The sequence below is a fragment of the Catenuloplanes sp. NPDC051500 genome, assembly GCF_044454585.1.
Classification (GTDB): Bacteria; Actinomycetota; Actinomycetes; order Mycobacteriales; family Micromonosporaceae; genus Catenuloplanes.
Genome location: NZ_JBITDX010000003.1, coordinates 420,518 through 478,188 on the forward strand (window position 1 = coordinate 420,518; position 57,671 = coordinate 478,188).

At 71.7% G+C, this 57,671-nt stretch carries 47 protein-coding genes (1 of these 47 cut by a window edge); 26 read left to right on the plus strand and 21 right to left on the minus strand.

The window, feature by feature from the left end; all coding sequences use genetic code 11:
• Positions 1-186: 186 nt before the first annotated feature.
• From ACIA8K_RS08460 to ACIA8K_RS08475, 4 genes are all read right to left on the minus strand, one after another.
• Complete coding sequence (locus ACIA8K_RS08460) at positions 187-2,265, minus strand: YhgE/Pip domain-containing protein (protein ID WP_396056387.1); 2,079 nt, start codon at positions 2,263-2,265, stop codon at positions 187-189.
• Complete coding sequence (locus ACIA8K_RS08465) at positions 2,262-4,643, minus strand: AMP-binding protein (RefSeq protein ID WP_396056389.1); 2,382 nt, start codon at positions 4,641-4,643, stop codon at positions 2,262-2,264. The genes ACIA8K_RS08460 and ACIA8K_RS08465 overlap by 4 nt, the downstream gene beginning before the upstream one ends.
• 105 nt (positions 4,644-4,748) lie before the next feature.
• Positions 4,749-6,350: an ABC transporter permease gene (locus ACIA8K_RS08470; protein ID WP_396056391.1), complete on the minus strand. Its 1,602-nt coding sequence runs from the start codon at positions 6,348-6,350 to the stop codon at positions 4,749-4,751.
• Complete coding sequence (locus ACIA8K_RS08475; RefSeq protein ID WP_396056393.1) at positions 6,347-7,267, minus strand: ATP-binding cassette domain-containing protein; 921 nt, start codon at positions 7,265-7,267, stop codon at positions 6,347-6,349. Before ACIA8K_RS08475 ends, ACIA8K_RS08470 begins: the two co-directional genes overlap by 4 nt.
• Positions 7,268-7,359: 92 nt before the next feature.
• Here ACIA8K_RS08475 and ACIA8K_RS08480 point away from each other — a divergent pair, with 92 nt between their 5' ends.
• The gene (locus tag ACIA8K_RS08480) at positions 7,360-7,869 is read left to right on the plus strand and encodes a GbsR/MarR family transcriptional regulator (RefSeq protein WP_396056395.1); all 510 of its coding nucleotides are present in this window, start codon (positions 7,360-7,362) and stop codon (positions 7,867-7,869) included.
• Between the two features lie 97 nt (positions 7,870-7,966).
• Here the strand turns inward: ACIA8K_RS08480 and ACIA8K_RS08485 are convergent, their stop codons facing one another.
• Entirely contained in the window at positions 7,967-8,770 is an 804-nt protein-coding gene (locus ACIA8K_RS08485; protein WP_396056397.1) for an ABC transporter permease, read from the minus strand.
• Positions 8,767-9,675 carry an ABC transporter ATP-binding protein gene (locus tag ACIA8K_RS08490; protein ID WP_396056399.1) on the minus strand — a complete coding sequence of 303 codons (909 nt, stop codon included), beginning with the start codon at positions 9,673-9,675 and terminating at the stop codon, positions 8,767-8,769. Before ACIA8K_RS08490 ends, ACIA8K_RS08485 begins: the two co-directional genes overlap by 4 nt.
• Before the next feature lie 130 nt (positions 9,676-9,805).
• Between ACIA8K_RS08490 and ACIA8K_RS08495 the strand changes: the two genes are divergently transcribed.
• The 3 genes from ACIA8K_RS08495 to ACIA8K_RS08505 are packed head-to-tail and all read left to right on the plus strand — an operon-like array spanning position 9,806 to position 12,469.
• Positions 9,806-11,044: a sensor histidine kinase gene (locus ACIA8K_RS08495; RefSeq protein WP_396056401.1), complete on the plus strand. Its 1,239-nt coding sequence runs from the start codon at positions 9,806-9,808 to the stop codon at positions 11,042-11,044.
• Positions 11,020-11,697, plus strand: a complete 678-nt coding sequence (locus tag ACIA8K_RS08500; RefSeq protein WP_396056404.1) for a response regulator — start codon at positions 11,020-11,022, stop codon at positions 11,695-11,697. Before ACIA8K_RS08495 ends, ACIA8K_RS08500 begins: the two co-directional genes overlap by 25 nt.
• A gap of 31 nt (positions 11,698-11,728) precedes the next feature.
• The gene (locus ACIA8K_RS08505) at positions 11,729-12,469 is read left to right on the plus strand and encodes a helix-turn-helix transcriptional regulator (RefSeq protein WP_396056406.1); all 741 of its coding nucleotides are present in this window, start codon (positions 11,729-11,731) and stop codon (positions 12,467-12,469) included.
• A gap of 97 nt (positions 12,470-12,566) precedes the next feature.
• Here the strand turns inward: ACIA8K_RS08505 and dnaE are convergent, their stop codons facing one another.
• Complete coding sequence (gene dnaE, locus ACIA8K_RS08510) at positions 12,567-16,094, minus strand: DNA polymerase III subunit alpha (protein ID WP_396056408.1); 3,528 nt, start codon at positions 16,092-16,094, stop codon at positions 12,567-12,569.
• Positions 16,095-16,584: 490 nt separating this feature from the next.
• Between dnaE and ACIA8K_RS08515 the strand changes: the two genes are divergently transcribed.
• On the plus strand, positions 16,585-17,433 hold the full coding sequence (locus tag ACIA8K_RS08515) for a helix-turn-helix domain-containing protein (protein ID WP_396056410.1): 849 nt from the start codon (positions 16,585-16,587) through the stop codon (positions 17,431-17,433).
• Positions 17,434-17,475: 42 nt separating this feature from the next.
• A complete protein-coding gene (locus tag ACIA8K_RS08520) occupies positions 17,476-17,670 on the plus strand; it encodes a DUF397 domain-containing protein (RefSeq protein ID WP_396056732.1) in 195 nt (64 codons plus the stop codon).
• Positions 17,671-17,708: 38 nt separating this feature from the next.
• Here the strand turns inward: ACIA8K_RS08520 and ACIA8K_RS08525 are convergent, their stop codons facing one another.
• The 5 genes from ACIA8K_RS08525 to ACIA8K_RS08545 all read right to left on the minus strand — a co-directional run bounded on the left by ACIA8K_RS08525 (position 17,709) and on the right by ACIA8K_RS08545 (position 24,680).
• Positions 17,709-18,524: a helix-turn-helix domain-containing protein gene (locus ACIA8K_RS08525; protein ID WP_396056412.1), complete on the minus strand. Its 816-nt coding sequence runs from the start codon at positions 18,522-18,524 to the stop codon at positions 17,709-17,711.
• A gap of 167 nt (positions 18,525-18,691) precedes the next feature.
• On the minus strand, positions 18,692-19,909 hold the full coding sequence (locus ACIA8K_RS08530; RefSeq protein WP_396056414.1) for a glycosyltransferase: 1,218 nt from the start codon (positions 19,907-19,909) through the stop codon (positions 18,692-18,694).
• A gap of 6 nt (positions 19,910-19,915) precedes the next feature.
• Positions 19,916-22,258: an ArnT family glycosyltransferase gene (locus ACIA8K_RS08535; RefSeq protein WP_396056416.1), complete on the minus strand. Its 2,343-nt coding sequence runs from the start codon at positions 22,256-22,258 to the stop codon at positions 19,916-19,918.
• 186 nt (positions 22,259-22,444) lie between these two features.
• Entirely contained in the window at positions 22,445-23,941 is a 1,497-nt protein-coding gene (locus tag ACIA8K_RS08540; protein WP_396056419.1) for a sensor histidine kinase, read from the minus strand.
• Complete coding sequence (locus tag ACIA8K_RS08545) at positions 23,919-24,680, minus strand: response regulator transcription factor (protein WP_396056421.1); 762 nt, start codon at positions 24,678-24,680, stop codon at positions 23,919-23,921. Before ACIA8K_RS08545 ends, ACIA8K_RS08540 begins: the two co-directional genes overlap by 23 nt.
• A gap of 236 nt (positions 24,681-24,916) precedes the next feature.
• Here ACIA8K_RS08545 and ACIA8K_RS08550 point away from each other — a divergent pair, with 236 nt between their 5' ends.
• The 3 genes from ACIA8K_RS08550 (at position 24,917) to ACIA8K_RS08560 (ending at position 27,474) form a co-directional block, all read left to right on the plus strand.
• Entirely contained in the window at positions 24,917-25,537 is a 621-nt protein-coding gene (locus ACIA8K_RS08550) for a hypothetical protein (protein WP_396056423.1), read from the plus strand.
• 152 nt (positions 25,538-25,689) lie between these two features.
• Positions 25,690-26,496 carry an ATP-binding protein gene (locus ACIA8K_RS08555; RefSeq protein WP_396056425.1) on the plus strand — a complete coding sequence of 269 codons (807 nt, stop codon included), beginning with the start codon at positions 25,690-25,692 and terminating at the stop codon, positions 26,494-26,496.
• Positions 26,497-26,520: 24 nt separating this feature from the next.
• Complete coding sequence (locus tag ACIA8K_RS08560; protein WP_396056427.1) at positions 26,521-27,474, plus strand: DNA polymerase domain-containing protein; 954 nt, start codon at positions 26,521-26,523, stop codon at positions 27,472-27,474.
• A gap of 99 nt (positions 27,475-27,573) precedes the next feature.
• On the opposite strand, the gene ACIA8K_RS08565 is transcribed toward ACIA8K_RS08560, so the two are convergent.
• The gene (locus ACIA8K_RS08565) at positions 27,574-28,248 is read right to left on the minus strand and encodes a TetR/AcrR family transcriptional regulator (protein WP_396056429.1); all 675 of its coding nucleotides are present in this window, start codon (positions 28,246-28,248) and stop codon (positions 27,574-27,576) included.
• A gap of 94 nt (positions 28,249-28,342) precedes the next feature.
• On the opposite strand from ACIA8K_RS08565, the gene ACIA8K_RS08570 reads away from it, so the two are divergent.
• The gene (locus tag ACIA8K_RS08570; RefSeq protein WP_396056431.1) at positions 28,343-29,770 is read left to right on the plus strand and encodes a DHA2 family efflux MFS transporter permease subunit; all 1,428 of its coding nucleotides are present in this window, start codon (positions 28,343-28,345) and stop codon (positions 29,768-29,770) included.
• Between the two features lie 197 nt (positions 29,771-29,967).
• Here the strand turns inward: ACIA8K_RS08570 and ACIA8K_RS08575 are convergent, their stop codons facing one another.
• A complete protein-coding gene (locus ACIA8K_RS08575) occupies positions 29,968-31,440 on the minus strand; it encodes a diguanylate cyclase domain-containing protein (protein WP_396056433.1) in 1,473 nt (490 codons plus the stop codon).
• Between the two features lie 135 nt (positions 31,441-31,575).
• On the opposite strand from ACIA8K_RS08575, the gene ACIA8K_RS08580 reads away from it, so the two are divergent.
• Positions 31,576-31,965: a tetratricopeptide repeat protein gene (locus ACIA8K_RS08580; protein ID WP_396056435.1), complete on the plus strand. Its 390-nt coding sequence runs from the start codon at positions 31,576-31,578 to the stop codon at positions 31,963-31,965.
• Here the strand turns inward: ACIA8K_RS08580 and ACIA8K_RS08585 are convergent.
• On the minus strand, positions 31,932-32,876 hold the full coding sequence (locus tag ACIA8K_RS08585; protein WP_396056437.1) for a DMT family transporter: 945 nt from the start codon (positions 32,874-32,876) through the stop codon (positions 31,932-31,934). The two genes, ACIA8K_RS08580 and ACIA8K_RS08585, sit on opposite strands and share 34 nt — an antisense overlap.
• On the opposite strand from ACIA8K_RS08585, the gene ACIA8K_RS08590 reads away from it, so the two are divergent.
• The 9 genes from ACIA8K_RS08590 (at position 32,875) to ACIA8K_RS08630 (ending at position 44,546) form a co-directional block, all read left to right on the plus strand.
• Entirely contained in the window at positions 32,875-34,284 is a 1,410-nt protein-coding gene (locus ACIA8K_RS08590) for a PLP-dependent aminotransferase family protein (RefSeq protein WP_396056439.1), read from the plus strand. The genes ACIA8K_RS08585 and ACIA8K_RS08590 overlap by 2 nt on opposite strands.
• A gap of 105 nt (positions 34,285-34,389) precedes the next feature.
• Positions 34,390-36,930 carry a glycoside hydrolase family 9 protein gene (locus ACIA8K_RS08595; RefSeq protein ID WP_396056441.1) on the plus strand — a complete coding sequence of 847 codons (2,541 nt, stop codon included), beginning with the start codon at positions 34,390-34,392 and terminating at the stop codon, positions 36,928-36,930.
• An 84-nt stretch (positions 36,931-37,014) separates the two neighbouring features.
• Positions 37,015-37,359, plus strand: coding sequence for a hypothetical protein (locus ACIA8K_RS08600; RefSeq protein WP_396056443.1), 345 nt, complete (start codon positions 37,015-37,017; stop codon positions 37,357-37,359).
• Positions 37,360-37,486: 127 nt separating this feature from the next.
• Complete coding sequence (locus ACIA8K_RS08605; RefSeq protein ID WP_396056445.1) at positions 37,487-38,698, plus strand: PP2C family protein-serine/threonine phosphatase; 1,212 nt, start codon at positions 37,487-37,489, stop codon at positions 38,696-38,698.
• Positions 38,698-40,305 carry an ATP-binding protein gene (locus ACIA8K_RS08610; protein ID WP_396056447.1) on the plus strand — a complete coding sequence of 536 codons (1,608 nt, stop codon included), beginning with the start codon at positions 38,698-38,700 and terminating at the stop codon, positions 40,303-40,305. Before ACIA8K_RS08605 ends, ACIA8K_RS08610 begins: the two co-directional genes overlap by 1 nt.
• Entirely contained in the window at positions 40,302-40,754 is a 453-nt protein-coding gene (locus tag ACIA8K_RS08615) for a response regulator (RefSeq protein WP_396056449.1), read from the plus strand. The genes ACIA8K_RS08610 and ACIA8K_RS08615 overlap by 4 nt, the downstream gene beginning before the upstream one ends.
• 5 nt (positions 40,755-40,759) lie before the next feature.
• Complete coding sequence (locus ACIA8K_RS08620) at positions 40,760-41,569, plus strand: inositol monophosphatase family protein (RefSeq protein ID WP_396056734.1); 810 nt, start codon at positions 40,760-40,762, stop codon at positions 41,567-41,569.
• 469 nt (positions 41,570-42,038) lie between these two features.
• On the plus strand, positions 42,039-43,022 hold the full coding sequence (locus ACIA8K_RS08625) for a coiled-coil domain-containing protein (RefSeq protein ID WP_396056451.1): 984 nt from the start codon (positions 42,039-42,041) through the stop codon (positions 43,020-43,022).
• A gap of 6 nt (positions 43,023-43,028) precedes the next feature.
• Positions 43,029-44,546: a fused MFS/spermidine synthase gene (locus ACIA8K_RS08630; protein WP_396056453.1), complete on the plus strand. Its 1,518-nt coding sequence runs from the start codon at positions 43,029-43,031 to the stop codon at positions 44,544-44,546.
• Positions 44,547-44,580: 34 nt separating this feature from the next.
• Here ACIA8K_RS08630 and ACIA8K_RS08635 read toward each other — a convergent pair whose 3' ends face one another.
• Together ACIA8K_RS08635 and ACIA8K_RS08640 are read right to left on the minus strand one after the other, a co-directional pair.
• Positions 44,581-45,255 (minus strand): potassium channel family protein, encoded by a 675-nt coding sequence (locus ACIA8K_RS08635; RefSeq protein WP_396056455.1) that lies wholly within the window; start codon positions 45,253-45,255, stop codon positions 44,581-44,583.
• Positions 45,248-46,582, minus strand: coding sequence for a TrkH family potassium uptake protein (locus ACIA8K_RS08640; protein WP_396056457.1), 1,335 nt, complete (start codon positions 46,580-46,582; stop codon positions 45,248-45,250). Before ACIA8K_RS08640 ends, ACIA8K_RS08635 begins: the two co-directional genes overlap by 8 nt.
• A gap of 200 nt (positions 46,583-46,782) precedes the next feature.
• Between ACIA8K_RS08640 and ACIA8K_RS08645 the strand changes: the two genes are divergently transcribed.
• Positions 46,783-48,879: a RecQ family ATP-dependent DNA helicase gene (locus ACIA8K_RS08645; protein WP_396056461.1), complete on the plus strand. Its 2,097-nt coding sequence runs from the start codon at positions 46,783-46,785 to the stop codon at positions 48,877-48,879.
• 101 nt (positions 48,880-48,980) lie between these two features.
• Here the strand turns inward: ACIA8K_RS08645 and ACIA8K_RS08650 are convergent, their stop codons facing one another.
• The gene (locus ACIA8K_RS08650) at positions 48,981-49,955 is read right to left on the minus strand and encodes an NlpC/P60 family protein (RefSeq protein WP_396056463.1); all 975 of its coding nucleotides are present in this window, start codon (positions 49,953-49,955) and stop codon (positions 48,981-48,983) included.
• Positions 49,956-50,043: 88 nt separating this feature from the next.
• Between ACIA8K_RS08650 and ACIA8K_RS08655 the strand changes: the two genes are divergently transcribed.
• Together ACIA8K_RS08655 and ACIA8K_RS08660 are read left to right on the plus strand one after the other, a co-directional pair.
• On the plus strand, positions 50,044-50,262 hold the full coding sequence (locus tag ACIA8K_RS08655; protein WP_396056465.1) for a heavy-metal-associated domain-containing protein: 219 nt from the start codon (positions 50,044-50,046) through the stop codon (positions 50,260-50,262).
• Positions 50,255-51,241, plus strand: a complete 987-nt coding sequence (locus tag ACIA8K_RS08660) for a hypothetical protein (protein WP_396056467.1) — start codon at positions 50,255-50,257, stop codon at positions 51,239-51,241. Before ACIA8K_RS08655 ends, ACIA8K_RS08660 begins: the two co-directional genes overlap by 8 nt.
• On the opposite strand, the gene ACIA8K_RS08665 is transcribed toward ACIA8K_RS08660, so the two are convergent.
• On the minus strand, positions 51,228-52,373 hold the full coding sequence (locus tag ACIA8K_RS08665) for a class I SAM-dependent methyltransferase (protein WP_396056469.1): 1,146 nt from the start codon (positions 52,371-52,373) through the stop codon (positions 51,228-51,230). The genes ACIA8K_RS08660 and ACIA8K_RS08665 overlap by 14 nt on opposite strands.
• 55 nt (positions 52,374-52,428) lie before the next feature.
• On the opposite strand from ACIA8K_RS08665, the gene ACIA8K_RS08670 reads away from it, so the two are divergent.
• Both ACIA8K_RS08670 and ACIA8K_RS08675 read left to right on the plus strand, forming a co-directional pair.
• Entirely contained in the window at positions 52,429-52,731 is a 303-nt protein-coding gene (locus ACIA8K_RS08670; RefSeq protein ID WP_396056471.1) for a DUF2470 domain-containing protein, read from the plus strand.
• Positions 52,732-53,032: 301 nt separating this feature from the next.
• Positions 53,033-54,265 carry a hypothetical protein gene (locus tag ACIA8K_RS08675; protein ID WP_396056473.1) on the plus strand — a complete coding sequence of 411 codons (1,233 nt, stop codon included), beginning with the start codon at positions 53,033-53,035 and terminating at the stop codon, positions 54,263-54,265.
• Between the two features lie 72 nt (positions 54,266-54,337).
• Here ACIA8K_RS08675 and ACIA8K_RS08680 read toward each other — a convergent pair whose 3' ends face one another.
• Positions 54,338-55,036 carry a polysaccharide deacetylase family protein gene (locus tag ACIA8K_RS08680; RefSeq protein ID WP_396056475.1) on the minus strand — a complete coding sequence of 233 codons (699 nt, stop codon included), beginning with the start codon at positions 55,034-55,036 and terminating at the stop codon, positions 54,338-54,340.
• A 218-nt stretch (positions 55,037-55,254) separates the two neighbouring features.
• Positions 55,255-56,970: a DEAD/DEAH box helicase gene (locus ACIA8K_RS08685; RefSeq protein ID WP_396056477.1), complete on the minus strand. Its 1,716-nt coding sequence runs from the start codon at positions 56,968-56,970 to the stop codon at positions 55,255-55,257.
• Between the two features lie 392 nt (positions 56,971-57,362).
• Here ACIA8K_RS08685 and ACIA8K_RS08690 point away from each other — a divergent pair, with 392 nt between their 5' ends.
• On the plus strand, positions 57,363-57,671 hold the 5' portion of the coding sequence (locus ACIA8K_RS08690; RefSeq protein WP_396056479.1) for a ferritin-like fold-containing protein. Its footprint extends 366 nt past the window's final position; 309 of the gene's 675 nt are visible here — the first part of the coding sequence; the start codon lies at positions 57,363-57,365; its stop codon lies off the right edge, out of view.

Genomic DNA, 57,671 nt, shown 5'->3' on the forward strand with positions numbered 1-57,671 from the left:
CGCTTTCCCGCGTCGGAGCCGGACCCGCCCTGCCAGGGCGAAAGCATGCGGCCCACGCCGTCCGTTCTGGCTCTGGACGGGACCGCCGCGGGTCCGCGGCCCGCGGGAGCGTGCGGGTCCCGGCCACGGCGGACGTGGGAAAATCAAGATCTTGATCTGTTGCCGGAGGGGGCCGCGGACCCGCGCTCAGAGAACGACCTCGGGCTTGATCCGGGCCACGGTCCAGACCCGGTGGCGGCGGGCGCCGAGCGCGGTGAGCAGGAGTGCCGCCGCCAGGTAGGTCACCAGGATCGATGAGGCGCGGCCGACGGCCATCAGGTCGCCGCCGTACATCAGGTGCCGGAGGCCGTCGACGGAGTAGCTCATCGGCAGGACGTGGTGCAGGCCGTGCAGCGGTGCCGGGATGGTCTGCCAGGGGAAGGTGCCGCCCGCGCTGACCAGCTGCAACACCATCAGCACCAGGCCGAGGAACTGTCCGACCGCGCCCAGCCATGCGTTGAGCATGTGGATGATCGCGATGAACGTGGCGGACGCCAGCATCATGAACGCGGCCATCCCGGCCGGGTGCGCCGGGCGGAAGTCGAGCGCGAGCATGACTACCGCGAAGAGCAGACCCATTTGGGCGGCGCCGAGGAGCGCCGGCGCGAGCCAGCCACCGAGCGCGATTCGCAGGCCGGACTGGTTCGCCGCCATCGCGCGGTTGGAGAGCGGCCGGACCAGCAGGAACAGCACGTAACCGCCGATCCAGGCGGCCAGCGACAGGAAGAACGGCGCGAGCCCGGCGCCGTAGTTGGCGGCTTCGTTCTGCCGCACGGTCCGCACGTCGACCGGGTCCGCGATGGTGCCGGCCGCGGCGGTACGGGCCGGCGCGTCCAGGTTCGGGATCTCGGCGAGACCGCTGCGCAGCCCGGCCGCCAGGCTCTTCGCGTCCGTGGTCAGCGTGCCGAGCCCTTGCTCAAGCGTGGCCGAGCCGTCGGCGATCTTCGCGGCGCCGGTGGCGGACGTGGCCAGCCCGTCCCGCAGCGCGATGGCGCCGTCGCTGACCTTGGTGCCGCCGGCCGCGACCTGTGACGCGCCGGTGTGCAGCCCGGCGGCGCCGGCCGCGGCCGAGTCGATGCCGCTGGCGAGCGTGGGCAGCGCGGCCTTGAGCGCCGTCGCGCCGGCTGCGGTCTGTTCCGCGCCGAGCGCGAGCGAGTCGAGCCGGGTGGCGAGCGCGGCCACCGTCGCGTGCGAGGTGGACAGTGACGTGCGCGCCTCCGCAAGCCGCGCGCTGATCTCGGCGACCTCGTCGCCCGGCACACCGAGTGAGCTGAGTCGCCCGGTCAGCGCGTCCGCGTCGGCGTCCAGGCCGCTCAGCGTGGCCGCGCCGGAGGCGGAGATGCCGCCGGCCGCGGTGGCCGCCTCACGTGCGCCGGCCGCAACTGAGGCCGCGCCGTCCGCAAGCGTTGTCGTCCGGCTCGGCAGCCCGGCCGAGGTGGTGCGCAGCCTGTTCAGCCCGCCGGACAGATCGTCGACACCGGCCGCCAGCGTGCGGGCGCTGTCGCCGCCGGCAAGCGCTGCCGCGGCCAGGTCCCGGGCTGCGGAGAGCAGGTCGCTGCCGCCACCGGCCAGCGCGGCACTGCTGTCCGCGAGGTGCTCCGCGCCGCTGTGCGCCTGCCCGGCGCCGGTGGCGAGCCGGTCCGCGCCGTCCGCGGCCTGCGACGTGCTCTGGTAGATGTGCTGGAAGCCGAGCAGGAACCGTTCGGCGGCGCGGCTGCCGACCTCACGGGACAGCGAGCTCTGGATCCGGGTGGCGACCTGCGCCGCGATCGTGTGCACCACGTAGTTGTTGGCGTCGTTCGTGGTCAGCACGATCGTCCCCTGGCGGGGCGCGCTGCCGCTCTCGACCGCCTCGGTGGTGGAGACCAGCGCGGCGGAGAAGTCCGCGGGGATGCGCAGCGCGAAGTCGAACTCGCCGTCCCGCACGCCCGCCTCGGCCGCCTCGGCTGTGGTGCGCTTCCAGTCGAAGGTGCCGTCCGAGATGAGTTCGGCGCCGACCCGCGCGCCGGCCTGCAGCAGCGAGCCGTCCGGCGTCATCGCGCCGGCGTCGTCGACCACCAGGGCGGCTGGTACACCGCCGAGCCGCCCGTACGGATCGGAGTTCGCGTACAGGTAGAGCCCGCCGTAGAGCAGCGGCACCGCGGCCAGCGCCAGCACCACAAGCTTCGGCATGCGGCCGATGGTGAGCCGGCGCAGCTCGGAGACCGCCAGTCGGACAGCGCTCACAGCAACTCCTCGGTGTTCCTGGCTATCGCGGACGCGCCCAGCTCCGGGCGGCGGATCGTGCCGATGGTGAACGCGCTGGTGACGGCCGGGGTGTCCGGATCCGCGCAGCCGAGCCGGACCGCGCGCAGGCCGAGCAGGTCCGCGGACGTGTCAGTGCACTGGACGACCACGCCGTACCCGCGGGCCGCGAACACGCCGGCCAGGTCCCACCAGCCACCGGGTCCGCCCGCGTGCCGGTCCGGAAGCGTGAGCACGAGCACGCTGACGCCGGGGCGGAGCGCGGCCAGCTCGGCGAGCACACGCGTGCGGACCGGTCCGGGCACGTGCCCGGTGCGGGTCTCCGCGTAGACGAGCGCGCCGTGCCGGTCCAGCCAGTCGCGGACCGCCCGGCGCCCGGCCTTCGCCCTGGCCATCGACAGTTCCTCGCCGACAACTGTGGCGAGCGGCAGCATCTCGTCCGGCTCGCTGATGCCGGGCACGTCGACGAGCGCGACCGCGGCGCGCAGCCGCCGGCCGTCCCGAACGCCGTCGAGCGTGACCTCGCCGCCGTCGGGTTCGAGCCGGCCGCCGAGTGCCAGCGCGAGTGCGGTATGGCCGTGTCCGGGTGGGCCGGCGACCGCGACCCGGCGGCCGCCGACGACGGCGACGCTCGTGGCACGCAGCATCCCGGCCGCGGTGACCGCGCGGGCCTCGATGGTGACCGTGGCGACCGGCTCCTCGAGTACCACCTCCGGCAGCGCCTCGATCGCGTAGAGCCGTTCGATGTCCGCCGCGAACAGCGTGGTGAGCAGGCCGCGGCGGGGGCGGAGCGTGGGCGTGAGGTGCCCGGCCCGGCGTGACAGACCGCCGGGCAGGATCTCGAACCGGCGGATCTGCTCGGCCGCGGACGCGCCCGCGTTGGCGGCGTCGATCGCGACCCGGACCGTCTCGATGACGCGCGGGTCGCCTGCCGGATCCACGGCGTCCGGGAACGCGCGCCGGACCGCGCTCTCCTCGAGCGCTATCAGCGCGGCGACGTACGGCCGGCGCTCGCCCACCACCAGGCAGTGCGCGATGAGCGGGTGTGCGCGCACCGCCTCCTCGAGCGCCACCGCGGCGACGCGCCGGCCGGAGTGGAGCGTGAGCATGTCCTCGACGTTGCCGAGGATGCGCAGGTAGCCGTCGTCGTCGAGCGCGCCGAGGTCTCCTGTGTGCAGCCAGCCGGACGCGTCGATCACCGGGTCCCGGTCCGCCTCGGACGGGCCGTCGTAGCCGTGGAAGACGCCGGGCCCGCGTACGAAGATCTCGCCGTCCGGGCTGACCCGCACCTCGACGCCGGGCAGCGGCGTGCCGACCGTGCCGGGCCGGTACAGCGCGGGCGTGTTCAGTGTGACCGCTGCGGTGGCCTCGGTCAGGCCGTACCCGGCGAGCAACGGCACGCCCGCGCCCCGGTAGAGCTTGGCGAGGCGTTCGCTCACCGGCGCGCCACCGGTGATCAGGCACTCGGTACGGCCGCCCAGCGCGGTCCGCAGCGCCGCGTACGCCCGGTCGTGCCGGCCCCGGCGCAGCCGTCCGCGCAGCCCGGTGGGTTCGGCCAGCGCGGCGCGTTCCGCGGCGGCGTCGTCACCGACGTGCCGTCCCCACAGGTGCTCGAAGAAGCGCGGCGGCGCGGCGAGCACGGCCGGTCGCAGCGCCTCGATGTCGGAGAGGATCCGCTCCGGCCCGGTGTGCGCGATCCGGGCGCCGCCGATCAACGCCGCGAGCTGCACGATCCGGCCGAACGCGTGGGACAGCGGCAGCGCGGAGAGTACGGTGCGCGGCTCGCCCTCGAACAGCTGCGGCATCGCGTCGCGGATCGCTGCGGCGGCCGCGTCCAGGTTCGCGTGGGTGAGCCGGCAGGCGGCGGGCCGCCCACCGACGCCTGACGTGTAGACGATTGTGGCGACCGCGCCGGCCGGCATGGCCGCGGGCGGGATCGTGCCGAGCGTGGGGACCTCCAGCGCGGACAGCGGTGCGAGCGGCCCGTCCGTGCCGGGCTGCCAGCCGTGCGCGAGGCCGGCCGCGGCTACCCGGTCCGCGAGCGCGGGATCGTCGCCGGTGACTACGCAGGCGGTGGCGCCGCAACTGCGCAGCATCCAGTCGAGCTGGTCGGCGGGCGTCTCCTCCTGGAGCGCCACCGGAATCGCGCCGATCCACCAGGCCGCCAGGTCGGTGATCGTCCACTCGCTTCCGGGCGGCCCGAGGATCGCGATCCGGTCGCCCGCACCGAGTCCGGCCGCGAGGAGCCCGCCCGCCCGCTTGCTGATCCGGGTCTGCAGCTCGGCGGGGGTGAGTGCGTGCCAGCCGGCGGAGGTCCGTTCGCAGAGGAGGGCGCGCTCCGGCCACCGTTGCGCCGACACCGCCACTCCGGCAGCGTAAGACTGATTTAGGGCTTATATCCCTCGAATCGGCCTTACCGGATCCCGCCGGAGAAGCTGTGCTAACCGCCCGCGGCTCTCCTGCGGTCAGCCTGTCAGGTCGCGGCGGCGCCAGCCGAGCGTGCCCGCGGCCAGCAGCAGCACCGCGATTGCGGAGAGCGTGAGAAGTGTGGGCACGGACACGTCACCACCCGGCAGGTGGGGCAGATGCGTATACGGCGACACGTCGAGCAGCCGCTGGTCAAGCCGCAGGACCGCGCCGACCTGACCGAGCAGCAGACATGCGACGAGGATGCCCCAGGCGACCGCTGCCAGCCGGGGGAGCAGGCCGAACAACGCCACCGCGATCGCGGTCACCAGCCACACCGCGGGCAGTTGGGCAGCGGCCGCGCCCACCATGCGTGCGATCTGGCCGGCGACGTCGCCGGTGGCCGCGCCGAAGACGAACCCGGAGGTCAGCCCGTGCGCGAGCAGCGCGACCGCGGGCCCGAGCAGCGCGAAGAGCAGGTGACTGCCGAGGAGACCGACGCGGCTGACGCCGGTGGCGAGCAGTGGCTCGGCCCGGCCGGACTCCTCCTCGGCCCGCAGGCGCAGCGCGGCCTGGATGCCGAACGCGGACGCGATCAGGCCCATGATGGCGATCGTCGAGGCCAGGAACGCGTCGTCGAGCGAGGACGTGCCGCCGATCCGGGCGAGGATCTCCTCCAGGTTCGCGTTCGTGCTCATCTGGTCGGACGCCGACCTCGCGGCGCCACCGAACGCGGCGCCGGCCACCAGGTAGCCGACGGTCCAGCCGATGAGCGCGCCGCGGTGCAACCGCCAGGCCAGAGCCACGGGGGTACGCAGCGAGCGCGCCGCCTCCGCCCGGCCGAGCCGTTCCGGCAGCAGCCCGGCAGCGATGTCCCGCCGCGCGGACAGCGCGTAGGCGGCGAGCACCAGCAGCAGCCCGGCGCCGAGCAGCAGGAGCGCCGGCCACCACCGCTCGCCTGCGAACGGCTGGACCCGCTGTGCCAGCCCGGTCGGGGAGAGCCAGGACAGCCATTCGAGGCCGTTCCCGGCACCGCCGGAGTCGCCGGCCGCGCGCAGCAGATAGGAGATGCCGAGCACGCCCACCGCGATCCACCGCGCGCCGGGCGCGGTCGGGGTGAGCTGCGCCGCGACCGCGCCGACCGCGGCGAAGAACGCGCCGTGCGCCGCCAGGGCCACGCCGAGCGCCACCGCGCCGGCCCGGTCGTCGGTCTGGATGCCGAACGCCACGATCAGCCCGAGCAGCACGTTCGCGCCGAGCACGACGGCGAGCGCGGCGGTGATCGGTGCGTGCCGGCCCAGCACGCCGGCGCCGGCCAGCTCCCGGCGCCCGGCCTCCTCCTCCGCGCGCGTGTGCCGGACGACTGTGAGCAGGCTCGCGAGCGCAAGCAGGACGTAGACGACGCCGCAACGCCAGGCGCCGAGCGCGCCCACGCTGTCGCCGAAGACCGGGCCGACCATCGCCAGGTCGGCCGCATTGGCTGCGGTGGAGGTGGCGTACTGCGCGCGTTCCGCGTCCGTGTCGAACAGGCCCGCCATCGCGGCCAGGTAGCTGAGCGGAAGCATCGCCAGCACGAACGTCCACAGCGGTAACAGCACCCGGTCGCGCCGCAGGATCAGCCGGATCAGCGTGCCCGCGCCGGTGGTGGTCTCGCCGGTCATCGCGCCGCCGCCTCCTCACGGCCGGTACCGGAGAGGTCGTCCTGGTAGTGGCGCAGGAACAGCTCCTCAAGCGTCGGCGGGTGGCTGGTGAGGCTGCGTACCCCCGCCTCGGTGACCGCGCGCAGTGCGGTGGTCAGCTGCGCGGTGTCCACCTCGAACCGGACGTTGTCGCCGTCGATCACCAGGCCGTGGACGCCGGGGAGCGTGCCGAGGCCGTTCGGCGGGCCGGACAACTCCGCCGCGATCGAGGTACGCGTGAGGTGGCGCAGTTCGCCAAGCGTGCCGGTCTCGACGGTCCGGCCGTTGCGGATGATGCTGACCCTGTCGCACAGCGCCTCGACCTCGGCCAGGATGTGGCTGGAGAGCAGCACGGTACGCCCGCGCGCCTTCTCCTCGGCCACGCACTTTTGGAAGACCTCCTCCATCAGCGGGTCCAGGCCGGACGTGGGCTCGTCGAGGAGCAGCAGTTCCACGTCGGAGGAGAGCGCCGCGACAAGCGCCACCTTCTGCCGGTTGCCCTTGGAGTAGGTGCGGCCCTTCTTGCGCGGGTCCAGCTCGAATCGGTCAAGCAGGTCGGCGCGCCGATGCTTGTCGAGCCCGCCGCGGAGACGGCCGAGCAGGTCGATGATCTCGCCGCCGGAGAGGTTGGGCCAGAGCGTGACGTCGCCCGGCACGTACGCCAGCCGCCTGTGCAGCGTGGTGGCGTCCGCCCAGGGGTCGCCGCCGAGGAGCAGGACCTGACCGGCGTCCGCCCGGAGGAGTCCCAGCAGCACGCGAATCGTCGTTGACTTGCCCGCGCCGTTGGGACCGAGGAATCCGTGCACCTCGCCCGGGCGGACCTCCAGGTCCAGGCCGTCCAGCGCGAGCGTGGGTCCGAACCGCTTGACCAGTCCGGACACGGAGATGACGTTATCCATATTTCGGAAGCTACGCTTGTTTCAGTAATTTGTAAAAGCTGTGTTGGTCAGCAATCATGGAGTGCCGAAACCCGACTTCCTGGAGGCAGCCCGTGACCGGTTCCCGCGATGAGGACGCCGTCCGTCAGTTCGTCGAGCACGTCGCGATGGTGCTGGCCGACTACGGCTTTCCGCGGATGTCCGGCCGCGTGGTGATGGCGTTGATGACCGCGGAGGAGGACGCGCTGACCGCCGGGGAGTTGGGGGAGCGGCTCGGCGTGAGCCCCGCCGCGATCTCCGGCGCGGTGCGGCAGCTGACGACGCTCTCCATGGTGGTGCGTGAGCCGGTGCCCGGTTCGCGCGCGGATCGCTACCGGCTGCCCCTCGACCACCCGTGGTACGGCGCCACCACCGCGAAGAACTCGCTGCTCAAGCAGCTTTCCGAGCTGGCGGCCGAGGGGGTGGACGCGGCCGGTGGCCCGGAGACCGGCCCGGGTCTCCGGGTGGCCGAGATGGCTGACTTCTTCGAGTTCGCCCAGGGGGAGATGGACAAGATCGTCGGTCGCTGGGTCGCGGTCAAGGAGGAACGGCTCGCGGAACGCCTGCGCCCGGCCGATTCGTAGGGGACCGTCCGCACCACGCGCGGCTGCCGGAGCCCGAATCGGACCCCGGCAGCCGTATCGCGGGCGCCGTCCACCCCCCTGGGAGCGGCGCCAGGACTCAGTTGATCTCGCGGCGCATGATCCGGATGATGCCGAAGGCCAGCGGCACCACCACCCAGACCAGCGCTGACACCCCGAACCGCGCCCACTGCCCGGACGTCACGCCCACGTCGCCGATCGGCATCGAGGTGGCGTTCATGTCGAGCCACTCCGCGGCCTTGTGCAGCCAGCTGATCAGCGCGCCGAGCGTGGTCCAGAGCGTCGGCACCACGAAGTAGAGGACGATCGCGAGCGGCGAGTTCAGCAGCAGCGCGCCGAACGCGGAGCCCATCAGGATGTAGACGATCTCCAGCACGACGAAGCCGAGCAGCGCCTCCGGCTTGAGCGTCCACGAGCCGTCGCCGTCCAGGCCGATCGCGACCAGATTGGCGATCGCGGACGTGCCCGCGGTCACCGCCGTGGTGATCAGCGCGATCACGACCGCGGCGAGCAGCTTCGCGGTGAGCACCCGGCCGCGCGCCGGCACCAGCGCGAACGTGGTGAGCGCGGTCCGCTGGGAGAACTCGCCGGTCATCGCCAGGATGCCCAGCACCGGAAGCAGGATGCTGACCGGGATCTGCGCGAAGCCCATCAGCCCGGCGTAGTTCGCCGCGGCCCGCGGTTCTGCGGTGGCAAGCATGGCGACGTGGGTGAGCACGATGCCGAGGCCGATCACGATCAGCAGCCACAGCCCGGCCCGGGTGTCCGCGAGCTTGCGCAGCTCCACCCAGGTCAAAGTCAACAGCGACACCCGGCCGGGGGTACGCTCCGCGCCGTCCACAGGTGTGGCAGGCCGTTCCGTCTGAAGCGTTCCGGTGGTCATCGCTTGCTCTCCTCCACAGCGGCGGCGGCCGGCGTGGCCGTCAGGGTCAGGAACATCTGCTCGAGTCCGGCGCCGTCGGCCGGCCGGAGCTCAAGCAGCACCACGTTGTTCTCGGCCGCGGCCCACCCGATCGCGCCCGGCTCCGAGCTGACAAGCAGCGCGCCGTCCTGGGTGCGGGTGTACTGCAGGCCGGCCCGGTCCAGCGCGGTGGCCAGCCCGGCCGGGTCGACGGCGCGCACAAGCGTCCCGCCGCCCGCGAGCAGCTCCGCCTTGTCGCCCTGCGCCACGATCCGGCCGCCGCCGATCACCACCAGCCGGTCCGCGACCGCCTCCACCTCGCGCAGCAGGTGGGAGGAGAGCAGCACTGTGCCGCCCCGGTCGGCGAAGTCGCGCAGCAGCCCGCGCATCCAGAAGATGCCCTCGGGGTCCAGGCCGTTGGCCGGCTCGTCGAGGATGAGGATGCCGGGCTCGCCGAGCAGCGCGTGGGCCAGGCCGAGGCGCTGCCGCATGCCGAGTGAGTACTGGCCTACCCGCTTGCGTGCCGCCTTGGCGTCCAGGCCGACAGTGTCGAGCACGGCGCTGACCCGGGACCGCGGCACGCCCATGGTCAGCGCGGAGAGCGACAGCACCTCCCGGCCGGTACGCCCACCGTGCTGCGCGGACGCGTCAAGCAGCACGCCGATCCGCCGGCCCGGGTTGGGCAGCTTGCGGAACGGCACACCGGCCACGGTGGCGCTGCCCGCGGACGGCGGCGTCAACCCGCAGATCATGCGCATGGTGGTCGACTTGCCCGCGCCGTTCGGCCCGAGGAAGCCGGTGACCGTGCCGGGCTCGCAGGTGAACGAGACGTCGTCGACGGCGGTGTGCGCGCCGTACCGTTTGGTCAGGTGGTCAGCCGTAATCATGGTGCTAAGCCTGTCGGAGCCACCCGGTCGCCCGCGTCGGTCCGGAGTTGACTGTGTGGAGACCAAAGTCGCGTGACCGATTCGACTTTGGTCGGTATCAGGTCTCCAGCCACGCCCTTAGCCTGGGGATATGGCGACCCCTTCAACAGTGGACCGCTGGTCGCTGCGCGGCGCGCTCGACGCGCTCGACGAGGACGACCCGGTCCGCCCGCGGACGGCCAGGGACTGGCTGGTCGACACCGTGACGTTCACGCTGTCGGCGGCGTTCGTGTTCGCGGTGACGTTCGAGTCGTTGTTCAACCGCGCCGAGCCGGTCGTGGCCCGCGCGTCGGGCTGGCTGCTCTGGCTGGACTTCGCACTGAGCCTGCTGCTCTGTGCGGGGCTGTGGTGGCGGCGACGCCGGCCGGTCACGTTGTGCCTGTTCGCCGCGCTGCTCGGCTTCTTCTCGGTGGCCAGCGCGGCCGCGGTGATCGTGGTGATGTTCTCGGTCGCGGTGCACCGCCGCTTCCCGGTGGCCGCGTTGATGACAGTGCTCAACGTGGTGCCGGCGCTTGTGCTGGGCCTGGTGCGGCCGGACCCTCAGTTCACCTACTGGGGCGCTGTGGGCTGGACCGTGTTCTTCGCCGCGTTCGTCCTGCTCTCCGGCTCGCTGGTGCGGTCCCGGCGGCTGCTTGTCCGCTCGCTGCGGGACCGGGCCGAGCGCGCCGAGTCGGAGCAGCAGTTGCGCGTGGCCCAGGCCCGGCAGCTGGAGCGCGCCCGCATCGCGCGGGAGATGCACGACGTGCTCGCGCATCGCATCTCGCTGCTCAGTCTGCACGCCGGCGCGCTGGAGATCCGGCCGGACGCGCCGCCGGCGGAGGTGGCGAAGGCGGCGAGCGTGATCCGGGCCAGCGCGCACCAGGCGCTCCAGGACCTGCGCGAGGTGATCGGCGTGCTGCGCGAGCCCGCGGCGGCCGGCGAGCCGGAGCGTCCGCAGCCGACGCTTGCGGACCTGACCACACTGATTGCGGAGTCGCGTGAGGCCGGGGCGCGGGTCGCGCTCTCCCTGCCGGACGGTGGGGTGAGCCCGCCGGACGCGGTCGGGCGCACGGCGTACCGCATGATCCAGGAAGGGCTGACGAATGCCCGCAAGCACGCACCCGGCGCGCGGGTCACGGTCGCGGTCGACGGCGCACCCGGACGAGGCCTGTCGATAACTGTGTGTAATCCCGGCGCGGTCGAGGTCGGCGCGTCCACAATTCCCGGCACCGGGACGGGGCTGATCGGCCTCGCGGAGCGTGCCACACTTGCCGGTGGACGACTTGATCATCGCCGCGAGCCGGGCGGCGGCTTCACCCTGGAGGCATGGCTGCCGTGGCCGATGACCTGAACCCGCCACCGGTCCGCGTGCTGATCGTGGACGACGACGCGCTGGTCCGGACCGGGCTGTCGATGATCCTCGGCGCGGCACCGGAGATCACCGTGGTCGGCGAGGCGGCGGACGGCGCGGAGGTCGCCGACGCGATCGCGCGCGACCGGCCGGACGTGGTGCTGATGGACATCCGCATGCCGCGGGTGGACGGGCTGGCCGCGACCGAGGCGGTCCGCTCCCGGCCGGATGCGCCCGAGGTGATCGTGCTGACCACGTTCGACCTCGACGAGTACGTGTTGCGGGCGTTGCGCGCCGGCGCCAGCGGTTTCCTGCTGAAAGACACGCCGCCGCAGGAGATCATCCACGCGGTGCGCCGGGTCGCGTCCGGTGAGGCCACGCTCTCGCCCACTGTCACCCGGCAGTTGATAGCGCACGTGGCCGCGCCGGAACCGGTGCGGGGCAGGCCGCAGGAGTTGCTGGCCCGGCTCAGTGAGCGGGAGCGCGAGGTGGCGGTCGCGGTCGGCCAGGGCAAGTCGAATGCGGAGATCGCCACCGAGCTGTTCATGAGCGTCGCCACCGTGAAGGCGCACGTGTCCCGCCTGCTCACCAAGCTGGACCTGAACAACCGTGTCCAGATCGCCATCCTGGTGCACGACGCCGGACTCGTCTAAATCCGTCCGCTTTTTGGTAGTTTCATCCGGGATGGGCAGACCGGAAAAGACGATCACCACCGGGGTACGGGAGCTGGCCGCGCTTGCCGAGCACCTGCGCCGGCTCCGGGGCGTGTCCGGGAAGACCTATCCGGAGCTTGAGCGCGCCGGCGGCTACTCGGCGTCCGTCTTCAGCCGCGCCGCCTCGGGAGACGCGCTGCCCACCTGGCAGGTGGCCCGCGCGTACGGCACCGCCTGCGGCGCGGACGAGCCCGCGCTTCGTGACGTCTGGGAACGGGCCCGGAACGCGCTGGACCGGCAGCGCTCGTCCGCCGGCGCCGAGGACGCGCCGGCCGGGCCGACCGACTTCAACCTGCGGCTTCGTGAACTGATCCGGCGCAACGGCACCCAGCGGTCCGTGGCCGCCCGCGCGAACTACTCACCCAGCACGGTAAGCGCCGCCCTCAACGCCACCCGCGTCCCGTCCGCGGAGTTCGTCGCCCGCATCCTGGCCGGGCTGGACCTTCCCGCGGCCGACCGGGCCCGCTGGCAGCACTGGCGGGAAGCGCTCACCACCTCGGATCCGCAGTTCGACCCCCCGCCGCCGTCCGGCGGGGTGGCCCCGGCCGAGCCGCAGATCCCGGCCGCCCGCCTGCCCGAGTCGCCGGCGGGGCTGCCGGCGCTGCCGTCCGCCGTAGCCGTGCTCGGCCCGATCGTCCTGGCCGCACTGCTTCTGGCCGCCCTGTTCACGCTGCTGCCCGCCGCGATCGACCTGTGGTCCTCCGCCTGCTGAGCCACCGGGGGTGCGCGACCACCCACGGATCCGAGGCCGCGGGAGCATGCGGGTCCCGGCCACGGCGGGAGCGGGAAATCCAGATCTGGATCTGGATTTATCCGACGGCCGCGGGCCCGAGGACGCTCTTCAGGTCGCCCATCAGCGCGGTTGTCGGCGCGACGCGGGTGCCGAGGCGCAGGACCGTGGTGCGGCCGCCGTTGACGAGCTTGACGTGGATCTCGTTGTCGCCGGGGTGCAGCATCAGCACCTCCTTCAGCCGCTCGACGAGCGGCGGCGTGCAGCGCGTGATCGGCATGGTGAGGATCACCGGCTTCGTGTCCGGGTTGGTGTGGACGTCCGGCATCATCATGTCCATCGCCATGATGCGTGGCGTGTCGTCGCGGCGGTCGATGCGGCCCTTGACGACCACGATCGCGTCCTCCGCGATGTACTGGCCGACCGCCTCGTAGGTGTTCGGGAAGAACAGCGCCTCGACGCCGCCGGCCAGGCCTTCAAGCGTGGCGGAGGCCCAGGCCTTGCCCTGCTTGGTGACGCGGCGCTGTACGCCGGAGAGGATGCCGGCAAGCGTGACGACCGCGCCGTCCGGGACCGAGCCCTCCTCGGCGAGCGCGGCGATGCTTGTGTCCGCGTGCTGGGAGAGCACGTGCTCCAGGCCGAAGAGCGGGTGGTCGGAGACGTAGAGGCCGAGCATCTCCCGCTCGAACGCCAGTTTGTCGCGCTTGTCCCACTCGGAGTCGGGGATCGTCGGCATGGCGACCGTGGCGGACGGCGCGGCGTCGCCGAACCCGGCGCCGAACAGGTCGAACTGGCCGACCGCCTCGTTCTTCTTGACGCCGGAGTACGCGTCGATCGCCTCGGCGTGCACCGCGAGCAGGCCCTTGCGGGTGTGGCCCATCGAGTCGAACGCACCCGCCTTGATCAGCGACTCGATCGTCTTCTTGTTGCAGGCCACCGCGTCGACCTTGGCGAGGAAGTCGTAGAAGTCTGTGTACTTGCCCTTGTCGTCGCGGCAGCGGCGGATCGCCTCCACCACGTTCGCCCCGACGTTGCGGACCGCGGCCAGGCCGAAGCGGATGTCCTTGCCGACCGGGGTGAACGGCCCGGCGGACTCGTTGACGTCCGGCGGGAGCACGCTGATGCCCATCCGGCGGCACTCCGCCAGGTAGAGCGCCATCTTGTCCTTGTCGTCGCCGACCGAGGTGAGCAGCCCGGCCATGTACTCGGCCGGGTAGTTCGCCTTCAGGTAGCCGGTCCAGTAGGAGACCAGGCCGTACCCGGCGGTGTGCGCCTTGTTGAACGCGTAGTCCGCGAACGGGACCAGCACGTCCCAGATCGCCTTGATCGCCTCGGGGGAGTAGCCGTTGGCCTTCATCCCGTCGCTGAACGGTACGAATTCCTTCTCCAGGACCTCTTTCTTCTTCTTGCCCATCGCGCGGCGCAGCAGGTCGGCCTGGCCGAGCGAATATCCGGCCAGCTTCTGGGCGGCGCGCTGCACCTGCTCCTGGTAGACGATCAGCCCGTGCGTCGGGCCGAGGATCTCCCTGAGCGGCTCCTCAAGCTCCGGGTGGATCGGGATGATGTCCTGCAGGCCGTTCTTGCGGAGCGCGTAGTTCGTGTGTGAGTCGGCGCCCATCGGGCCGGGCCGGTAGAGCGCCAGCACCGCGGAGATGTCCTCGAAGTTGTCAGGCTTCATCAGGCGCAGCAGCGAGCGCATCGGGCCGCCGTCGAGCTGGAACACGCCAAGCGTGTCGCCGCGGGCCAGCAGCTCGTAGGTGGGAATGTCGTTCAGCTCCAGGCCGAGCAGGTCGAGCTTGATCCCGTGGTTGATCTCGATGTTCTTGACCGCGTCATCGATGATCGTCAGGTTGCGCAGGCCCAGGAAGTCCATCTTCAGCAGGCCGAGCGTCTCGCAGGTCGGGTAGTCGAACTGCGTGATGATCGAGCCGTCCGCGTCCCGCCGGGTCAGCGGGATGTGGTCGATGATCGGCTCGGCGGACATGATCACGCCGGCCGCGTGCACACCTGTCTGCCGGATCAGGCCCTCGATGCCGCGCGCGGTGTCGATGACCTTCTTGACGTCCATCTCCGACTCGTACATCGACCGGAGCTCGTTCGCCTCCGAGTACCGCGGGTGGTTCGTGTCGAAGATGCCGGAGAGCGGGATGTCCTTGCCCATCACGGCCGGCGGCATGGCCTTGGTGATCCGGTCGCCGACCGCGTAGGGATAGCCGAGCACGCGGGCGGAGTCCTTGATCGCGGCCTTCGCCTTGATCGTGCCGAACGTGGCGATCTGCGCGACCCGGTCCTCGCCCCACCTGTCGGTCACGTAACGGATCACCTCGGCGCGCCGGCGCTCGTCGAAGTCGATGTCGACGTCGGGCATCGAGACGCGGTCCGGGTTCAGGAACCGCTCGAAGATCAGGCCGTGCGGCAGCGGGTCCAGGTCGGTGATGCCCATCGCGTACGCCACGAGCGAACCGGCCGCCGAGCCACGACCCGGCCCGACCGCGATGCCGTTCCGCTTCGACCACTGGATGAAGTCCGCGACGACCAGGAAGTAGGACGGGAAGCCCATCTGGATGATGATCCCGAGCTCGTACTCCGCCTGCGTGATGTGCGTGTCCGGGATGCCGTTCGGGAAGCGCCGCTTGAGCCCCTCGAACGCCTCGTGCCGGAACCAGGACTCCTCGGTGTGCCCCTCCGGCACCGGGAAGCGCGGCATCAGGTTCTTGTAGGTGAACATGCCTGTCGTGTCGACCTTCGACGCCACCAGCAGCGTGTTCTTGCAGCCCTCCTGCCAGGCGTCGGACGAATCGATCGCGCGCATCTGGTCGGCGGACTTCACGAAGTAGCCGTTGCCGTCGAACCGGAACCGGTTCGGATCGTCGACGTTCGACCCGGTCTGCACGCAGAGCAGCACGTCGTGCGCGGCGGCCTGCTCCTCGAACGTGTAGTGCGAGTCGTTCGTGACCACCGGCGGGATCTTCAGCTTCTTGCTGATCTCCAGGAGCCCTTCACGGACCCGGCTCTCGATCGAGAGTCCGTGATCCATGATCTCCAGGAAGTAGTTGTCCTTACCGAAGATGTCCTGGTACTGCCCCGCGACCTTGACCGCCTCGTCGAACTGGCCGAGCCGCAGCCGGGTCTGCACCGCGCCGGACGGGCAGCCGGTGGTCGCCATGATCCCGGTGGCGTACTCGGAGATCAGCTCCATGTCCATCCGCGGCCACTTCACGTAGTGGCCCTCGAACGAGGCGCGCGAGTTGAGCTTGAAGAGGTTCTTCAGGCCGTCCGCGTTCTGCGCCCACATGGTCATGTGGGTGATCGCGCCGTTACCGGACACGTCGTCGGACTTCTGCTCCGGCCGGCCCCACTTGACGCGCGCCTTGTGGAAGCGGGACTCGGGGGCGACGTACGCCTCCACACCGATGATCGGCACGATGTCCGCGGCCTTGGCCTGCTTGTAGAAGTCGTAGGCCCCGTGCATGTTGCCGTGGTCGCTGATCGCCACCGCCGGCATCTCGAGCCGCTTCGCCTCCTTGAAGAGGTCTTTCAACCGCGCCGCGCCGTCGAGCATCGAATACTCCGTGTGCACGTGGAGGTGCACGAACGAATCGCCCACGGCAGGCTCACCCCGATTCGATCACGACTGCGGCGGAGCACCCACCCTAGCCCCGCCGCGCCGCCGACACGCCGTGCCCTCGCCGTGGTGTGGCGCGCCCGACGCCCCACTTGCGCAGGTCACCCCATGGTCACCGCCAGCACCACGCCAAAGGTCTCGACACGATCAAAATTCACCACCCATCGGGGGTACGCGGTGAGCGCTCGACCACGCAGCGCACCGACTGCACGCGGCGGGGCTGCCGGCCCCGTGGTGGCCTGGCCGGTGGTCCGTTCTCGGCGTGTGCGGACGTCCGAGCGCGGTGCTGAGAGTGCTGTTCATCAGCGGTGCCAGCGAGCGCGTGCGCCGCGTGCCGTCCGCCGGAATGACACCATTAGTCATCGTTCAGTTGCCGTGACACATGCCTCTGGCAATTGCCAGAATGCGTAGTACGACTCATTTTCATTCATCGCCATGAAGTGCGCGTTCATGCGCGAGACGAGGAGGACCGGTGCCGGGGGACAATAGCCCGACGGTTCGCCGGCGTCAGCTGGGTGCCCTGCTTCGTGATCGGCGGGAGGCGGTCGGGCTCAGCGCTCACGAAGTGGCAGAGCGGCTGCTGGTCTCGCCCACCAAAATCAGTCGTTTGGAGAACGGGCAGCGCGCTCCCCAGCCGCGCGACGTCCGAGACCTGTGCGACCTATACGGGATCTCGGATCCTGCCGAGCGGGAAACGCTGATGAGTTTCGTCGCCGAGGCTCGGAAACTCGGCTGGTGGCAGGATTTCGACCTGCCCGCGTCCACGTCGGCATATGTGGAGATGGAGGGTGCTGCCACACAGCTGAGAAACTGGGAGACGTCACTGGTTCCGGGCCTCCTGCAGACACCGGACTACGCGGAGTGGGCGCTGCTCTCCTGGGATCGGCGGCTGACGAAGGAGCAGGTGGAGCAGACGGCGCGAGCGCGACGACGACGCCAGGAGCGGTTGACGGACGCCGACCCGCTGGTCGTCCGGGCGATCCTCGACGAGTCGGTGCTGCGCCGGATGAACGGTTTCGGTGCCGCCCGGGCGCAGCTGGAACATCTGCTGAAACTGTCGGAGTTGCCGACGGTCTCGATCCAGGTTCTGCCCTACTGGGCCGGTCTGCATGAAGCGGTGAACAGTCCTTTCGCGCTGCTGGATCTCGATGTCACCGCAGGTGGCGTCGTTTTCGTGGAAGGACTGGTCGGATACCTCTATCTGGAGCGTCCGGAGCAGCTGACGCGGTATCGCGACGTATTCCAGTGGTTGCAGGCCACCGCGTTGAGCCCGGATGACACGGAAGCTTTTATCACGAATTATCTGAGATCATCTCAGTAAACCAGTTCAACAGGTCATATGGAGACGACGATGTCTGCAGCAATGGATCTGCCCGCGCCCGCCGTGTGGCGCGCCGCCAGCCGTAGCGGTGGGGGAAACTGCGTGGAGGTGGCGCGGCTGGTCAGTGGTGCGAGAGTCCGCGACTCCAAGGACCGCCGCGGCCCGGTGCTCTGTTATGCGAGGCCGGCATGGTCCGCCTTCACGCGCGGCGCTAAGAGCGGGCGCTTCAGGCACTGAGATCGTGACCACCTCCGGTGAGGAAGGGTGTGTTCGCGTTACCGGAAGTCGGTCAGGTCCGGTCCCGTCCGCGCGAGTTCCCGCAGCTCCGCGAATCTGTTCAGGTAGCTGGCCAGCTCGATGGGGTCGCCGCTGATTACGTCCGAGTCCTGCTGCTCCTGATAGAGCAGGTCACCGTTGCCTGACGCCGCCTCCAGGAGCATGAACGGACCGGTTCCCGCATGTGAGGTGGCCGGCACGACCTGGACCGTCACGTTCGGCCATTCGCGTGCCTTAATCAGCTGCTGGATCTGGCGGCTCATGACCGCACTGCCGGGTTCGCTGTCGCCGCGCCGCAACGCTGCCTCGTCGATCAGGAAATGCGCCTGCGGTGCGTGCGGGCCGCGTAGCAACCCCTGTCGGGCGATCCGGCCGGCGACCCGCCGTGCAATCGCGGCGTCGTCGTCCCAAGGCGCTCGGTGCCGCGAGCACGCCAGCGCCGCGTATTCGGGAGTCTGGAGCAGTCCGGGTACCGAGGTCAGCTCGAAGCTCCGAATCACCCTCGCGGACTGCTCCGCGTAGATGAGCGCACGAGCGCCGGGACTGCGGGCACCGTCGATCCGGGCGTTGATCTCCGAGCTGACCGCGTCGGTCAGCCCGTTCGCGTACGGGTCGTCGACCCCGTAGTGGGCGAGCAGCGCACGTACCTTCTTCGGCGCAACCCCGCCGAGCCCGGCCTCCAGCGCCCAGAGCACGCCGGGAGACACGTCTATCGATATCGCTGCCTCTTCTACCTCCAGGCCTGCCTGTCGTCGTAGTCTTCGCAGCTCACCGACGCCCTCGCGCCGCACCGCCGGGTCCGAGCTCTCCGCCATCTCGAATCCTCCTGCCGTGCTGAGGGGCAACGCCGTCGCGGATCTCCGAGCGGTGTCGCCTCATCACCGATTGTGGACCATGATCTCACCGAGCGCGATGGAGTCGTTCCGGGTCTGGACGGCGTGCAGGGGCGCCCCGGCGGGGACGCCCCTCGGTGGACGGCCGGTCAGGCGCGGCGGAAGACCCAGACGCGGAGCATGACGAAGCGGAGCAGCGTGGCCGTCGCGTTCGCCGCGATCAGAACCGCGAGTTCGAGCAGCCGGTGCGGGGTGTCCGTCACGGCGTGCAGCAGCGCCAGCGAGCCACTGGTCAGGCCCAGTCCGAGGCCGAAGATGACCAGGCCCTGCAGGTGATGACGGGCGGCGCCGTCCGCCCCCTGCACGCCGAACGTGATCCGCCGGTTCGCCGCCGTGTTCCCCACCGCCGTGATCAGCAGCGCCAGCAGATTGGCGAGCTGCGCGCCCATGCCGAGCCGCAGCCCCGCGTAGATGGCCAGGTAGGCAAGCGTGCTGACCACGCCGATCGCGCCGAACGTCAGCAGCTGCCCGACCATCCCCGGCGGTACGCCGTCGACCGGCGCGAGCGGGGCCCGGCCGAGCTGGGCGCGCAGTTCGGTGATGGGAAGCCGCCCGGTGCCGAGCGCGCGGCCGAGGCGCGCGATCCCCCGAAGATCCGCGACCGCGGTCTTTACGATGTCGACGCGGCTGTCCGGGTCGTCGATCCAGTCCACCGGCACCTCGTGGATGCGCAGGCCGGACCGCTCGGCCAGGACCAGCAGCTCGGTGTCGAAGAACCAGCCGGTGTCCTCGACGAGCGGCAGCAGCCGGCGGGCGACGTCCGCCCTGATCGCCTTGAAGCCGCATTGCGCGTCCGAGAAGCGGGCCTGCAACGTACCGCGAAGGATCAGGTTGTAGCCGCGCGAGATGAGCTCCCGCTTGGCGCCCCGGATCACCCGCGAACTCCGCGACAGCCGGGACCCGATCGCCAGGTCGCTGTGCCCGGAGAAGAGCGGCGCGACGAGTGGCAGCAGTGCGGCCAGGTCGGTGGAGAGGTCCACGTCCATGTACGCCAGCACCGGCGCCTCGGACGCGGACCACACCTCCTTCAGCGCGTGCCCCCGTCCTTTGCGGGGCAGGTGCGTGACGCTGACCCCGGGCAGGTCCGACGCGAGCCGCCGTCCGACGTCGAGCGTGCCGTCCGTGCTGGCGTTGTCGGCGATGGTGATCTGGAAGGGGTACGGGAACGTCTCGCTGAGGTGCGCGTGCAGCCGCCGTACGCACGGCTCCAGGTCGCGCTCCTCGTTGTAGACCGGGATGACCACGTCGAGCGCGGCCGTGGTGGGGGTGGTGTCGGGCGTGGCGGTTGCTCCTGCGGTGATCGACATGGCGGATCAGCTCCCCTGCGTCAGGTCGTAGAGGGTCGTGTCGTCCACGGTCTGCGCGGTGAAGTTGGCCTGGACCCAGGTCGCGATCTCCGCGCTGACCTGGTTGCTGCCGTCGCGGCCACCGCCGCCGAAGCCACCGTCGCCGATGAAGTAGTGGATCTTGCCCTGCTCCACGAACTCCTGGAACTGGGCGAGCGACGGGGCCGGGTCGGTGCCGTTGAAGCCGCCGATCGCCATCACCGGGTCGCCGGTGGCCAGCTGATATCCGGAGGCGCGGTTGGAGCCGACCGCGGCCGCGATCCAGGTGTAGGTGTCCGCGTCCTTCTCCAGCAGCGCGACCATCTCGGCGCTCGGCTCGGAGCCGCTGAGCAGCCCGCCCATGCCGCCGCCGCGTTCACCCCGGCCGGTCCCGCCGGGGAAACCGTTCTGCCCCGTCGTGGGCGCCTGCCCCTGCGCGCCGCCACCCGGGAAGCCGCCCTGCGCGCCACCTGGGAATCCGCCCTGCGCGCCACCTGGGAAGCCGCCTTGGGCACCGCCGCCCGGGAAGCCGCCCTGACCGTTCCGCCCGCCGGGGAAGCCGCCCCGGCCGCCGCCACCCGGCCCGAATCCGCCCGCGGTGGCCGGCCCGGCCGACGGGATCGAGCCGACGTGCGGCGTACCCGCGGTATTGATCGCGTAGGCGGCCGGCGCGGCAAGCGTCACCGCGGCCGCGACCACGCCGACCGGGATGGCGAACCGTGCGCCGAGCCGGCTCGTGCCGACCAACGCCAGCGACGCGACGATGCCGCCGATCAGCACGGTCCAGCGCAGCCAGGGAAGCCAGTCCGCGCTGCGCCCGAGCAGCACGAAGGCCCAGACCGCGGTACCGGTGACGGCCACGGCAAGCAGCGCGACCGCCCACGGCGCGCGCCGCCGCTCCCAGAGCAGCTGCGCGCCCATGCCGACAAGCGCGCCGATCGCCGGGGCCAGCGCCACCGTGTAGTACGCGTGGAAGATGCCCTGCATGAAGCTGAAGGTCAACGTCGTGACCACGAGCCAACCACCCCAGAGCACGAAAGCCGCACGGGTACGGTCGGTGCGCGGCCGCCGTGCGGTGAGCACCAGGCCGGCGATCATGAGTACCAGCGCGGCCGGGAGCAGCCAGGCGACCTGACCGCCCTGCGCGGAGTCGAACATCCGCAGGATGCCGCTTTCGCCCCACATGCCGCCGCCGTTGCCACCGCCGGGACCTGCTGCGCCCGCCGGACCGGCGCCGCCGCCCGGGCCGCCCATGCCTCCGCCGCCGACGCTTCCGGTCTCGTTGCCGTTGAGCCGGCCGAGCCCGTTGTAGCCGAGCGTGAGCTCCAGGATGCTGTTGTTCTGCGAGCCGCCGATGTATGGCCGGGAGTCCGCCGGCCACAGCTCGACCGCGAGGATCCACCAGCCGGCCGAGACGATCATCGCGCCGGCCGCGCCGAGCAGCTGCAGGAACCGCTTGCCAAGCTTCGGCGGGCCCGCGATCAGGTAGACCAGGCCGAGCGCGGGCAGGATCAGCAGCACCTGGAGCATCTTGGCGAGGTAGCCGAAGCCCATGAAGACGCCGCAGATCAGCAGCCAGGTGGTGGCGCCTCGCTCCAGGGCCCGGACCATCGCCCAGCAGGCCGCGATCATCAGCAGCACCAGCAGCGCGTCCGGGTTGTTGAAGCGGAACATCAGCGCGGCGACCGGCGTGGTGGCCAGCACCGCGCCGGCCAGCAGCCCGGCGGCCGGGGAGAACCAGCGGCGGACCGTGGCGTAGAGCAGCGCGACCGAGCCGACGCCCATCAGCGCCTGCGGGACAAGCATGCTCCACGAGTTCATGCCGAAGATCCGGGCGGAGATCTCCATCGGCCACAGCGACGCGGGCGTCTTGTCGACAGTGATGAAGTTCGCCGCGTCGGAGGAGCCGAAGAAGAACGCCTTCCAGCTCTCGGAGCCGGCCTGCACGGCGGCGGCGTAGAACGAGTTCGCCCAGCCGGACGCGCCAAGGCTCCAGATGTAGAGGACGCCGGTCGCGATCAGCAGCAGGTAGAGCGCGGGCCGTGCCCAGACCGGGTCGTCCTCGGGTCCGCGGACGATCCGCTGCCACCGGGAGCGCGCCGGCACGGCGACCGAGGCGGCGGACGCGACGGCCGGGCCATCCTCGGAAGACACCTCGGACGACGAGGGGACCGGTGCGGCCGGAGGAACCGAGGAGGCCGGGGCCGGCAACGCGGCTTTCCCCTCAGGAACGGCCGGCGCCTCCGGATCGGCCGGTGACCCGGCCGCGGTCGGCGACTCGGCCGGGGGCGGCGACTCGGCCGAGGGCGGCGTGGGCAACGTCGAGGTCATGCGCTTCGTCCTTCACTCAAGCGGAAGCAGGCAGCAAATGTGGCATCAGCTGATAAGCCGGGCTTTGTAGTCAAAACCTCAGGCTCGGTCACCAGGATCGACCGGGCATCTCACCGTGCGCTCTGGCGAAGCTGTGGAAAGGCTGTGAATACGGCACCCCAGTGTGACGGACGTGCTGCGCCGTGATTACGCGCTGACCGGCACCTCGGCCGTGACCAGCGGCATCGACACCAGGAACTCGGTACGCCCCGGCCGACTACGCACCTCGATGCGCCCGCCGTGCGCGGTCACCACCGCGTGCACGATCGCCAACCCGAGCCCGGTGCTGCCGGCCGCGCGCGACCGGGAGCCGTCCCCACGTGCGAACCGCTCGAAGATGTGCGGCAGCAGGTCCGGCGGGATGCCCGGCCCCGCGTCGGCCACCATGATCGCGGCCAGGCCGTCGCGCACGCCCACCGACACGGTCACCTCGGTGCCCGGCGGCGTATGCGTGCGCGCGTTCGCAAGCAGGTTCGCAAGCACCTGGTGCAGCCGGGCCCGGTCGCCGGGCACCTCCACACCCTCGGCCGGCAGGTCGAGCCGCCAGACGTGGTGCGGCCCGGCCGCGTGTGCGTCGCTCACCGTGTCGACCGCGAGCATCGCCAGGTCGACAGGCTCGTGCTCCAGCGGCCGCCCGGCGTCCAGCCGGGCAAGCAGCAGCAGGTCCTCGACCAGCCCGGTCATCCGTTTCGCCTCCGACTCGACGCGGTTCAGCACGTGCGCGACCTCGGGCGGCACCTCCTGGCGGCTGCGCCGGGTCAGCTCGGCGTACCCCCGGATCGCGGCCAGCGGCGTGCGCAGCTCATGGCTGGCGTCCGCGACGAACTGGCGCACCTGCGTCTCGCTGGCGTGCCGGGCGGCGAGCGCGGCCTCCACGTTGCCGAGCATCCGGTTGAGCGCGGCGCCGACCTGCCCCACCTCGGTACGCGGGTCGGTGAGTTCCTCCGGCAGCCGTTCCGCGAGCGCGACTTCGCCCCGGTCCAGCTCCAGTTCGGCCACCCGGCCGGCGGTCGCGGCGACGCGGCGCAGCGGGCGGAGCGTGCGCCGGATGATCACGACGCCCGCGACACCCGCGACGACGAGCGCGGCGGCGGTGACGGCTGCGAGGATCACCGCGACCTCGACCTGCGTCCGGTCCACGTCGTCGGTCGGCAGCCCGGTGATCACCAGGTCGTCGTCCGGGCCGCGCCTCTCCGCCTTGAGCCGGTAGTTGCCGTACCCCTCCAGGTAGTAGGTTCTCGGGCGACCGTCGACCGGGATCGTGGCGAGCATCGTGAAGAGCGCGCTGCCCCCGTCGATCTCCTGCAGGTCGTCGCCGAGGATGCGCACGCCGGGACGGCTGCCGCCGAGGTAGGCGACGAGCGTGCCGGGCGGCTGCCCACGCCCGATCCACTGGTCCGGCGCCGGTCCGCCCGGGTTGAACCCGTCCGGCCGTTCGAAGTTGCCCGCGTTCTGCGCCGCGGTGGCGAGTTGCCGGTCGAGTTGGCCCTGCAGGTTCGTGTGCAGCGCGATCTCGGTGACCACGGAGATCAGCAGGCAGGCCGCGGCCAGCAGCGCGAGCATGGTGGCGACCAGCCGGGTCCGCAACGGCCAGCCACGGGGGCCACGTGGCCGCGCCCGGTCAGTCCGCGGGCTTGAGGACATAGCCGGCGCCCCGCATCGTGTGGATCATCGGCTTCCGGCCGGCGTCGATCTTCTTGCGCAGGTAGGAGATGTACAGCTCGACCACGTTCGCCTGGCCGCCGAAGTCGTAGTTCCAGACCCGGTCCAGGATCTGTGCCTTGGACAGCACCCGGCGTGGGTTGCGCATCAGATACCTGAGCAGCTCGAACTCGGTGGCGGTGAGCGTGATCTGGTCGCCGCCGCGGCGTACCTCGTGGCTGTCCTCGTCCAGGCTCAGGTCGCCGACGATCAGCTGGGCGTCCGAGCGCATCGCGGCCCGCCCGGCCCGGCGCATCAGCCCGCGCAGCCGCGCCACGACCTCCTCCAGGCTGAACGGCTTGGTCACGTAGTCGTCGCCGCCCGCGGTCAGGCCCGCGATCCGGTCCTCCACCGAGTCCTTGGCGGTGAGGAACAGCACCGGCATCTCCGGTGCCTCGCCACGCAGCCGGCGCAGCACCTCCAGCCCGTCCATGTCCGGGAGCATCACGTCCAGGATCACCGCGTCCGGCCGGAACTCGCGGGCCGCCCGCACCGCGCCGCCGCCGTCCCCGGCCGAGCGCACGTCCCAGCCCTCGTACCGCAGCGCCATGGACAGCAGCTCGGCAAGCGTGGACTCGTCGTCGACCACGAGCACCCGGACCGGGCTGCCGTCGGCGCGGCGAAGTTCCTGGCGGGATCCGGTGGTGGTGTCGCGGAGGTCCGAGTGCATCGTCGTCGTCATGTTCCCGATGGTTCGCCCGCCATCTAGGCAGGGCCTTTACCAACCCTGTGTAACACCTGTGAAGCCCTTGAGACCCCCATTCACGATCATTCGGGGGTACGGGTTCCGAGCGTGCTTCGAGCCGGGCCTGACGGGTCTCGGAGGTGCGACCGCTTGCATGGTGCGGCGCCGTGGCCCTCCCGGGTCGCGGCCCGGCGATCGAGGAGGCAGTCGTGCCAGTCAGTGCAGTCGTGCCAATGAGTGCACACGCCCGCCGTCGGCTCGCAGCCGTCGCGCTGGCCGGGTCCGCGGCGCTGCTGCTGGCCGCGGGCTGCGGTGGTTCCGGCTCTTCCGACGGCGCGGACGGCTCCGGCGGGGACGGCCAGAACGCGCTCGCCGCCTACGCGGCCTGCCTCAAGGAGCAGGGCATCGAGGTGACTGTCCCGACCGCGAACCCGTCCCGCGGCGCGCGCCCGTCCGGCGGTGCGATGCCCTCCGGCGGCGCGTTCCCGCAGGGTTCCGGGCGGCCCACCGCGTTCCCGTCCGGCCAGCCCTCCGGCGGTCCGGGCGGCCAGCGTGGCGGGGGCGGCGGCTTCGCGAACCAGCTCAAGCCGGAGGGCGTCGACGAGGCGGCCTGGACGGCGGCGACCACTGCCTGCGCCGACTCGCTGCCGCAGATGGGCAACGGTGGTCAGGGCGGTCCCGGCGGCGGTCAGGGCGGCCCGGGCGGCGGCAGCCAGAACGACAACGGCGCCTCCGCGGCGTACGACAACTGCCTCACCGAGAACGGCGTGACCGACACGGCCGCGCTGAACACCGCGGACGCCACCACTGCCAAGGCGGTCGAGGCCTGCGCGCCGCTCAAGCCCGCCTCCTGATCGTTTCGGCCCGTTCGCCGGAGCGCGCGGGGTTCGGCCGGGCAGATCCGGGTGCCCGGCCGGCCGGGCACCCTGACCCGTCCGTCGCATCTTTCGCAGGTGACGCACTGGCGGTGTGTTGTCCCAGCTAGAGCACCATGACACTCGGTTTGGTGACGACTCGGCACATGGTCCCGACCGAATGGGGTGGCCCGGCAGTGAGCAGCGGCACGCGACAACTGTCCGCGATCGTGGCGCGGGATGACAGCCGCGGAGCCGTCCTCATCGCGTTCGAGGGTGAGCTGACGCTGCGCAGCGCGGCCCGCGCCCGGGCGGTGATCACCAAGGCGCTTGCGGAGTGCCCGGTGGTGGTGATCGTCTCGCTCGACCGGGTGCGGATCGCCCACGACGGCGCGCTCGCGGTCTTCGTGGCGCCGCGCTGGCGGGCCGGGCACTCACCCGAGGCGCCGCTGCTGCTCGTCGCGCGGCCCTCGGTCGCGTCCCGGCTGCGCGTGCTGAACCGTGGCGTCCGGGTGCACGCCACGCTTGACCGGGCGCTTGTCGCGGCCGGGGACCTGCGCGCGGCCAGCCGGTGGGAGCATCTGCGCCTGGACGCGGGCCCGCTGGCCGCGTCGTTCGCCAGGTCGATCGTCGGCGACGCGTGCACCGGCTGGGAGGCGCACGACCTGCTCTACTCCGCCCGCGCGGTGATCTCCGAGCTGGTCAACAACGCGGTCGAGCACGGCGGCACACCGATAGACGTCACAGTGACGCTGCGCCACCCGTACCTCTACCTGGTCGTCGCGGACGGCAACCCGTCACCGGCCCGCCTGCGCGCGGTCAGCGCGTCCGACCCGAGTGCGCCGCTCGCCGAACGCGGGCGCGGCCTGCAGGTGGTGGAGGCCGAGACGTACCGCTGGGGTTGTGCCGCACTTCCGCAGGGGAAGGCGGTCTGGGCCGCGCTTCGCCTCGCCGCATGACCCGTGACGTGCGAAGGTGTTCCGATGGGCGAGACGCGTGACGGGGTCGACCTGACCAATCTGGACGCCGCACTCTTCGACGGCGCCGGCGCGACCAAGCGCGACCTGATCGACTATCTGGACGCGGTCTCCGCGCGCTTCCTGCCGCAGCTCGCCGGCCGGCCGCTGTCCGTGATCCGGGTGCTGCGCGGTCAGGACGCGTTCATGCAGAAGAACGTCCCGAAGTACACGCCGGACTGGGTCCGCACCACCGAGGTCTGGGCCGAGGCGTCACACCGCACGGTCCGCTACGCGCTCTGCGACGACCGCCGCACGCTGCTCTGGTTCGGCAACCAGCGCGCCGTGGAGTACCACCCCGCGCTCGCGCCCGCGGAGACCCCGGACCGCCAGACGCACCTGATCATCGACCTCGACCCGCCCGAGGAGGACGGCTCGTTCGGCCTGGCCGTCCGCGCCGCCGCGCTCGTCCACGAGGCGCTGACCGCCTCCGGCCTGGCCGGCGCCGTGAAGACGAGCGGCGCCAAGGGCCTGCACATCTTCGTGCCGGTCCGGGACGCGGACACCGAGCAGGTCGCGGCCGCCACCCGCGCTCTCGCCGCCCGTGCCGAACGCGTGGATCCCGCGCTGGCCACCACCGCGTTCATCCGCGAGGACCGGCACGGCAAGGTCTTCCTGGACGCCACCCGGGCCGGCGGTGCCACCATCGCGGCCGCCTACAGCCCGCGCCTGCGCCCGGGCGTACCGGTCTCGTTCCCGGTCGCCTGGTCCGACCTCGCCGACATCACCCCGGCCGACTTCACCATCCACACCGCGCCCGCGCTGCTCACCACGGCCGACCCCTGGGCCGACGCGCTGCCGGCGCCCCAACTCATCCCACCCGGCCTGATCGACGAGGGACGCACAATCCCGATCGCCCGCGTCGCCGCCATGCACGAGGGCAAACGCCGCGCCGCCGCCCGCCGAAAAGCAAACCCGTAACCCCGAGAAGCATTTTCCCGCTCTCGCGGTGGTCCGGCCCGCAAGCTCCCGCGGGCCCCGGTCGGCCCCGAGGGGCCTCCCTGCCGGTTCCGCGGCGGGTCAGGGGCGCGCGGGGAGCCCGCGTAGGCCGGCGATGACCAGGTCGAGGCCGAGTTCGAGGAAGTTCTCCTTGACGACGCAGCCGGTGAGCGCGTCGGCCGCCGCAGTGATCCGGGGGTAGCGGCGCGGGGAGAGCGCGGCCAGGGCTGCCCGCTTGGTGCGGATGCGGTCCTCGCGCAGCTCGACGTCCTGGATGTTGAGCGTCGCCGGGTCGAACGGGATCAGGTTGACCACCGAGCAGAGCGCCTGGTTGCCGACGGCTGCGGCCCGGTCGGTGTCGAAGCCGGCCTGGGCCAGCAGGTCAAGCGCGCGCTCGGCGATGGCGAGGCCGCCGGGCGCGATCAGGATGCGGCGCGGGATCAGCGGCGCCACCTCGGCGTGGGGCGTCAGCACGTCGGTAAGTGCGGCGAAGACCGCGCGGAGCTGGACGTCCCACGGCTCGTCGGTGACCGGAGGCAGCGTCACGGACTCGAGCAGGTGGTCGGCGAGCGCGTTGATCAGCTCATCCTTGTCCCGGAAGTGCCGGTAGAGCGCCATCGGTGTGACGCCGTGCTCGGTGGCCAGCCGCCTGACCGTGATTGCGGCGAGCCCTTCGGAGTCGGCGATGGCGAGCGCGCTGACCACGAGTTTCTCCGGGTCGAGCCGCTCCCGGGCGGGGGCGTTGGTTGGCGTCACGTTGACAAGTCTACGACGTAGACCTAGCGTCTACGCCATACGTATACGACGTAGACCTACGCCGTATACAACCGAATTTCGAAAGGTATCCCGAATGCGACGGAGTCCCTGGGCCACGCTCGTCGTGCTGGCCCTGGCGCAGTTCATCGTCGTCCTCGACGTGACGATCGTGAATGTGGCGCTGCCGAACATCCAGTCCGACCTGGACTTCACGCCGGACGGCCTGCAGTGGGTGATCAGCGCGTACACCCTGCTCTTCGGCGGCTTCCTCCTGCTCGGCGGGCGCGCGGCCGACCTGCTCGGGCCACGCCGGCTCTTCATCGGCGGCCTGCTGCTCTTCGGCGTCACGTCGCTGATCGCGGGCCTGGCGCCGAACTCGGAGTCGCTTATCGCGGCCCGTGCGGCCCAGGGTCTCGGCGGCGCGCTGCTCTCGCCGGCCGCGCTCGCGCTGCTCACCGTCACGTTCCCGCCCGGCCGGGAGCGCAACATCGCGATGGGCGTCTGGGGTGGCCTGGCCGGTCTCGGCGGCACGCTCGGCGTGGTCGCGGGCGGGCTGCTTGTCGACGCGCTGGACTGGCGGTGGGTCTTCCTGGTCAACGTGCCGCTTGTGGTCGGGCTGGTCGCCATCACGCCGCTCTTCGTGCGGGACGTCCGGCACACCGCGCCCGGGCCGCGCACGTTTGACCTGGCCGGCGCCGTGCTGAGCACGGCCGGGCTGCTCGCGGTGGTCTACGGCGTGGTGCGCGCCGAGCACAGCGGCTGGGGCTCCGCCGAGGTGCTCGGATTCCTGGTCGGCGGCGTGGCGTTGCTGGCCGCGTTCGTGCTCGTGGAGCGTCGTTCGGCGGACCCCCTCGTACCCATGCGGCTGTTCCGGTCTCGGTCTTTGACCACGTCGAGCCTGACGCTCGGGCTGAACGGGGCCGGCTTCCTCTCCATGTTCTTCCTGACCGCGATCTACCTGCAGCAGGTGCGCGGCGACTCCGCGCTCGAAGCCGGGCTGCACTTCCTGCCGATGGGCGGCGCCGCGATCGCCGCGGCCGTGGTGGCCAGTCAGCTCGTCACGCGTCTCGGCACCCGCCCGGTCCAGCTCGGCGGTTCCGTGCTGAGCGTGGCAGGTCTGCTGGTGCTGACGCTTGTCGGCACGGACGACTCCTACGTCACCGGTCTGCTCCCCGGCCTGGTGCTGTTCGGCGCCGGGATCATCGCGGTAAGCGTTCCCGGCCAGATCAACGCGGTCTCCGAGGTGGCCAATCACGAGGCCGGTGCCGCCTCCGGCCTGGTCTCCGCGGTCTACCAAATCGGCGGCGCGCTCGGCCTCGCGGTCGTGACCACGCTGTCGCTCACCCATGTCACGGATCAGCTGCTGGCCGGCGTCGCACAGCAGCAGGCGCTCGTCGACGGCTTCCACCGCGGCATCCTCGTCGCCGCCGCATTCGCAGTGGTCAACATCGCCGTCGCCCTCACCGCCCCCCAGCTCACCCCCGACGCCAAGCAACTCGCCGAGGCCGCAGCCGCCGCCTAGCCCCTCGCCCCTCGCCCTCGCTCCTCGCTCCTCGCCCTTCGTCTGCAGTTTCTCCGGACCCGTCGCTTGCTTGACCACGTCGTGAGGCGCGGACGACCGAAGAAAGTCGTTCTCAGCCAGACACGCTTTTCGTCTGCCTGAGAACGCCTTTCTTCGGCCGTGGCGTCGAGCCCGGAGGAGCGAAGCGACGACCAGAGCTACGTGAAAGCGATGTGGGCGGGATCGGCTCGGGCGGCCGGCAGGGCGTCGGTCGCCTGACTGATCAGTTCCTCGGGCGTGATCTGCACCGGTTGGCGGTCGTTGAGCATGGCGACGCCGACCGCGGGGTGCAGAAGCACGGTCTGGCCGGCCGAGGCGAGTGGCTGGCGGGCCGCGTTGACCAGGCGTTTCGCCAGGCGCTCGACGTTCGCGGTGTCGCCGACGCTCTCCGCGACGACCACGAACTCGTCAGTTCCGGTGCGGGCGATCACGTCCCCCCGGCGCAGCGAGGCCGCGAGCCGGCCGGAGAGCACCTTGACCAGTTGGCCGGCCACGTCCGCCGACAGGCCCTTGAGCAGCGAGTTCAGGTCGCCGAGCTGGATGACGAGCGCGGCGGCGAGCCCGGCGCCGCCGGCCCAGGAGGTCAGTACGCGCTCCAGGTGGTCGCGGAGGAAGCGGGCGTTGGGCAGGCCGGTGACCGAGTCGTGCAGCACTGTCCGTTCGAGCAGGCCGCGGGTGCCGAGGTCGTGGTCGATCGCGATGACGCCGATGATCCGGCCCTGCTTGTCGGCGAGCCCGGTGAGCGTCCGGGTGACCGCGACCCGTTCGCCGTCGACCCGCCGCTGGGTCAGGTCCATGGTCACGGAGCCGGCGCCGGCAAGCGCCTCAAGCAGCTCGCCGTATGCGCGTTCGGCCGGGCTGCTCTCGCCGGTCTCCGGGTTGACGACCTGCGTGTCCATCAGCGTGAGCACGTCGCAGCCGAGCGCCTCGCTGGCGCTGTACCCGTAGACGCGCTCGGCCGACGCGTTCCAGCCGATCACCTTGCCGTCGTTGTCCCAGGCGACCACCACGTCGGAGAGCTGGTCCAGCGCGGTGGCCTGGCGGCGCAGCTCCTCGACCGCGGCGGCGGAGCCGGTCAGCAGCGCCGCGGTGTTCACTGTCGACGCCGCGGTCTCCGCGATCGCCTGGAGAAAGGAGAACTCCTCGTCGGTATACGCGTCCCGTCCCGCGTCCCGGGTGGCGATCAGCACGCCGCACGGCCACGCGCCGTCGCCGAGCGGGAGCACGGCCACGCTGCTCACGCCGCAGACCGCCAGCCACGGCGCCAGCTGCGGATCGAACTCGGCGATGTGCCGGCCCATCTCCTCCTGGTTCAGCACCGCCGCGGCGCCGCTGTCGAGCACCGCGTCCACCACCGCGTCGCCGCGCCCGCGCAGCACGCTTGCCGCGCCCTCGCGCAGCAGCATGGCGGAGATCGCGTCCCGGTGGCTGGCGCCGACCCGTACCAGCGAGGAGTTGTCGAGGGAGTAGAGCCAGAGCGTGGCGCCGTCGCCCACGTGGGTGGCGACCGTGCGGGACACCAGGTCACCGAAGCGGCGCTCGTCGATAACGGCGTCGTTCACGGCCCGCGCGATGGCGACGATGGCGCGCAGGCGCCGCGTCTCGGGCGAGGGCGTCGCGGGCAGTCCCAAGGCGTCCTCCTCAGAGCTGGTTCCGTCGACTCATCGGCCCGGGCGGCGGAAACCTGAGCCGGAACAGTCGCCGTATCTCAGTTGTTGTGGAAGCGTTGGCGCGGGGTTCGTGGAACCCGGTTGGAGGAGGCGGCTGTGGATCTTCTGGCTGAGTACCGGCGGGCGACGATGTTCTTCGAGACGGGGGACCCGCTCGGAGCAGCCCGGCTACTGGAACCGATAGTGGAGGCGGAGCCGCAGAACGCATCGGTGCGGCAACTGCTGGCCCGGTCCTATTTCATGTCCGCCCAGCTCAAAGGCGCCGAGAAGCAGTTGCGGGCGCTGATCGAGCTCGACCCGACCGACCATTACGCCCATCACGTGCTTGGGCGCACGCTCGAGCGCGGGGGCCGTCCGGCGGAGGCGCTTCCGTACCTCCGGCTGGCGTTGGCCATGCACCACCAGCCGGAGTACGAGGACGCGCTCCGCCGGGTGGAAGGGCTTGCCAACATTCAGGAGCGGGCGGACAGACGAACCGGGGCCTGAGGCGACGCGACGGCCGCGCGGGTGCGCTGGGTCAGCAGCACACAGACCAGCACAAGCGCGGCCGCGCCCGTCGTCAGCATGCCCACCCGCTCGCCGAGCAGCAGCGCGGACCAGCCCAGCGTGAGCACCGGCTGGACCAGCTGCACCTGGCCCACTCGGGCGACGCCGCCCGCGGCCAGGCCGGCGTACCAGGCGAAGAAGCCGAGGAACATCGAGATCACTGTGACGTACGCGAGGCCCAGCCAGGCCGCGGCGGACGGTTCCCGGGGCGGATGCAGCACAAGTGACGCGCCGGTGACCGGGACCGTGAGCGGCAGGGAGAGGACCAGCGCCCAGCAGATGGTGCGGGCGCCGCCCAGCTCGCGGGCCAGCGCGCCGCCCTCCGCGTAACCGAGCGCGGCCAGCAGGACCGCGCCGAGCAGCAGCAGATCGGCCGCGTGCAGTCCACCGTCGACTCCACCGCTGACAAGCAGGAACCCGAGCACCGCGACCAGGCCGGCGCCGCTCGCGCCCCAGAATGCGTGCGGTGGCCGTTCGCCGCCGCGCAGCACGGCGAACACCGCGGTCATGGCCGGGAGCAGCGCGATCACCACGGCGCCGTGCGCTGAGGTGGAGGTGATCAGCGCGAGCGTGGTGCAGACCGGGAAGCCGAGGACGACGCCGAGCGAGACCAGGGCGAGGCGTCTCAGGTGGGCCGCGGACGGCCGGGGTGCGCGCACGACGAGCAGGTAAACGATGGCCAGCAGCCCGGCTCCGGCGGCGCGGCCGACGCCGATCAGCCACGGGTCGACGCCGCCGCCGAGCGCGAGCGCGGTGGCCGGAAGTGTGAGGCTGAAGGCGGCGACGCCGAGCAGCCCGAACCCGACACCCGTTATCGACCCGCGCGCGATGCCGTTATCATTGTCCGTCATGGAAGACGATAACGCAGCTGGCAACGTTATCCAAGATCTACGCAACCGGGTGGCCGTCGCCGAGCCGGGCGCCCGGCTGCCCCCGGTCCGCGAACTGATCGCCCGGCATCACGTCTCCCCGTTCACCGTGCAGGCCGCGATCCGTCGCCTGGTTGCGGAGGGGCTTGTCGAGTCGCGTCCGGGCAGCGGCACGTTCGTGCTGGGCCGGCCGCCGGACGCGGGCGCCGACGATCTCGGCTGGCAGGCCGTCGCGCTCGGCCCGCGCGCGGGCGGTGAGGAGGCGATGCGGGAACTGTTATCGCTTCCCCGGCCCGGCGCGATACCGCTGTCCGGTGGTTACCTGGACGCGGAGCTGGCGCCGACCGCCGCGCTCGGGGCCGCGCTGGCCCGGGCCGCCCGCCGCCCCGCCTCCTGGGACCGTGGGCCGGTGGAGGGCCGTGCGGACCTGCGCGCCTGGTTCGCCCGGGAGACCGGGTCCGCGCTTCGCGCCGAGGACATGAGCATCTGCCCGGGTGGTCAGTCCGCGCTGGCCACCGCGTTCCGCGCGCTCGCCGGGCCGGGCGACACGGTGCTTGTCGACGCGCCCACCTACCTCGGCGCGATCGCGGCCGCCCGCGCGGCCGGGCTGCGGGTGGTGCCGGTGCCGTCCGACGCGCAGGGCGTACGCCCGGAGCTGCTGGCGGACGCGTTCACCCGGACCGGGGCGCGGCTCTACTACTGCCAGCCGCTCTACGCGAACCCGCACGGCGCCACGCTCGGGCCCCGGCGGCGCGCGGAGGTGCTTGCGGCGGTCCGCCGGGCCGGCGCGTTCCTGATCGAGGACGACTACGCCCGCGACCTGGTCATCGACGGAGATCCGCCACCCCCGCTGGCCGCCACGGACGTCGGCGGCCACGTGGTCTACCTGCGGTCGCTGACCAAGGCGGCCGCGGCCGGGCTGCGGGTGGCAGCGATCGGCGCGCGCGGGGCGGCCGGTGCACGACTGCGCGCGGTCCGGGTGCTTGACGACTTCTTCGTGGCCGGGCCGCTGCAGGAGGCCGCGCTCGACTTCGTCACGTCACCCGCCTGGGCCCGGCATCGGCGTACGTTGCGGTCGCACCTGCGGCAGCGGCGGGACGCGCTGGTCGCGGCGCTGCACCGGGAGTTGCCGATGGAGGCGCGCACGCTTGCCGTACCCGCGGGGGGTCTGCATCTGTGGTGGCGACTGCCGGACGGGGTGGACGACGTGGCGCTTGCGGCCGAGGCGCTCGCTCACGACGTGGTCGTCTCGCCGGGCCGGCCGTGGTACGCCGCCGAGCCCGACGGCCCGCACCTGCGGCTCACGTTCGCGCTGGCGGCTCCGGCGCAGCTTGCCGAGGGAGTGTCCCGGCTGACCCGCGCGCTGGCCGCGGTGCGCACCCGCGGATGACCAATCGCATCGATTCATTGACATATTCGAAACGAGTTGCCACGATGCCTGAAACATGGGAGCGCTCCCACCTCTGAAGGGAATCCGCGTGAAGGGAATCCGCGAGTGAGCAGACCGAGACGCGTACCGGCCGGGGCGCTTGTCGTCCTTACCGCCGTGGCGGCCGCAGCCGTGACCGGGCAGTCGCCCGCGCACGCCGCCGGACCCGAGCAGATCGTCAACGGCACCTTCGACAACGGACTCACCGCACCCTGGTGGGGCACCGCGAACCTCACGCCGGCCGTGAGCGGCGGCCGCCTCTGCGTGGACGTCCCCGGCGGCACGATCAACCCGTGGGACGCGATCATCGGTCAGGACGGCGTGGCGCTGACGGCCGGTGAGACCTACGAGTTCTCCTTCTTCGGCATCGCCACGCCGGCGAAACCGGTCCGCGCGCTGATCCAGCTGCCGGTCGACCCGTGGACGCAGTACCTCGCGCAGACGCCCGTGGTGAACGTCTCCGGCGACACGTACACCTACACGTTCACCTCGCCTGTCGATCTGCCGAACGCGCAGGTCGCGTTCCAGATCGGCGGCAGCGCGGACCCGTGGCGGCTCTGCCTCGACGACGTGTCGCTGACCGGCGGCGCGGAGGAGGAGCCCTGGGATCCGGAGACCGGCCCGCGCGTCAAGGTCAATCAGGTCGGCTACCTGCCGGACGGCCCGAAGAACGCCACGCTTGTCACGGACGCGACCGCGCCTGTGGACTGGACGCTGCGGGACGCCGCCGGCGCTGAGAAGGCCCACGGGCAGACCGCCCCACGGGGTACGGACGGCAGCTCCGGCCTGACCGTCCACAGCATCGACTTCGGTGCGTTCCACGGGAACGGGCAGGGATTCACGCTTGTCGCGGACGGTGAGACGAGCCATCCGTTCGACATCCGGGCCGACCTGTACACCACACTCGGCACGGACGCGCTGAAGTTCTTCTACCCGCAGCGCAGCGGCATCGCCATCGACGACGCGCTGCGCCCCGGCTACGGCCGCCCGGCCGGGCACGTGCAGGTCGCGCCGAACCAGGGTGACATCGAGGTGCCCTGCCAGCCCGGCGTCTGCGACTACACGCTCAACGTGGCCGGCGGCTGGTACGACGCCGGCGACCACGGCAAGTACGTGGTGAACGGCGGCATCTCCGTCCACCAGCTGATGAGCGAGTTCGAGCGCGCCCCCGAGCTGCACAAGGACGGCGCGCTGCGGATCCCGGAGAGTGGCAACGGCGTGCCGGACCTGCTCGACGAGGTCCGCTGGGAGCAGGAGTTCCTGCTCAGCATGCAGGTCCCGGCCGGTGAGGCGCTGACCGGCATGGCGCATCACAAGATCCACGACGCGGCTTGGACCGGGCTGCCGCTGCTTCCGCACCTCGACCCGCAGCCGCGCGAGCTGCACGCGCCGTCCACCGCGGCGACGCTCAACCTTGCGGCGACGGCGGCGCAGGCGGCCAGGCTCTTCGCCCCCTATGACGCCGCCTTCGCCGCGCGCAACCGTGAGGCGGCCCGCACCGCGTGGGCGGCCGCCGTCGCCCACCCCGCGATCTACGCCTCCGCGGCGGACGGCACCGGCGGCGGTGCGTACAACGACGACAACGTCGCCGACGAGTTCTACTGGGCCGCCGCGGAGCTCTACCTCAGCACCGGCGAGCAGGTGTACCAGGACTATCTCGAAGGCTCGCCGCTGCACACCGCGGACATCTGGGACGAGCGGGGCTTCAGCTGGGGGAGCACGGCGCAGCTCGGCCGTCTCGACCTGGCCACCGTGCCGAACGCGCTGCCGGACCGGGACCGGGTGCGCCGGTCAGTGCTGGACGGCGCGGAGAAGTACCTGACGATCCAGGGCGGCTCCGCGTTCGGCCTCACGTACGACCCGGCGAACCACCGCTTCGACTGGGGTTCGAACAGCGGCGTGCTCAACAACGCGATCGTGCTTGCCACCGCGTACGACCTGAGCGGCGACCCGCGCTTCCGGGCCGGCGCGCTGCAGGGGCTCGACTACATCCTCGGCCGGAACGCGCTCGGCCAGTCCTACGTCACCGGGTACGGCGAGCAGGACTCGAAGAACCAGCACAGCCGCTGGTACGCCCACCAGCTCAACCCCGACCTGCCGAACCCGCCGCCCGGCACGCTCGCCGGCGGGCCGAACTCCGACATCCAGGACCCGATCGCGCAGCGGCTGCTCACCGGGTGCGCCGCCCAGTTCTGCTACGTGGACGACATCGAGAGCTGGTCCACGAATGAGCTGACGATCAACTGGAACGCGCCGCTGGCCTGGATGGCGTCGTTCGCCGGCTCGATCCAGAGCTGCGCGGTCACCTACCAGGTCCACGGGCAGTGGCCGAGCGGCTTCACCACGCAGGTCACGGTGGCCAACACCGGCGCCGGGGCGATCGACGGCTGGGCCCTGCGCTGGGACCTGCCCGCCGGTCAGGTGGTGACCCAGGGGTGGAGCGCGAACATCAGCCAGAAGGGTTCGAGCGTCACGGCCGGGGCGTACCCCTGGAACCGGGTCATCCGGCCGGGTGCGTCGGTGACCTTCGGCTTCACCGGCAGGAGCGCATCCGCGGCGAACCCGGCGCCGGACCGGTTCCGGCTCAACGGCACGACCTGCGGGTGAGGTACGCGTCCCGGGAGCGGTATGCCGACCACTCCCGGGACGCCCGGCTGGGGAACGCGGGGGCCGGTGCCCTAGCGTGGACACATGTCGCGCATCCCCGACCTCGCGGCCGCGCTCGAGCGATTCCTCGAGCGGGTCGAGCCCTACGACACCGCGCCCACCGGAGACCGGGTCGGCGGGGTGCAGATGGTCGGGCCACACGGCGGGCGACAGGCCGAGCTGACCGCGCACACCGCCCGCGCGCTTGTCGCCGCGCTCGACGCCTACACCGACCCGAGCGACCGCGGGCGATGCGCGACCTGCGGCTCCCGCAAGCTCGACACCTCGCTGACCTGCTACGACTGCGGCCGGGTGGGCGGCATCTTCGGAGCGGTGCTCGCGGACCGGGCTGAGCAGATCCAGTCCTGGGGGACGTCGCCTCCGTCATGAGCTCAGCTGTGTACCAAATAGATTGCTGCCCGTTGTGCGTACGCGCCGTTTGGGCCACGATCAGCGAGCCTTTCCCCGCCCACCATCCGGAACGAGTAGCGGTGTCCCATAACAGTGAGGCCGGGGCATGAACGTCCCGCCCGCGACGCGGGGTCTGCCCCGCGACGGCGTTCCGCCGGCCACGCCCGGCCGTCTGCACGTCCTTCTGATCGAGGACGACGAGGGTGACGCGTTCCTGGTCGGCGAGCTGCTCGCCGAGGCGAACGCGTCAGTCGACCTGACAGTTGCCCGTAGCCTCACCGAGGCGCAGAACCGCATCGCCGGCGTCGACTGCATCCTGCTTGACCTCGGCCTCCCCGACGCACAGGGCCTGGACGGGCTGCGCCGCGTGCTGACCATCGCCGGCCGTGCCGCGGTCTGCGTGCTCACCGGCCGGCAGGACGAGCACCTGGGCGTCGACGCGGTCGCCGAGGGTGCCCAGGACTACCTGGTCAAGGGCCAGGTCGACGGCGTGCTGCTGACCCGGGCGCTGCGGTACGCGGTCGAGCGCAAGCGCGCCGACGAGAACGCGCTCCGGCTGCGCGAGGCCGAGCTGCGCCAGGCCGAGTCCGCACGCCTTGAGCGCGGTCTGCTGCCCCAGCCGCTGCTGCGCGACACCAAGCAGGTGGGCGTGCACATGTTCTACCGGCCGGGCCGGAGCCGGGGCCTGATCGGCGGCGACTTCTACGACGTGGTGCAGACCGCCGAGGGGCACCTGCAGCTGATCGTGGGCGACGTCTGCGGTCACGGCGTGGACGAGGCCGCGCTCGGCGTCGAGCTCCGGGTCGCCTGGCGGGCGCTTGTCGTCGCGGGCGTGCCGGACGACGAGATCCTGCCCGCGCTGGAACAGGTGCTGATCAGCGAGCGGCGGCTGCCGGAGATCTTCACCACGGTCGCCGCGATCAAGCTGGACCTGGACGGGAACAGCGCCACCGTGCGTCTCGCCGGTCACCCGCAGCCGCTGCTGCTCACGGGCGGTGAGGTGAAGCCGATCCCGGCGCCGAACGGGCTGCTTCTCGGCGTGAGCCCGCGGCCGGTGCGCTCGTTCGACGTGACGTTCACCTCCGAGGACTGGTCGATCCTGATGTATACGGACGGCCTGATCGAGGGCCACGTCGGTCAGGGCACCGAGCGGCTTGACGTCTCCGGCCTGTGCGAGCTGCTCGCGGTGCCGCCGGCCACCGACATCCCGCTCGCCGAGCTGCCGCCCTGGCTGGTCGGGCGCGCGGAGGAACTGAACGGCGGCGCGCTTGCCGACGACGTCGCCATGTTGTTGATCTCGCGGGGGAGGGGTCGCTGATGGCGGCCGTCAGGAATTGGACGCTCAGGCAGCGGGCCATCGCGCTCACTGTCGTGGTCGGGGTGATCCTCGCCGGGCTGGCCGGGGTCGCCGGGTACACCGCGGCCGAGAGCCGGGAGGGACTTCACGTTCTGCTGGACAAGACCGGCCCGATGCGGGTGGCCGGGCAGAGTCTGCAGAGCGCGCTGCTCGACCAGGAGACCGCCGTCCGCGGCTATGCGCTCACCACCGACCAGGACGATCTGAAGCCGTACTACGACGGGCTCGCCACCGAGGGCGAGATCTTCGCCCAGATGAAGGGGCTGCTCGGCGACAGCCCGCAGGACGACCGGGTGCGCCAGCAGCTGGAGGCGGTCGAGTCCGGCTCCACGGAGTGGCGGGCGGTCATCGCGGAACCGGTGATCGCGGCCGTCCAGGGCGGTGACACCGCGCGGGCCCTGCAGATCATCGATCAGGGCAGCCGGCAGCGGTTCGACGTGCTCCGCGCGGACGTGTCCACGCTCCAGGACGACATTCTCACGCTGCGGAACGTTTTCGCCGACCAGACCGTGGCCAACAGCAACCTGCTGGTGTTCCTGCTGCTGCTGGCCGCCGCGGTGATCATCGTGGCCGGCGCGGCGCTTCTCATCCTGCTGGAACGGTTCGTGGTCCGGCCGGTCACCGACCTCGCGGCCGAGGTGCGCCTGGTCGCGGCCGGTGACTACCAGCACGAGATCTCCGGCTCCGGCTCGCCCGAACTGGCCGCGCTCGCCTCGGACGTGGACGGCATGCGGCGCAAGATCGCCGACGACCTTGCCGAGGTCACCCGGGCCCGCGCCGCAATCGAGGACACGAACAGGCGGCTGGAGGAGCAGACCGAGGAGCTGACCCGGTCCAACCGCGACCTGGAGCAGTTCGCCTACGTCGCCTCGCACGACCTGCAGGAACCGCTGCGCAAGGTGGCCAGCTTCTGCCAGTTGCTGCAACGGCGGTACGGCGGCAAGCTCGACGAGCGCGCCGACCAGTACATCTACTTCGCGGTCGACGGCGCGCAGCGCATGCAGCGCCTGATCAACGACCTGCTGGCGTTCTCCCGGATCGGCCGGATCACGTCCGGCTTCACCGAGGTCGACCTGCAGAAGGTGATGGACGAGGTCAGCGGCCAGCTCGACGCGGCCCGCGAGTACGCGGACGGCGAGATCATCTACAACGACCTGCCGACCGTCCGCGGCGAGGAGCCGCTGCTCACCAACCTGCTGGCCAACCTGGTCAACAACGCGCTGAAGTTCCGCAAGCCGGACGTGCCGCCGCGGGTGGAGATCACCTGCCGGGAGGTCGGCGACCAGTGGGAGATCAGCTGCGAGGACAACGGCATCGGCATCGAGGCAGAGTTCGCGGACAAGGTCTTCGTGATCTTCCAGCGGCTGCACGCGAAGGACGCGTACCCCGGCACCGGCATCGGACTGGCCATCGCCAAGAAGATCGTCGAGTACCATGGTGGCCGAATTTGGATTGATTCGGACTACACCGGCGGCACGGCCATCAGGTTCGTGCTTCCGGTCATCGCCGCAGCGTCCGAGCTGCCCTCTGACCAGGGCTCGAAGCAGCTCCAGGAGGAGAAGGCATGACCGCGCCAGCAGACGGCAAGAGCCCGATCGAGGTGCTCCTCGTCGAGGACGATCCGGGCGACGTCCTGATGACGCAGGAGGCCTTCGAGGAGCACAAACTCCGCAACCGGCTCACCGTCGTGTCCGACGGCGCGGAGGCGCTCGCCTACCTCCGTCAGGAGGGCAAGTACGCCGACGTGGTGCTGCCGGACCTGATCCTGCTCGACCTCAACCTCCCCCGGCGGGACGGCCGCGAGGTGCTTGAGGAGATCAAGCGGGACGAGAAGCTGCGCCGCATCCCGGTCGTCGTGCTCACCACCTCCCAGGCGGACGAGGACATTCTCCGCAGCTACCAGCTCCACGCGAACGCGTACGTCACCAAGCCCGTCGACTTCGAGCGCTTCATCACCGTCGTCCGGCAGATCGACGAGTTCTTCGTCAGCGTCGTGAAGCTGCCGCCGCGCTCTTGAGCCCCCTGATCGCACCGGTCGGCGACCTCATCCGCGAGGTCGCCCGGACCGTCGTGCTTCCGTACTACAAGCGGCTCGGCACGGCCGACGTGCGGCAGAAGGCGCCGGGCGACCTGGTCACGGTCGCGGACGAGCTGGCCGAGGAGCGCCTGATCGAGGGCCTGCTCCGCCTCCTGCCCGGCTCCACAGTGGTCGGCGAGGAAGCCGTCGCCGCCGACCCGGACGTGCTGCGCCGCATCTGCCAGGAGGGCCCGGTCTGGCTCGTCGATCCGATCGACGGCACCGGCAACTTCGCGTTCGGCCGCACGCCGTTCGCGATAATGGTCGCGCTCATCGAGGACGGCGACCTCCGGGCCGGCTGGATCTTCGACGTCATGCGGGACCGGATGGCGGTAGCCGAGCGCGGCGCCGGCGCCTGGGTCGACGGCGTCCGCGTCCACGCCCGCACCGGCCCCGCGCCGGTCAGCACGCTGCGCGGCGCGGTGATGACCAAGTACCTGCCCGGCGAGATGGCCGCCGAGGTCGGCCTGCGCTCCACGAACATCGCCAAGATCCTGGACAGCCAGCACTGCGCCGGTGCGGAATATCCCGACGTGGTCAGCGGCAAGCAGGACTTCGTCTTCTTCTGGAAGACGCTCCCCTGGGACCACGCGCCCGGCGTCCTCTTCACCCGCGAGGCAGGTGGTGTCGCCCGACGCCTCGACGGCACGGAATACCAGGTCACCAGCCGACAGAAGGGCCTGCTGGTCGCGGCGAACGCGGAGATCTGGGCCGCCGTCCGCCACGCGCTCCTCGGCGACGACTTCCACTTCTAGATCACAATCGTTGTCCCGCTCCCGCCGGGGCCGAGTTCCGCGAGCTCCCGCGGGCACCGGTCGTCGCTGGCGCTCCTCCCTGTCCGGTCCGTGGACCCAAGGGCGGAAAACCCGTCCCGCTCGCTTCCCGGCGCGCGACCGACGTCGTGTCGTGGCGGGTCAGAGGCGGGACAGGATCGGGTAGAACTCCTGGAGCACGATGTCCCCCGTACGTGCCGTATGCGCCCTGACCTGGTCGATTGTAGATAGGCTGGCGCGCGATTTCCGGCTACGGGGGAGGCGAGCGCGCGTCGTGAGGTGGATTCTTCCGATCGTGGGGGCGGTCGTGCTCCTCGCCGGGTTGCCCGCGGTTCCGGAGCTGCCGAAGGGCGGGGCGGCGCCGACTGCCCTGTATGTCCCGGCGGCTCCTGCGGCTCCTGCGGCTCCTGCGGCTCCTGCGGCCCCTGCGGCGGCTCCTGCGGCCCCGGCGGTGGCGACGGCGGCCCCTGCGGTGGCTACGGCGGCTCGTGCGGTGGCGGCGGTGGCGGCTCCGGACAATGCGGACGACGAGGGCGGGACGCGGACGCTGCGGGTGGCGCTCGAGGAGGCGGCGAAGGCGCACATCGACGCCCAGGCGCGGCTGGAGGCGTCCAGGAAGCGGCAGGCCGCGCTGGCGCTGCGGATCGCCCGTGCGGAGTCGCAGATCGCATCGCTGACCACCCGGCTCGGCGTGGTCGCGGGCGCGGCCTACCGGCGCGGGCGGATCTCCGGCCCGCTGCTGCTGCTCGCGGCGAGTGACCGGCTGGAGTTCCTGGAGCGGACGACCGGCCTGGAGACGATCGCGGCGCTTGACGACGCGCGGCTGCGCGACCTGCGGGCCGCGCGCGCCGACGTGGACCGGGCCCGGACCGCTATCGACGACGAGGTCCGGGAGCAGGCGAAACAGGTCGAGATCCAGGCCAAGAGGCGTAAGGACGCGGAGCAGGCGCTGGCCGCTGCGGGTGGTGGCGGCACGCCGGGCGGGTTCGCCGACGCGGACTCGGTGGCGGCCGACCCCGCGCCGCGCCGGGCCGACGGGGAGTGGCCAGCCGAGTCGTGCACGGTCGGGGACCCGACCACGCGCGGCTGCGTCACGCCACGCACGCTGCACGTGATGCGTCAGTCGCGGGCGGACGGCTTCCGGCGGTTCGTCTCCTGTTACCGCAGCGGTGGCGGCGGCGAGCACCCACGGGGCCGGGCCTGCGACTTCGCGGCCGCGCCGGGCGGGTTCGAGGACGTGAACGCGGCCGGCGACGACCGAGAATACGGGGACAGGCTGGCCGCCTACCTGGTGCACAACGCGGACGCGCTCGGCGTGCTCTACGTGATCTGGTACCGGCGGATCTGGATGCCTGGCACCGGCTGGCAGTCGTATGGCGCGCGGGGCGGACCGGCCGCGACCCACACCAACCACGTGCACGTGTCGATGTACTGACCGCCCGTGTTTACTTGCCGGGTGGAAGACCAACAACCCAAGGCCCTGCCCAACGGCCTCGCCGCCACGCTCGTCTTCGGTTCCAGCGGTGCGGTGCTGGTCCTGGAGATCGTCGCGCAGCGGCTGATCGGGCCGTACGTCGGGCTCACGCTGCAGACCACCAGCTCGGTGATCGCGATGGCGCTGGCAGCGATCGCGTACGGCGCGTGGGCCGGCGGGTGGCTGGCCGACCGCCGGGACCCGCGCACCATGCTGGCCCCGGCGCTGATCCTGGCCGGCATCGCGACCGCGCTGACGTTCCCGCTGATCCGGTACGCCGGCGAGATCCTGCGCGGCAACGCGGCCGTCGGCGTGCTGGCGCTGACCGCGCTGGCCGTGGTCGTCCCGGCCGGGCTGCTCTCCGCGGTCACCCCGATGGTGGTGAAGCTGCAGCTCTCCGACCTGCGCCGGACCGGGCAGGTGGTGGGCAGGCTGTCCGGCATCGGCACGCTTGGCGGCATCACGGCCACGCTCGGCACCGGGTTCGTGCTTGTCGCGACGCTGCCCAGCCGGGTAATCATGTTCAGCCTGGCGGTGCTGCTAGGCGTGGGCGGGCTGGCGCTCGGCTGGCATCTGCGCCGGCTGGACGCGGCCGGCCCGCGGCGGGCGAAGGTGGCGGCCGCGGTGCTCGGGCTGGTCGGGGCCGGGCTGACGGTGATCGCGCCGACGCCGTGCGACGTGGAGACCGCGTACAGCTGCGCGTCAGTGGTGGCGGACGAGAACCGGCCGGGCGGGCGCACGCTTGTGCTCAACGCCGGCGACCACTCCTACGTGGACCTGGACGACCCCCGCCACCTGGAGTTCGAGTACGTCCAGTGGATCGCCGCCGTCTCCGACGTCGCCGCCCCGGCCGGGCAGCCGCTGAATGCGCTGCACCTGGGCGGTGGCGGCTTCACACTGCCTAAATACCTTGCCGCGGTACGCCCGGGGAGCACCCAGACCGTGCTGGAGCTGGACGGCCAGCTGGTCGATCTGGACCGTGCGGAGCTGGGCCTGGAGACCGGGCCGAACCTGACCGCGGTGATCGGGGACGCGCGGGTATCCCTGGCCGAGCAGCCTGCCGGGCGGGCGGACTTCGTGATCGGCGACGCGTTCGGCGACCTGGTGGTGCCGTGGCACCTGGCGACCCGGGAGATGGCGGTGCAGGTGCGGGCGTCGATGACCGGCACCGCGATCTACGCGCAGAACGTGATCGACTATCCGCCGCTGTACTTCATCCGCGCGGAGGTAGCGACTGTGCAGGACGTGTTCCCGCACGTGGCGCTGATCGGGCCGCCGGCGGCGCTGGACGGGAAGGAGGGTGCGAACTTCGTGATCGTGGCGTCTGCCGCGCCGCTCCCGCTTGCCGAGATCCGGGCGCGGATGGCACAGACGGCTACCGGCCCGGTGACGATGCTTGCCGGTGCGGAGCTGGCCGAGTTCGTGGACGGTGCCCGGGTGCTGACCGACGAGTACGCCCCGGTCGACCAATTGCTCTCCCGGTGATCTGCCGCTCCGGGGCGTACCCACAGGGCGGTTTCTAGGTTGTGGCGGCGAACGCCTGGACCTGTTTCGGGGTGCCGGCCACGATCAGTTTGCTGCCGGGCGGTACGAGCGTCAGCGCCTCGGCGAAGATGAAGCTGCCGTCCGGCGGGCGGACCGCGATCACCGTGATGCCATGGCGTTTGCGCAGGCCGATGTCGGCGAGTGAGCGTCCGGCGGTGTCCTTGGGCGCGCGGACCTTCGCGATCGCGAAACCCTCGTCGAACTCGATGAAGTCGATCATCTTGCTGGTGATCAGGTGCGCGACGCGCTCGCCCATCACCGCCTCGGGGTAGATCACGTGGTTCGCGCCGACCGAGGAGAGGATCTTGCCGTGCTTGGCGGAGATCGCCTTGGCCCAGATCTCGGTGATGCCGAGCTCGGTAAGCGCCAGCACGGTGAGCACGCTGGCCTCGATGTCGGTGCCGATGCCGACCACCGCGCGCTTGAACTCGTGCACGCCGAGCTGGCGCAGCGCGTCGTTGTCCGTCGAGTCGGCCTGGGCGACGTGGGTGAGCCGGTCCCCCCACTGCTGGACGATCTTCGGGCTCTCGTCGATGCCGAGCACCTCGTGGCCGAGACGCAGCAGCGAGTCGGCGACCTGCCCGCCGAACCGGCCGAGCCCGATCACCACCACGTTGTCGTCGAGGTTCGTTCTGCCGTTGCTAGCCAACGATCGGCCTTTCCTCGGGATAGCGGTAGAGGCGGGTGCGACTGTTGAGCGCGATTGCGGAGCCGACCGCGATGGTGCCGACGCGGCCCACGTACATCAGGATGACGAGCACGATCTGCCCGCTCTCCGGCAGGGTCGGGGTGATGCCTGTGGAGAGCCCGACGGTGGCGAACGCGGACGTGGCCTCGAAGATCGCCCGGTCCAGCGTGATGTCCCGGTCGATGGCGAGCAGCGCAAGCGTGCCGGCGCCGACGAGCGCGACGCCGAGTAGCGCGACGGTCATCGCCTGCCGCTGGGTGGTCTCGGCGATCCGGCGACGGCCGATCACCACGTCCGGTTCGCCGCGGATCTCGGCCAGAATGACGAACCCGAGCAGGAAGAACGTGGTCAGCTTGATGCCGCCGGAGGTGGACGCGCTGCCGCCGCCGATGAACATCAGTGCGGTGCTGACGGTCAGCGTCTCCTGGTTCATCGCGCCGAAGTCGACGCTGTTGAAGCCGCCGGACCGGGTCATCACGTCCTGGGTGAACGCGGCGAGGATCTTGTCGACCCAGCCGAGCGGCCCGAACGTGCCCGGGTTGTTCCACTCGAACGCCAGCACGAAGAAGAACCCGAAGAGGCCCAGCACTATCGAGCCCCACACGGTGAGCCGGGTGTGCGTGGACCAGCCGGCCGGCTTCCGCCACTCGCGGGCCAGCTCGAAGATGACCGGGAAGCCGATGCTGCCGAGCATCACGCCGAGCGACAGCGGCGTGCAGATCCAGCCGTCCTCGACGAACCTGATCAGGCTGTCCGGGTAGAGCGCGAAGCCGCCGTTGTTGAACGCCTGGATCGAGTGGAACACACCCTCCCAGGCCGCACGCGGCGCGGAGTAGCCGTAGCCGAGCCAGAACCGCAGCCCGATGATCAGCGCGATGATCGACTCGACCACGAGCGAGAACGCGGCGATCCGGAGCACCACCCGGCGGATGTCCGCGGTCTCCAGACCCCGGCTCTCGGTCTGCGCCATCAGGCGGCCGCGAAGGCCCAGACGCTGCGAGATGAGCACGCCGAGCAGCGTGGCCATCACCATGATGCCGAGCCCGCCGATCTGGGTCAGCACGGTAAGCATCACCTGGCCGAACGGCGACCAGTAGGTGCCGGTGTCCACCACGGCCAGCCCGGTGACGCAGACGGCCGAGGTGGCGGTGAAGAGCGCGGTGACGAACGGCGCGAAGCCCGGCTCGGCACGCGAGACGGGCAGCATCATGAGCACGGTCCCGATCACGACCAGAGCCAGGAATGCCGCGGGCACGATGCGGGCGGGGTGCTGAAGTTGACGACGCATGACGGGGGACTGTCTATCACCCGGGTGCAATGTGGGCCACTTGACACTCTCGCGCGGTCCATCTCGTCGTTCGCGCGGCGACGCTCAGGCATCGCGTGACCACTTCCATGGGCCTGGCCGGTCTCGTACCTCCGTCCACAGGCGGGAAAGTTATCCACAGCCCGGCCGTGGCTGTCGGTGCCCGGTGGTAGACAGGTCGGGTGGCTGAGGTTCGGGAACAGGCGGAAGCGGTCCTACGGCGGTTGGCAGGCGATCACGCCCGCCTCCGTGAGGACCAGTGGCGGGCGATCGAGGCGCTTGTCGTCTCGTTCCAGCGGGTGCTCTGCGTCCAGCGCACCGGCTGGGGAAAGTCCGCGGTCTACTTCGTGGCGACCGCGCTGCTCCGCGAGCTGGGCGCCGGCCCGACAGTGATCATCTCGCCGCTACTCGCGCTGATGCGTAACCAGGTCGAGGCCGCGGCCCGGGCCGGCATCACCGCCCGCACCATCAACTCGGCAAACCTGGAGGAGTGGGGCAAGATCACCGCGGAGGTCGCGTCCGGCGCGGTCGACGTGCTGCTGATCAGCCCGGAGCGGCTCAACAACCCCGACTTCCGGGACACCGTGCTGCCCGAGCTGGCGGCCACCACAGGCCTGCTCGTGGTGGATGAGGCGCATTGCGTCTCCGACTGGGGGCACGACTTCCGGCCGGACTACCGGCGGCTGCGCACGTTCCTGGCCGGGCTGCCCGAGCACACACCTGTGCTCGCCACCACCGCCACGGCCAACGCGCGCGTCACGGCAGATGTGGCGGAGCAGCTCGGCGCCGGCGCGCTTGTGCTGCGCGGCTCGCTGGACCGGGAGTCGCTGCGGCTGGCCGTGCACCAGCTGCCGTCCGCGGCGTACCGGCTGGGCTGGCTCGCCGACCACCTGGACGAGCTGCCCGGCTCCGGCATCGTCTACACGCTGACCGTGGCGGCCGCGACCGAGACCGCGGAGTTCCTGCGCTCGCGCGGCTTCTCCGTCGCGTCCTACTCGGGCCAGACCGAGGACGCGGAGCGCCGCGCCGCCGAGCAGGACCTGCTGGACAACAAGATCAAGGCGCTGATCGCCACGTCCGCGCTCGGCATGGGGTTCGACAAGCCCGACCTCGGCTTCGTGGTGCACCTGGGCGCGCCACCGTCCCCGATCGCGTACTACCAGCAGGTCGGCCGCGCCGGCCGCGGTGTCGACCACGCCGAAGTGCTGCTGTTGCCCGGCCCGGAGGACGCGGCCATCTGGCGGTACTTTGCCTCGATGGCGTTCCCGCCGGAGGAGCAGGTCAGGTCCGTGCTGGCCAACCTCTCCGACCGGCCGATCTCGGTGCCCGCGCTGGAGCCGCTCGTCGACCTGCGCCGTACCCGGCTGGAGCTGATGCTCAAGGTGCTTGATGTCGACGGCGCCGTGCGCCGGGTGAAGGGCGGCTGGATCTCCACCGGCGAGCCCTGGTCCTACGACGCGCCCCGCCTGCGCCGGGTGGCCGAGGCCCGCGAGGCCGAACAACGCTCCATGCGGGAGTACGCGTCGCTGACCACCGGCTGCCGCCTGATGTTCCTGCGCGAGCGGCTTGACGATCCGGAGGCGGCGCCGTGCGGCCGCTGCGACCTGTGCGCCGGTCCGCTGCTGCCGGCCGACGTCTCCGCGCCCGCGCTGGCCGCCGCACAGTCGTTCCTCGGCCGCCCCGGCCTCGACCTGCCGCCGAAGGCGATGTGGCCGACCGGCATGGAGTCGATCGGCGTCTCGCTCAAGGGCCGCATCCCGGCCGGTGAGCAGGCCGCGCCGGGCCGGGCCGTGGGCCGCCTCTCCGACCTCGGCTGGGGCGACCGGCTGCGCGCGCTGCTGGCCGACGGCGCGCCGGACGGCCCGCTTCCGGACGATCTGCTCGCAGCAGTGGTCGAGGTGCTGAAGGACTGGTCGCACGGGCCGGAGCAGTGGTCGGCGCGGCCGGTCGGCGTGGTGCCGATCCTGTCCCGCCGCCGCCCGGTGCTCACCCGCAGCCTGGCGGACCGGATCGCTACGGTCGGCCGTCTGCCCGTCCTCGGCACCATCACCCGCCGCGACGACGACGGCCCGGAGCCGTCCCGATCCAACAGCGCTCAACGCGTCCGCCTGCTTCACGACGCGTTCATCCTGGACGGTGACCCTGCCTCGCTGACCGGCCCGGTCCTGCTGGTCGACGACCTGACCGACTCCGGCTGGACGATGACGCTCGCCGCCCGTCTCCTCCGCCGCGCCGGCGCACCCGCGGTGCTGCCGCTCGCGCTTGCGGTGGCGGGCTGACGGTTCTGCCATTGAGCCGGTCCCCGGCGGGAGCGTGCGGGCCGCAACCACCCGCGGTGCGGGAAGATCGGTTCCTGATCCTCGGTCTGGGCCGGGTGCCGTCAGCGGCCGTCGAGGACGCGGCCGTAGCCGTGGACCGGCTGGTAGGTGACCGGGTCGATGCGGACGTTCTCGCCGACGGTGGGGGCGTGGATCATCTTGCCGTCACCGACGTAGAGCGCGACGTGGCTGATTCCGCCGTAGTAGAAGACCAGGTCGCCGGGGCGGAGGTCGTCGCGGCCGATGCGCTGCACGGTCTGCCACTGGCGGGCCGCGTTGTGCGGCAGTGGCGTGCCGGCGTGCTCCCAGGCGGCCATGGTGAGGCCGGAGCAGTCGAAGGAGCTCGGCCCGTCCGCGCCCCAGCGGTAGGGCTTGCCCAGCTGTGCGTAGGCGAACCGGATCGCGTTGCCGGCCAGCCCGGACGGGGGTGCGGGGGGAGCGAGGTCGAGCGGGCGCACCCGCGCGCCGGAGGCCAGCCGCATCCGGCGCAGCCGCTCGATCTCCTTCTCGATCTCCGCCTTGCGGACGGACAGCTCCACCTGCTGCTCCCGCTGCTTCGCGGCGAGCACGTCGGCCTCGCGCTCCATCGCGGCGAACCGGGCGCGCGACTCGGTAAGCGCATGCAGCTCCTGGTTCTGCTCCCGGGCCAGCACGTCGAGCGTGAGCAGCCGCTCCAGCAGGTCGGCGCCGCCGCCGGCCGCGAGCATCAGCGCGCGGGCGTTGCCGGACGAGCGGTACGCGGACGCGGCCAGGTGCCCGATCCGCTCCTGCCGCTCCACCATGGCGAACTCGACCGGCGCCTTCTGCGCGCCGATCTCGCTCCGCCGCCGCTCCGTGTCAGCCACGTCCTCGCGGAGCGCGTTGTGCTCCTCGATGACCACCTCCAGCTGATGTGCCGCGGCCGCGAGCCGTTGCCGCAGCTCCTGCATTGACTGTGGCGCGTCCGGATCGGCCGAGGCCGGCGCCGCGACCGCACCGATCAGGACCGCGACGGCCAGCGTGATCCTGGCGACACGCGTGACGGCGGAAGAGAACACACCGGATCAACGACCGTCCCCGGTGGAGGGGCTCGTATACCACCCGGGGGTATAGTCGGACCGGTCGAGACCTCAGGGAGCGTGCGCCATGTCTGTCACAAACACCTACGCCGTCACCGGGATGACCTGCGCACACTGCGTGCAGGCGGTCACCGGTGAGCTGACCCAGCTGCCCGGCGTGCACGACGTGACCGTGGACCTGCCGACCGGCACGGTGACCGTCACCAGCGACGGCCCGCTCCCGGTCGACGAGGTCCGCACGGCCGTCGACGAGGCGGGGTACGCGCTAGCCTCGGCCGATGCCTGACACCGAGATAAAGCCCGCCGCGGCGAACGAGCGCGCTTCCATGCGCCTGCTCGGGATCGTCGGCGGCGTCGTGCTGGCGGTGCTGGCCGGCTTCGGGCTGGGCCGGATCACCTCCGGCGGGCCGGACCGGGTCGCACCGCTCCCGGCCGCTACCGGGGCGAATGCGGTGCACACGGACGCGCCCGGCGTGGCGGCCCACGTGCACGGCGGCACGAGCGGCGGGAGCAGCGGCGGCACAGGTGTCACTGTCGGCGGCAACCCGGCCGCCGGCGACGTGGGCGGCCTGGTGGTCAGCTCCGCGGACTTCCGGCTGGTCCCGGCCGAGACCGCGTTCCCGGCGCCGTCCGGCCGCCAGCCGTTCCGGTTCACCGTGCAGACCGCGGACGGCACTCCGGTGACCGACTTCGCGGTCGTGCACGACAAGCGGCTGCACCTGATCGTGGTGCGCCGCGACCTCTTCGGCTACCAGCATGTGCACCCGGAGCTCGCGCCGGACGGCACCTGGAGCACCGAGCTGGCGCTGCCCACGGCCGGTGTCTGGCGCGCCTACGCGGACTTCACCGCGACCACCGCGGCCGGGATTCAGGTCGCGACCACGCTCGGCGTCGATCTGTCGGTCGGCGGCGACTACCTGGCTTCACCCCTGCCTGAGGCCACTCCGGTCGTGGAGGCCGGCGGGTTCGGGGTGGAGTTGGCCGGCACACCCGCGCTCGGCTCGGTCCAGCCGATGATCTTCACGGTGCGGCGCGGTGGCACCGCCCTCGCGCCGGAGCCGTACCTGGGTGCGTACGGGCACCTCGTGGTGCTGCGCGAGGGCGATCTCGGATACGTGCACGTCCACCCGGAGGACCAGCTCACAGTGGACCGCGCGGTGAAGTTCTGGCTTGCCGCGCCGAGCAGGGGCCGCTACCGGGCGTTCTTCGACTTCCAGGTGGACGGCGTGGTGCACACCGCGGCGTACACGATCACGATCGGCTGAGCAGCTTCTCCAGCGCGGGCTCGATGTGGAACCCGCCGGTAAGCGCGGTGTACTCCTCCCGAACGGCCGCTGTCGGCGCCGTGCCGGTGTGCCGCGCGCGGATCAGCAGGTTGCGTGGCGTGTGCGCGGAGTCGATGAACTCCACCACCTCGACGCGGTAGCCGTGTAGGCGCAGCAGCGACGCCCGGACCGTGTCGGTGAGCACGTCGGCGAACCGCTCGCGCAGGATGCCGTGCCGGCCGAGCCCTTCGAACGGCGACGGGACCGCCTGCCTGCGGAGCTGGGCCGCGAGGTCGTGGTGGCAGCAGGGCGCGGCAAGCACCCAGCTCGCCTCCCACTCGACAGCGCGGGCCAGCGCCTCGTCGGTGGCGGTGTCGCAGGCGTGCAGCGCCAGCACCACGTCGGCGCGCTCGACGTCCGCGTCCAGGATGGTGCCTGCCACGAACCGGACCTCGTCGGCGCAGCCCAGCCGCTCAGCCAGCGCGGTGTTGCGGACCCGCTGGTCCTCGCGCACGTCCACGCCGACCACGTCCAGCGCCACGCCCCGGGACGCCAGATAGCGGTACGCCGCGAACGTCAGGTAGGCGTTACCGCAGCCCAGGTCCACCACGCGCAGGTGGGCGGGCAGCTCGTCGGGCAGCGTGGCCGCGAGCGCGCGCAGGAACGCGTCGACCTGGCGGCGCTTGGCCGCGCCGCCGCCGATCTCAGTGAACAGCGGGTCGTCCGGGGCCAGCAGGTGTTCCTTGGCGCGGTCGTGCGAGGCTGGTGCCGCCGCCTCGGAGACCTCGGAGACAGCACGATGGACCTGCGCGTCGCCCTTCTTGGTGATCCGGACCTGGACCGTCCCGCCCGGCGACTCCACGTGCCAGTTCCCGAACGGCTCGGCCAGCAGCGCGTCCACCGCGTCGGCCGCCTCATCGCCGAACGCGACGTTCCGGGTGAACGGCCGGGCACCGTCGTTCGTCACGATCTGGAGCTTGGGGCCGCCCTTCAGCGAGACCGGCCGCAGCTCGGCGCGGACCACTGACGGCGTCTGCCCCTTGCGTCGCCCGGCGGCCACCGCGCGGGTCAGGTCGGGGCGCAGCAGCAGCGCGCGCACCTCGGCGAGGGCGTCGGAAAGCGTTTCGGGCATCCGCCAAGCGTACGTCCGGGATCGGGTGGGCCCGGCCTCGCCTACGCTGCCTGCCATGGCTGACACCGTCTTCACCCCGGACGTGGTGGCGCAGATCATGCGCCACATGAACGACGACCACGCGGACGACAACGTCCTCATCGCGCGCGGCCTCGGCGGGCAGCCCGGCACCACCGAGGCGCGGATGTCCGGGATGGACGCGGACGGCATGGACTTCGTCGCGATCGTGGGCGGCGCCGAGGTGCCGGTGCGGGTGCCGTTCTCGGAGCGGCTGACCGAGCGCCGTCAGGTCCGTGGCGAGGCCGCACGGATGTATCACGAGGCCTGCGCTGTGCTGGGCGTCACACCGCGTCCCTGATCCTCGAGACAGTCGAAACAGGCGTCGAAACGGCGAATCTAATCGATGCCCCAGGCTCCCTTAAAGATTCCCTAAAGATCGGTCCAAACTCCTCAGCGATTAGCGGAAAACCGTTGAACCCCAGCGCCTCCCAGCACCGTAGGACCGGGCGAGGTGTTAAGCCTCGACTACTCCGGAGCCCCGCCGGTCCGTCCTCGCTCGGACGGCCCGGTGGGACTAGAGCGAACAAGGCTCACCGGTACGCCCGCGACGAGCGACGCAGGCTATCGGCCACAGATCCCGAAGGGTTGGGTTAGGCGCGATGGCTCCGAGCTGGGACGAAGAGAAGACAGGCTGGCGTGACTGGCGCCGTTACAAGGTGCCGGGCATGATCGCGGTCGGCACGCTCACGCTGATCGGCGGTGGCCTGGGTGTGGCGCTGGCCGGCACCGGATCAGCGAGCGCGACCGGGCAGACGATCAGCTGCCCCACCGTGGCCGACAAGCTTCCCGCCATCCCGGCCAGCGCGAAGGCGGAGGTGGACCGCAACCTGGCGCTGCTTGACACGCAGATCCAGGAGGCGAACAACCGCCTCGCCACGTCCGCCGGCGAGGGCGGGGCGAACTTCGTGCAGAACGCGATCCTCGGCCCGCTGGCCGGCAAGCGCTCCTCGACGATCGACCGGATCGCGATCGCCATCGGGCGGACCGCGGAGAAGCCGACCAACCTCGGCGGTCTCGCGGAGTGCTCGCTGAGCGCGGGCGGCGGCGCCGGTGAAGAGGCCGGCGGCGGCGAGGAGCAGAACGGTGGCGGCGAGGGGCAGAACGGGGGCGGTGCCGCGACCGGCGCCATCTCCTGCCCGGACGTGGCCGGCGAGCTGCCCGCCATCCCGGCGCAGGCCCAGGCCGAGGTGACCCGGAACCTGGAGCTGCTTGACACGCAGATCGCCGAGGCCAACCAGCGCCTGGTGGACACGGCCGGCCAGGGTGGTGCGAACTTCGTGCAGAACGCGATCCTCGGCCCGCTGGAGGACAAGCGCGTCGCCACAATCAACCGGATCGCCACCGCGATCGGCCGGAACGCGGACAAGCCGGACCTGGACGTCGCCACGCTGGCACCGTGCGAGCTGAACGAGGCTGAGATCCCGGTCGCCGACCCGGCCGAGGGCGGCAACGCGGGCGGCGGCAACAACGCGGGTGGCGGCAACGCCGGCGCCGGCTTCACCCAGCTGGTGATCAACGAGGCGAACGACGGCGGCTCGGACGGCGCGTTCAACTGCCCGACCGTCGCGGACCAGCTCCCGGCCATCCCGAACCAGCAGCTCGCCGAGGTGGAGAGCAACCTGGCGCTGCTGGAGAAGCAGATCCAGGAGGCGGAGACCCGCCTGGCGAACTCGGCCGGCCAGGGTGGCGCGAACTTCGTGCAGAACGCGATCAACGGCCCGCTCGAGGACAAGCGGGTCGCCGCGATCAACCGGATCGCCACCGCGATCGGCCGCAACGCCGACAAGCCGCAGCTGGACGTCGCGAACCTGGCCCCCTGCACCGTGGCCTGATCGCCGCCCCAAGCCAGAGCCGCCCTTCCCGCGAATTGCAGCGCGTGGGAAGGGCGGCTCTTTGTCCCTGAACTACCAGGCCGCGGCCCTGGCATAACTGTGGTTCCGCTCCTGGTACTCGCCGGTGATCTCGATCCGGCCCGGCTCCAGGCCCCGGGCACGCAACCCGCTGATCAGCTCCGGCAGCATCCGCTGCGTCTCCCGCTGCGCACAGTGCAACAGCACGATGTCGCCGTCCCGGACCGCGCCGAGGATCGCGGCACCGATCGCGGCCGCGGCCTGGCCCGCACTGTCCTCCGGGTTGAAGGCCCACAGCACCGGCTCCATGCCGTACTCCCGGAACAGCATGACCACGTCCGCGTTCGCGCTGCCGAACGGCGGGCGCCCGATGATCGGCACCGCGCCGGTGTACCTGGTGATCGCCGCCTGAGTGCGCCCGAGCTCCACCGCCGCGTCCTTGAGCGGGACCGCGGCCAGGTCCGGGTGGCTGTAGCTGTGGTTGCCAATCGCGTGCCCGGCCAACGCAGCCCGGCTCGCAAACCGCCAGTCCGCCTCCACGCCACCGCCCACGAAGAAGAACGTGGCCCGCGCCTGGGCTTCGGCCAGGGCGGTGAGCACCACCCCGGTCCCCGCGCTCGGCCCGTCGTCGAAGGTGAGCGCGACATGACCGCGGATCACCGGGCGTGCGGTCGCCGCAGCGAGCGCTCCCGGCCGTACCGCGGGCACGAAGCCGTTGGCGGTGAGGGTGAGCCCCATCGCCTGCCGATCCATCGGAACACCCACCCTTCACCGTCCATGGCGCACGCGAGAGGTCCGTCTCTCGCGGGTGCAAGCCGTCCGTGGCTCGCGAGAACACCAATTCGGCGGACCGCCCCCGGCCCTGAGACAAAAGCCCACAAGCATCAGGGGGTACGCCGTGGGCGCGGCCGGGCACGAAGAAGGGCGGACCCCGTACCCGGGAATCCGCCCTTGATCTTGTTCTTGTGAGGTCAGTCCTCGGTGCTCTCGCCGTCGTCGACGCCGCTCTCGGCACCCTCGCCCGTGCCACGGCCGCCGCGACCACCCCGGCGACGCCGGCGCCGCTTGGGTCCGTCGGCCGACTCGGCTGCATCGATGCCGGCGTCCTCGCCACCGTCGCGGGCCTGGGTGGGCTCCGCAGCCGTGACCTCCGCGGTCACCACGTCGCCGATGCCGGCCTCACCGGCACGTCGACGACGGCGGCGGGGCTTCACCGACGCCTCGTCCTCGACCGCTGTTGTCGTCGGAGCCTCGTCGCCACCGACCGGCTCGGTGTGCCGGGTGCGCTTGCGGGTGCGCGGCGTGCGCTGCGCCGGGGCCGCGGCCCGGTCGGCGCCACGGCTGTCACCACGACGCCCGCCGGAGCCGGAGCGCCGGGGACGGCCGCCCAGATCCTCCTCCACCTCGGCGGAGAGCCCGGCCCGGGTGCGGTCGGCGGACGGGAGCGCCGCGGCCACATCGGTCGGGATGTCCAGGTCGGTGAAGAGGTACGGGGAGGTGTGGTAGGTCTCCGGGGGCTCCCGCATGTCCAGCCCGATCGACTTGTCGATCAGGTGCCAGCGGGGCATGTCCTCCCAGTCTACGAACGTGACCGCGACGCCCGTGGCGCCGGCCCGGCCGGTGCGGCCGATGCGGTGCGTGTACGTGTCCGGGTCCTCCGGGCAGTCGTAGTTGATCACGTGGGTGACGCCGGAGACGTCCAGGCCACGGGCTGCGACGTCGGTGGCGACAAGCACGTCGATCTTGCCGGCCCGGAACGCCCGCAGCGCCCGCTCACGCGCGCCCTGGCCCAGGTCGCCGTGGACGGCCGCGACCGCGAAGCCGCGGAAGTCGAGGTCCTCGGAGAGCCGGTCCGCAGCCCGCTTGGTCCGGGTGAAGATCATGGTGAGACCGCGACCGCGCGCCTGCAGGATGCGGGCCACCATCTCGATCTTGTTCATCGGGTGCGTCCGGTACGCCACCTGCAGCGTCTGCGGCGACGGGCCGGTCTCCACGGTGTGGCCCGCGTGCACTGTCACCGGGTGGCGCAGGAAGCGGCGGGCGAGCGTGACGATCGGGTCCGGCATGGTGGCGGAGAACAGCATGGTCTGCCGGTCCTCCGGCAGCATGGCGAGGATCTTCTCCACGTCGTCCAGGAAGCCGAGGTCGAGCATGCGGTCGGCCTCGTCAAGCACCAGCGCGCGGACCTTGTCGAGCCGCAGCTTCTTCTGCTTCGCCAGGTCCATCAGGCGGCCGGGCGTGCCGACCAGGATCTCGACGCCGGCCTTCAGCGCGTCGGTCTGCTGCTCATATGCCACGCCGCCGTAGATCGGCAGCACCCGCACGCCACGGCCCTTGCCGGCCAGCGCGAGGTCCTTGGCGACCTGGAGGCCCAGCTCGCGGGTCGGCACCACGACGAGCGCCTGCGGAATGCCGTCGCCGCCCTCGGCCGGCGCGAACACCCGGTCGATCAGCGGAAGGCCGAACGCGAACGTCTTGCCGGTGCCGGTGGGCGCCTGGCCGATCATGTCGGAGCCGCGCAGCGCGATGGGCAGCGCGTATTCCTGGATGGCGAAGGCGCGCTCGATGCCGGCGGCGGCCAGCGCGGCGACTGTCTCCTCGCGCACGCCCAGCTCGGCGAAGGTGGGCTTCTCGACGACGGCCGGGGCTCGGGTGGGAGCGTTCTCCTGCTCTTCGATGTCGTTCATAGAGTTTTGGGGGTGCCCTCTCGTGGTGCGCCCCGCTTCGTTCGAGGGCGCGTGTGGGTGAGGCGCGGGCCGCGCGCGGTCGTCGTGGAGACAACCGCGGGCCCGCACGCCGTCGCAGGGGTTGGGTTCATCGGCGGACGTCGGTCTGGTACGTCGTCGCACTGCGCAAGGCCACTGCCCTGCTCAAGCCGCCGCACTGCTCAACGTCGCGATGAAATCGATACCTGCGCCTGATCTGCGACCAGCATACCCGACCAGCATGAACGGCACCTCAGGTGCAATATCTCGATTCGGGTGGGGTGTCCGGGTGTGGCGTGCATCACAGAGAGCTTGTGCGACGCTGGTCACCGCCGTTGCCCGCCGTACGCGGAGGAGAGCGGTAGCCTGCGCTCGTGTCCGGAGACGATTCACGACCGCAAGATCTTCACACGCCCCGGGAACTCCACCCGCCCGTGGTGGAGTTGCTCGGCCTGGTGGCGTTCGGGGAGATGCTCGCCTTCGAGCGGATGGCGCGGGACGCCGCGCTCGCACCCGACCTGCGCCGCCGCGCCATGCTCGGCGAGATGGCCGCGGTCGAGGTGGACGGGTACCGCCGGGTCGCGGCCCGGCTGGCGGAGCACGGCGTGGACCCGCAGGACGCGATGGCGCCGTATGTGCGCCAGGTCGAGGAGTACCACGACGCCACCGAGCCGAAGGACTGG

Coding starts and splice junctions, on each gene's coding strand:
- ACIA8K_RS08470 (WP_396056391.1), bottom strand. CDS start 6,350: ATGACCGGCGAGACCACCACCGGCGCGGGCACGCTGATCCGGCTGATC.
- ACIA8K_RS08475 (WP_396056393.1), bottom strand. CDS start 7,267: ATGGATAACGTCATCTCCGTGTCCGGACTGGTCAAGCGGTTCGGACCC.
- ACIA8K_RS08485 (WP_396056397.1), bottom strand. CDS start 8,770: ATGACCACCGGAACGCTTCAGACGGAACGGCCTGCCACACCTGTGGAC.
- ACIA8K_RS08490 (WP_396056399.1), bottom strand. CDS start 9,675: ATGATTACGGCTGACCACCTGACCAAACGGTACGGCGCGCACACCGCC.
- ACIA8K_RS08495 (WP_396056401.1), top strand. CDS start 9,806: ATGGCGACCCCTTCAACAGTGGACCGCTGGTCGCTGCGCGGCGCGCTC.
- ACIA8K_RS08500 (WP_396056404.1), top strand. CDS start 11,020: ATGGCTGCCGTGGCCGATGACCTGAACCCGCCACCGGTCCGCGTGCTG.
- ACIA8K_RS08505 (WP_396056406.1), top strand. CDS start 11,729: ATGGGCAGACCGGAAAAGACGATCACCACCGGGGTACGGGAGCTGGCC.
- ACIA8K_RS08520 (WP_396056732.1), top strand. CDS start 17,476: ATGGATCTGCCCGCGCCCGCCGTGTGGCGCGCCGCCAGCCGTAGCGGT.
- ACIA8K_RS08525 (WP_396056412.1), bottom strand. CDS start 18,524: ATGGCGGAGAGCTCGGACCCGGCGGTGCGGCGCGAGGGCGTCGGTGAG.
- ACIA8K_RS08530 (WP_396056414.1), bottom strand. CDS start 19,909: ATGTCGATCACCGCAGGAGCAACCGCCACGCCCGACACCACCCCCACC.
- ACIA8K_RS08535 (WP_396056416.1), bottom strand. CDS start 22,258: ATGACCTCGACGTTGCCCACGCCGCCCTCGGCCGAGTCGCCGCCCCCG.
- ACIA8K_RS08540 (WP_396056419.1), bottom strand. CDS start 23,941: ATGTCCTCAAGCCCGCGGACTGACCGGGCGCGGCCACGTGGCCCCCGT.
- ACIA8K_RS08545 (WP_396056421.1), bottom strand. CDS start 24,680: ATGACGACGACGATGCACTCGGACCTCCGCGACACCACCACCGGATCC.
- ACIA8K_RS08550 (WP_396056423.1), top strand. CDS start 24,917: ATGAGTGCACACGCCCGCCGTCGGCTCGCAGCCGTCGCGCTGGCCGGG.
- ACIA8K_RS08560 (WP_396056427.1), top strand. CDS start 26,521: ATGGGCGAGACGCGTGACGGGGTCGACCTGACCAATCTGGACGCCGCA.
- ACIA8K_RS08570 (WP_396056431.1), top strand. CDS start 28,343: ATGCGACGGAGTCCCTGGGCCACGCTCGTCGTGCTGGCCCTGGCGCAG.
- ACIA8K_RS08590 (WP_396056439.1), top strand. CDS start 32,875: ATGGAAGACGATAACGCAGCTGGCAACGTTATCCAAGATCTACGCAAC.
- ACIA8K_RS08585 (WP_396056437.1), bottom strand. CDS start 32,876: ATGACGGACAATGATAACGGCATCGCGCGCGGGTCGATAACGGGTGTC.
- ACIA8K_RS08600 (WP_396056443.1), top strand. CDS start 37,015: ATGTCGCGCATCCCCGACCTCGCGGCCGCGCTCGAGCGATTCCTCGAG.
- ACIA8K_RS08605 (WP_396056445.1), top strand. CDS start 37,487: ATGAACGTCCCGCCCGCGACGCGGGGTCTGCCCCGCGACGGCGTTCCG.
- ACIA8K_RS08610 (WP_396056447.1), top strand. CDS start 38,698: ATGGCGGCCGTCAGGAATTGGACGCTCAGGCAGCGGGCCATCGCGCTC.
- ACIA8K_RS08615 (WP_396056449.1), top strand. CDS start 40,302: ATGACCGCGCCAGCAGACGGCAAGAGCCCGATCGAGGTGCTCCTCGTC.
- ACIA8K_RS08640 (WP_396056457.1), bottom strand. CDS start 46,582: ATGCGTCGTCAACTTCAGCACCCCGCCCGCATCGTGCCCGCGGCATTC.
- ACIA8K_RS08655 (WP_396056465.1), top strand. CDS start 50,044: ATGTCTGTCACAAACACCTACGCCGTCACCGGGATGACCTGCGCACAC.
- ACIA8K_RS08660 (WP_396056467.1), top strand. CDS start 50,255: ATGCCTGACACCGAGATAAAGCCCGCCGCGGCGAACGAGCGCGCTTCC.
- ACIA8K_RS08665 (WP_396056469.1), bottom strand. CDS start 52,373: ATGCCCGAAACGCTTTCCGACGCCCTCGCCGAGGTGCGCGCGCTGCTG.
- ACIA8K_RS08670 (WP_396056471.1), top strand. CDS start 52,429: ATGGCTGACACCGTCTTCACCCCGGACGTGGTGGCGCAGATCATGCGC.
- ACIA8K_RS08675 (WP_396056473.1), top strand. CDS start 53,033: ATGGCTCCGAGCTGGGACGAAGAGAAGACAGGCTGGCGTGACTGGCGC.
- ACIA8K_RS08680 (WP_396056475.1), bottom strand. CDS start 55,036: ATGGATCGGCAGGCGATGGGGCTCACCCTCACCGCCAACGGCTTCGTG.
- ACIA8K_RS08685 (WP_396056477.1), bottom strand. CDS start 56,970: ATGAACGACATCGAAGAGCAGGAGAACGCTCCCACCCGAGCCCCGGCC.